43 protein-coding genes and 3 pseudogenes are annotated in these 57,671 nt (G+C 68.4%); 13 read left to right on the top strand and 33 right to left on the bottom strand.

Annotation, left to right across the window (positions count from 1 at the left end; translation table 11 throughout):
- Nucleotides 1-510: 510 nt before the first annotated feature.
- The 5 genes from ACLJN9_RS29280 to fxlM form a co-directional block, all read right to left on the bottom strand.
- Entirely contained in the window at nucleotides 511-1,293 is a 783-nt protein-coding gene (locus ACLJN9_RS29280; protein WP_410814897.1) for a thiopeptide-type bacteriocin biosynthesis protein, read from the bottom strand.
- Between the two features lie 13 nt (nucleotides 1,294-1,306).
- Nucleotides 1,307-2,377, bottom strand: coding sequence for a lanthionine synthetase C family protein (locus tag ACLJN9_RS29275; protein ID WP_410814895.1), 1,071 nt, complete (start codon nucleotides 2,375-2,377; stop codon nucleotides 1,307-1,309).
- On the bottom strand, nucleotides 2,374-5,121 hold the full coding sequence (locus tag ACLJN9_RS29270) for a lantibiotic dehydratase (protein ID WP_410814894.1): 2,748 nt from the start codon (nucleotides 5,119-5,121) through the stop codon (nucleotides 2,374-2,376). Before ACLJN9_RS29270 ends, ACLJN9_RS29275 begins: the two co-directional genes overlap by 4 nt.
- A gap of 67 nt (nucleotides 5,122-5,188) precedes the next feature.
- Nucleotides 5,189-5,344 carry an FxLD family lanthipeptide gene (gene fxlA / locus ACLJN9_RS29265; protein ID WP_410814892.1) on the bottom strand — a complete coding sequence of 52 codons (156 nt, stop codon included), beginning with the start codon at nucleotides 5,342-5,344 and terminating at the stop codon, nucleotides 5,189-5,191.
- Nucleotides 5,345-5,357: 13 nt separating this feature from the next.
- A complete protein-coding gene (gene fxlM, locus ACLJN9_RS29260) occupies nucleotides 5,358-6,599 on the bottom strand; it encodes a methyltransferase, FxLD system (protein ID WP_410814891.1) in 1,242 nt (413 codons plus the stop codon).
- Nucleotides 6,600-7,131: 532 nt separating this feature from the next.
- Here fxlM and ACLJN9_RS29255 point away from each other — a divergent pair.
- Nucleotides 7,132-8,526 (top strand): helix-turn-helix domain-containing protein, encoded by a 1,395-nt coding sequence (locus tag ACLJN9_RS29255; protein WP_410814889.1) that lies wholly within the window; start codon nucleotides 7,132-7,134, stop codon nucleotides 8,524-8,526.
- Here ACLJN9_RS29255 and ACLJN9_RS29250 read toward each other — a convergent pair.
- The 5 genes and pseudogenes from ACLJN9_RS29250 to ACLJN9_RS29230 all read right to left on the bottom strand — a co-directional run bounded on the left by ACLJN9_RS29250 (nucleotide 8,490) and on the right by ACLJN9_RS29230 (nucleotide 14,496).
- Complete coding sequence (locus ACLJN9_RS29250) at nucleotides 8,490-9,677, bottom strand: prolyl oligopeptidase family serine peptidase (RefSeq protein ID WP_410814991.1); 1,188 nt, start codon at nucleotides 9,675-9,677, stop codon at nucleotides 8,490-8,492. The genes ACLJN9_RS29255 and ACLJN9_RS29250 overlap by 37 nt on opposite strands.
- 892 nt (nucleotides 9,678-10,569) lie before the next feature.
- Nucleotides 10,570-10,935: pseudogene (locus tag ACLJN9_RS29245) on the bottom strand (creatininase family protein); the annotation flags it as partial.
- A gap of 151 nt (nucleotides 10,936-11,086) precedes the next feature.
- Complete coding sequence (locus ACLJN9_RS29240; protein ID WP_410814888.1) at nucleotides 11,087-13,363, bottom strand: FtsX-like permease family protein; 2,277 nt, start codon at nucleotides 13,361-13,363, stop codon at nucleotides 11,087-11,089.
- The gene (locus ACLJN9_RS29235) at nucleotides 13,360-14,025 is read right to left on the bottom strand and encodes an ABC transporter ATP-binding protein (protein ID WP_410814886.1); all 666 of its coding nucleotides are present in this window, start codon (nucleotides 14,023-14,025) and stop codon (nucleotides 13,360-13,362) included. Before ACLJN9_RS29235 ends, ACLJN9_RS29240 begins: the two co-directional genes overlap by 4 nt.
- Nucleotides 14,026-14,130: 105 nt before the next feature.
- Nucleotides 14,131-14,496 carry a peptidase inhibitor family I36 protein gene (locus tag ACLJN9_RS29230; RefSeq protein WP_410814885.1) on the bottom strand — a complete coding sequence of 122 codons (366 nt, stop codon included), beginning with the start codon at nucleotides 14,494-14,496 and terminating at the stop codon, nucleotides 14,131-14,133.
- Between the two features lie 388 nt (nucleotides 14,497-14,884).
- Between ACLJN9_RS29230 and ACLJN9_RS29225 the strand changes: the two genes are divergently transcribed.
- Entirely contained in the window at nucleotides 14,885-15,586 is a 702-nt protein-coding gene (locus ACLJN9_RS29225) for a creatininase family protein (RefSeq protein WP_410814989.1), read from the top strand.
- On the opposite strand, the gene ACLJN9_RS29220 is transcribed toward ACLJN9_RS29225, so the two are convergent.
- The 5 genes and pseudogenes from ACLJN9_RS29220 to ACLJN9_RS29200 form a co-directional block, all read right to left on the bottom strand.
- Complete coding sequence (locus ACLJN9_RS29220; protein WP_410814884.1) at nucleotides 15,469-16,200, bottom strand: DUF6262 family protein; 732 nt, start codon at nucleotides 16,198-16,200, stop codon at nucleotides 15,469-15,471. The genes ACLJN9_RS29225 and ACLJN9_RS29220 overlap by 118 nt on opposite strands.
- Nucleotides 16,197-18,785 carry a tyrosine-type recombinase/integrase gene (locus tag ACLJN9_RS29215; protein WP_410814883.1) on the bottom strand — a complete coding sequence of 863 codons (2,589 nt, stop codon included), beginning with the start codon at nucleotides 18,783-18,785 and terminating at the stop codon, nucleotides 16,197-16,199. Before ACLJN9_RS29215 ends, ACLJN9_RS29220 begins: the two co-directional genes overlap by 4 nt.
- Entirely contained in the window at nucleotides 18,785-19,717 is a 933-nt protein-coding gene (locus ACLJN9_RS29210) for a tyrosine-type recombinase/integrase (protein WP_410814882.1), read from the bottom strand. The genes ACLJN9_RS29215 and ACLJN9_RS29210 overlap by 1 nt, the downstream gene beginning before the upstream one ends.
- Before the next feature lie 368 nt (nucleotides 19,718-20,085).
- Nucleotides 20,086-20,436: pseudogene (locus tag ACLJN9_RS29205) on the bottom strand (creatininase family protein); the annotation flags it as partial.
- Between the two features lie 3 nt (nucleotides 20,437-20,439).
- Nucleotides 20,440-21,672, bottom strand: coding sequence for a helix-turn-helix domain-containing protein (locus tag ACLJN9_RS29200; RefSeq protein ID WP_410814881.1), 1,233 nt, complete (start codon nucleotides 21,670-21,672; stop codon nucleotides 20,440-20,442).
- 282 nt (nucleotides 21,673-21,954) lie between these two features.
- Here ACLJN9_RS29200 and ACLJN9_RS29195 point away from each other — a divergent pair, with 282 nt between their 5' ends.
- From ACLJN9_RS29195 to ACLJN9_RS29175, 5 genes are all read left to right on the top strand, one after another.
- Nucleotides 21,955-23,361, top strand: a complete 1,407-nt coding sequence (locus ACLJN9_RS29195) for an APC family permease (RefSeq protein WP_410814880.1) — start codon at nucleotides 21,955-21,957, stop codon at nucleotides 23,359-23,361.
- The gene (locus ACLJN9_RS29190; RefSeq protein WP_410814879.1) at nucleotides 23,358-24,371 is read left to right on the top strand and encodes an acetamidase/formamidase family protein; all 1,014 of its coding nucleotides are present in this window, start codon (nucleotides 23,358-23,360) and stop codon (nucleotides 24,369-24,371) included. Before ACLJN9_RS29195 ends, ACLJN9_RS29190 begins: the two co-directional genes overlap by 4 nt.
- Before the next feature lie 15 nt (nucleotides 24,372-24,386).
- Nucleotides 24,387-25,070, top strand: coding sequence for a GOLPH3/VPS74 family protein (locus ACLJN9_RS29185; RefSeq protein ID WP_410814878.1), 684 nt, complete (start codon nucleotides 24,387-24,389; stop codon nucleotides 25,068-25,070).
- 44 nt (nucleotides 25,071-25,114) lie between these two features.
- Nucleotides 25,115-25,783: a GNAT family N-acetyltransferase gene (locus tag ACLJN9_RS29180; protein WP_410814876.1), complete on the top strand. Its 669-nt coding sequence runs from the start codon at nucleotides 25,115-25,117 to the stop codon at nucleotides 25,781-25,783.
- A gap of 524 nt (nucleotides 25,784-26,307) precedes the next feature.
- A complete protein-coding gene (locus tag ACLJN9_RS29175) occupies nucleotides 26,308-27,189 on the top strand; it encodes a tetratricopeptide repeat protein (protein WP_410814875.1) in 882 nt (293 codons plus the stop codon).
- Nucleotides 27,190-30,237: 3,048 nt separating this feature from the next.
- Here the strand turns inward: ACLJN9_RS29175 and ACLJN9_RS29170 are convergent.
- Nucleotides 30,238-33,060, bottom strand: coding sequence for a hypothetical protein (locus ACLJN9_RS29170; protein ID WP_410814874.1), 2,823 nt, complete (start codon nucleotides 33,058-33,060; stop codon nucleotides 30,238-30,240).
- 603 nt (nucleotides 33,061-33,663) lie between these two features.
- On the opposite strand from ACLJN9_RS29170, the gene ACLJN9_RS29165 reads away from it, so the two are divergent.
- A protein-coding gene (locus ACLJN9_RS29165; RefSeq protein WP_410814873.1) for an IS5 family transposase occupies nucleotides 33,664-34,556 on the top strand; the annotation gives its coding sequence in 2 pieces (ribosomal slippage) (nucleotides 33,664-33,826 and nucleotides 33,826-34,556; 894 coding nt in all).
- A gap of 865 nt (nucleotides 34,557-35,421) precedes the next feature.
- On the opposite strand, the gene ACLJN9_RS29160 is transcribed toward ACLJN9_RS29165, so the two are convergent.
- Nucleotides 35,422-35,739 carry a hypothetical protein gene (locus tag ACLJN9_RS29160; protein ID WP_410814872.1) on the bottom strand — a complete coding sequence of 106 codons (318 nt, stop codon included), beginning with the start codon at nucleotides 35,737-35,739 and terminating at the stop codon, nucleotides 35,422-35,424.
- Between the two features lie 1,408 nt (nucleotides 35,740-37,147).
- Entirely contained in the window at nucleotides 37,148-38,254 is a 1,107-nt protein-coding gene (locus ACLJN9_RS29155; protein ID WP_410814871.1) for a hypothetical protein, read from the bottom strand.
- A gap of 402 nt (nucleotides 38,255-38,656) precedes the next feature.
- Between ACLJN9_RS29155 and ACLJN9_RS29150 the strand changes: the two genes are divergently transcribed.
- A complete protein-coding gene (locus tag ACLJN9_RS29150) occupies nucleotides 38,657-38,827 on the top strand; it encodes a hypothetical protein (protein WP_410814869.1) in 171 nt (56 codons plus the stop codon).
- Nucleotides 38,828-38,897: 70 nt separating this feature from the next.
- Here the strand turns inward: ACLJN9_RS29150 and ACLJN9_RS29145 are convergent.
- A pseudogene (locus ACLJN9_RS29145) lies at nucleotides 38,898-39,533 on the bottom strand (hypothetical protein).
- 275 nt (nucleotides 39,534-39,808) lie between these two features.
- Between ACLJN9_RS29145 and ACLJN9_RS29140 the strand changes: the two are divergent.
- The 4 genes from ACLJN9_RS29140 (at nucleotide 39,809) to ACLJN9_RS29125 (ending at nucleotide 45,446) form a co-directional block, all read left to right on the top strand.
- Nucleotides 39,809-40,615: a hypothetical protein gene (locus ACLJN9_RS29140; RefSeq protein ID WP_410814868.1), complete on the top strand. Its 807-nt coding sequence runs from the start codon at nucleotides 39,809-39,811 to the stop codon at nucleotides 40,613-40,615.
- A gap of 411 nt (nucleotides 40,616-41,026) precedes the next feature.
- On the top strand, nucleotides 41,027-41,293 hold the full coding sequence (locus tag ACLJN9_RS29135) for a hypothetical protein (protein ID WP_410814866.1): 267 nt from the start codon (nucleotides 41,027-41,029) through the stop codon (nucleotides 41,291-41,293).
- A 162-nt stretch (nucleotides 41,294-41,455) separates the two neighbouring features.
- Nucleotides 41,456-41,779 carry a hypothetical protein gene (locus tag ACLJN9_RS29130; protein ID WP_410814865.1) on the top strand — a complete coding sequence of 108 codons (324 nt, stop codon included), beginning with the start codon at nucleotides 41,456-41,458 and terminating at the stop codon, nucleotides 41,777-41,779.
- An 841-nt stretch (nucleotides 41,780-42,620) separates the two neighbouring features.
- A complete protein-coding gene (locus ACLJN9_RS29125) occupies nucleotides 42,621-45,446 on the top strand; it encodes a LysM peptidoglycan-binding domain-containing protein (RefSeq protein WP_410814864.1) in 2,826 nt (941 codons plus the stop codon).
- A gap of 808 nt (nucleotides 45,447-46,254) precedes the next feature.
- On the opposite strand, the gene ACLJN9_RS29120 is transcribed toward ACLJN9_RS29125, so the two are convergent.
- From ACLJN9_RS29120 to ACLJN9_RS29055, 14 genes are all read right to left on the bottom strand, one after another.
- Nucleotides 46,255-47,292 carry a M23 family metallopeptidase gene (locus ACLJN9_RS29120; RefSeq protein ID WP_410814988.1) on the bottom strand — a complete coding sequence of 346 codons (1,038 nt, stop codon included), beginning with the start codon at nucleotides 47,290-47,292 and terminating at the stop codon, nucleotides 46,255-46,257.
- 152 nt (nucleotides 47,293-47,444) lie between these two features.
- Nucleotides 47,445-48,533, bottom strand: coding sequence for a hypothetical protein (locus ACLJN9_RS29115; RefSeq protein ID WP_410814863.1), 1,089 nt, complete (start codon nucleotides 48,531-48,533; stop codon nucleotides 47,445-47,447).
- A 155-nt stretch (nucleotides 48,534-48,688) separates the two neighbouring features.
- Complete coding sequence (locus ACLJN9_RS29110) at nucleotides 48,689-48,880, bottom strand: hypothetical protein (protein WP_410814862.1); 192 nt, start codon at nucleotides 48,878-48,880, stop codon at nucleotides 48,689-48,691.
- 291 nt (nucleotides 48,881-49,171) lie between these two features.
- Entirely contained in the window at nucleotides 49,172-49,441 is a 270-nt protein-coding gene (locus ACLJN9_RS29105) for a hypothetical protein (RefSeq protein ID WP_410814860.1), read from the bottom strand.
- Nucleotides 49,441-49,935 (bottom strand): hypothetical protein, encoded by a 495-nt coding sequence (locus ACLJN9_RS29100; protein WP_410814859.1) that lies wholly within the window; start codon nucleotides 49,933-49,935, stop codon nucleotides 49,441-49,443. The genes ACLJN9_RS29105 and ACLJN9_RS29100 overlap by 1 nt, the downstream gene beginning before the upstream one ends.
- Before the next feature lie 62 nt (nucleotides 49,936-49,997).
- Nucleotides 49,998-50,141 (bottom strand): hypothetical protein, encoded by a 144-nt coding sequence (locus ACLJN9_RS29095; RefSeq protein WP_410814858.1) that lies wholly within the window; start codon nucleotides 50,139-50,141, stop codon nucleotides 49,998-50,000.
- A gap of 339 nt (nucleotides 50,142-50,480) precedes the next feature.
- Nucleotides 50,481-51,830, bottom strand: coding sequence for a hypothetical protein (locus ACLJN9_RS29090; protein WP_410814857.1), 1,350 nt, complete (start codon nucleotides 51,828-51,830; stop codon nucleotides 50,481-50,483).
- A gap of 354 nt (nucleotides 51,831-52,184) precedes the next feature.
- Nucleotides 52,185-52,700, bottom strand: a complete 516-nt coding sequence (locus ACLJN9_RS29085; RefSeq protein ID WP_410814856.1) for a hypothetical protein — start codon at nucleotides 52,698-52,700, stop codon at nucleotides 52,185-52,187.
- Nucleotides 52,684-53,616: a DNA-processing protein DprA gene (locus ACLJN9_RS29080; RefSeq protein ID WP_410814855.1), complete on the bottom strand. Its 933-nt coding sequence runs from the start codon at nucleotides 53,614-53,616 to the stop codon at nucleotides 52,684-52,686. Before ACLJN9_RS29080 ends, ACLJN9_RS29085 begins: the two co-directional genes overlap by 17 nt.
- Nucleotides 53,616-54,779, bottom strand: coding sequence for a hypothetical protein (locus tag ACLJN9_RS29075; protein WP_410814854.1), 1,164 nt, complete (start codon nucleotides 54,777-54,779; stop codon nucleotides 53,616-53,618). Before ACLJN9_RS29075 ends, ACLJN9_RS29080 begins: the two co-directional genes overlap by 1 nt.
- 376 nt (nucleotides 54,780-55,155) lie before the next feature.
- Nucleotides 55,156-55,455 (bottom strand): hypothetical protein, encoded by a 300-nt coding sequence (locus ACLJN9_RS29070; protein WP_410814853.1) that lies wholly within the window; start codon nucleotides 55,453-55,455, stop codon nucleotides 55,156-55,158.
- Nucleotides 55,452-55,796 (bottom strand): hypothetical protein, encoded by a 345-nt coding sequence (locus ACLJN9_RS29065; RefSeq protein ID WP_410814852.1) that lies wholly within the window; start codon nucleotides 55,794-55,796, stop codon nucleotides 55,452-55,454. The genes ACLJN9_RS29070 and ACLJN9_RS29065 overlap by 4 nt, the downstream gene beginning before the upstream one ends.
- Nucleotides 55,793-56,431, bottom strand: coding sequence for a diguanylate cyclase domain-containing protein (locus tag ACLJN9_RS29060; protein ID WP_410814851.1), 639 nt, complete (start codon nucleotides 56,429-56,431; stop codon nucleotides 55,793-55,795). The genes ACLJN9_RS29065 and ACLJN9_RS29060 overlap by 4 nt, the downstream gene beginning before the upstream one ends.
- A 189-nt stretch (nucleotides 56,432-56,620) precedes the next feature.
- On the bottom strand, nucleotides 56,621-57,637 hold the full coding sequence (locus tag ACLJN9_RS29055) for a DUF4192 domain-containing protein (RefSeq protein WP_410814850.1): 1,017 nt from the start codon (nucleotides 57,635-57,637) through the stop codon (nucleotides 56,621-56,623).
- Nucleotides 57,638-57,671: the final 34 nt, after the last annotated feature.

Raw genomic sequence — 57,671 nt, 5'->3', positions numbered from 1 at the left:
TCCCCCTGGAGAAGCAGACCTTGCCTCCTGGGAAGTCCAGCTCTACTGACCGCCGGGCTCCGAACCGGTAGCCCGTGCCCGTGGTCGCCCGGGGACTGATCCACTGTACGTGATGTGCGCGGCTCAGCGGTCATCCGGATCTGCCGCCGAGTGTGCGCCGATCCCATCGGAGCGGCGACGCGGAGTGACACCGGGATCGTCCCGATGCCGGCACATTCCTGCCGAGAAGCGGAGGTGCATGCTAGCGACGGTCTATCCTCGGGCCCGCACCGCTGGCGGGATCAGCAAGTAGCCGCTGATCGGGCGAGCGCCTGATGGAACGGCGTTAGTACCAGGCGGGTTCAATCCTGTAGGGGCGGTAGGTCAGAATCAGGGCCGTTGGCGCTTCTGACGTTGTAGCCGTCGATCTCACCGCGGACGAGCGGTTCCTGTTGAGCCGTGGGCTGGGTGAGTGGGGCGGACCCGGGGGGCCAACGGATGACTTGGCTCGGGCCATGGGGTTCGAGACATCTACCCGGGGTCTGGCAGGTGCGGGTCGGGCAGGCCGAAGATGGCTTCCTGGGCCGCCCGGGCGAGGGTGGCCTGAGTGGTGGCGGGTAGGCCGAGCCTGTTCCAGTGAAAGATCACGTGCAAGGCGATTACCGCCCGAAGGCCGCGGGTGAGAGCACCCCTTTCCCGATGGCGATGTAGGGCTGCGCCGGCGTTCGCGAATGCGGTGTGCCAGTCGCCGGTGGTGCGAGGTGCACCGAGCAGCAGGCGCCGAACGTCTCCCGTGAACCTCTCCCACCTGCCGGCATCGGTTGGGGATGCCCGGTTGAGGTGTCCTGCGCGGAGCTGAACGACTTGTGCCCATACGTCGCCTTGCTCGTTGAGGTCCATTCCTGCTGCGCGCATCAGGGCGGTGCACAAGATCAGGGAGTGTTCGCGCCGGGTGGTGGGGTGCTGGTGGAGGTAAACGAGGAGATGGCGGCTGTCGTGGTGGAACAGCGCGTGGGCAGCGGTCATGGCGTCGTGCCCGCCGAACGCGTGTGTTTCGGCTTCGTAGATGTCGCTGGTCCAAGTGGTCCGTTCGGTAAGTAGCAGGCGGCCCTGGTCTCCGCTGCCTGGGCTGTTCGTCGGGAGGTAGCGGATGCGCCAGGCACCTTTGCGGATGAACCACCAGCAGGTGATCAGGCCGGCGGTCTCGGCGGCGGGAAGCACTTGGCTGAGGTGGGCGACGGCCTGTTGCTCGCGCTCCCGGGCGGTCGGGCCGGGGAAGGTGATGTTGACCTGGTGCCAGGGGGTGTGGTCCACAGTGGCTCCTTCGTCAGGTGAGGAGGAGACAGGCGTCCCAGCCGGCAGTGGCGGCGGTGACGAGGTCCGCCCCTGTTCTCCCGTCGAGAAGCCCGTCGGGCTCGTTGGTGGTGGGGGTGGCCTGCTGGTGGAGATCGTTGACGAGATCGAGGGGTATGGGGGTGAGGGCGTCGGAAGCGATGCGGCGGGCGGTGGCCAGCAGTCCGGCGGTGCCGTGGCACAGGCCTCGGTCGGTGAGCCGCCGGAGTTGTTCGGGGTCGGTGACGCAGGTGGTGAATGCGGTCTCGGCGAGGCGCTGGCGGGTGGTGTCGTGCAGCGCTTGTGCGGTGAGTTGCTGGGCGCGGGCGATGCCGGGGGTGCCGTAGCACCAGGACGGCCGCTGTGGGTTTCGCTGGGCCGGTGTTGCGCGGCGTAGGTCGGTGAGGGTGATGGTTTGCGGCCACCAAGTCGTGCCGTGGGTGTGCTGCTGCCAGGTGTCCAGCCATTGCCTGATGCGGTTGATCGCTGTGGTGTGTCCGGCGACGGTGATGCCGTCGCAGAGGGTGAGGGCGAGCAGTGTCAGTGGGCCGGTAATGCCGTGGGCCATGCCGAAGTTCGCGTGACCGCCGGGGGGCGGCGGCTGGCGGCGTTCGGGCCCGTTGCAGCACCACCAGCCGGGCAGTTCGCCTCGCGGTTCGGTGAGGCGGACGAGGTAATCCAAGACCTGGCGGAGCAGGTCACGGTCGCCGAGCCGCCGCAGGACGACGCCGAGCCCGGTCAGCCCGCGGATGAGGTCGTACTCGGCGTAGTGCGGCTGTTCGTGTCGGTCGATACGGCGGTGAGCGGCTTCGAGCCGTCGGCGGGTCACCGCGGCGGTGCCGTCGGCGGTGGCCGCTCGTGCCTGGGCGAGCCCCGGGTGGTCGGTGGTGGCGAGGACGAACGCGAGCGCGGGAGCGCCGTAGAAGAGGCTGGCCCCCTCGGCGATGCTCACACCACCGGCGGTGGCGTCACGCAGCGCCTCGTATGCCGCCGGCCAGTTGCCGGTTTCCAGGTGCAGCAAGGCGAGGCCCGCCGCACCGTCGGCGAGTGACTGTCCCGCGGTCACGACTTACGCCCGGCGAGGACGGTGCGGGCGACGGTTCGGGCCAGCCGCAGGCAGTGCCGTTCGGAGGCGAGGTCGACGCCGATCATGCGGGCGTGATGCAGGTGCAGCAGATCGCCCAGCACCTCGTCAGGGTCGAGCCCGTCACCGACGACCAACGGCCGGTAGGCGGCCAGCGCTGCCGCGAGTCGCTCGTCATGCACTGGGCGTCGGGCATGTTCGAGCTGGGCGGGGTCGAGGCGCAGACCGGTCCGGTGGGCGACGTGGGTGGCGAGCCAGCGCGGCCCGTCGCCGGTGAAGCCGTCGGCGATGGCGATCATCCCGGCGGCGGTGGTGGCTTGTCGGTCGCCGATGAGCCTGTGCAGGGCGGCGCGGGAGTCGGCGGCGAACACCTGCTCGGCGGCGGCGAGGGTCGCTGCGGCGCCGTGGCGGGTTTCTGGGCGGTACGGGTGCAGGCTGTAGTCGTGTATGACGGCGTCATCGTGCAGGTGCTGCACCCAGCCGGCGAGGTGACGGGCGATGTCGGCGAACTCGTCGCTGTCCGGTAGTGGGATGCGTAGCCGCAGGTGCGGCTCGGGATCGGGATAGCGCAGGAACCACCAGCCGGCTGGAAGGTGGTCGGCGGGGCGCCGGGCGAGGTCGGTGAGGATGTCGTCTGGGCGGCCGTGCAGGTGTGCCTCCAGCCACCGTGACAGCGCGGGCCAGTGCTGCATAGTGGTGGCGATTCGGGCTGGTCGGGCAGGTCTGGCGGCCGGCGCGGGGTGGGTAAGGGTGAGCAGGAGTTCGGCGGGGCGCTCGTTGATCCAGCCCGCTGACCCGGGAGCCTCCGTGATCACCGTGCGGGGGTACCGGTCGAGGTGGTCGCGAAGAACCGCCAGGTGGGCGGGGTTGTCCAGGTCAAGGCGTAGGCGTATGTCGTCGTCGCCGAACAAGACCTGTTGCGGGACGTGCCGCCGCTGGCGGTGTCGCTGCCAGGCGGCTAGCCACTGCGGCCAAGAGGTGCCCGGGGCGGGAAGCGCGGTGGCGTCGATGATCCAACAGGCCGAGTGCACGATCGTGCGTCCCCGGCGTAGACGGGGTAGGAACGGCAGACCGCTGGCATGTCCCCAGTCGAACCGGCTGCACGGTGCCGTCCACGCGGCCCAGATCTCGGTCAGGAACCGCATCAGCGGCTGCTGCAGCGTGGGCAGCAGCACGCTGTTGAGCAGCAGCGGTTCGACGGGCTGACCGGTGGCCAGCGATACCAGCCACAACCGGCGTCCGTCGCCGGTCACCGCCAGATCCTCGAGCGTGTACGGCGGTACCGGGTGGAAGTCACCGAGAGGAAGGACGGGCAGCAGCTCGGGCGTCCGGGCTACTGCGGTGAGGCGGGCGTCGAGGGGTGGTCCAGACAGCTGCAGCGGGGCCGCGCTGGGCAGGGCGGTCGGCATTTGCCGGTAGACCTGTTGGAATCCGACGAGTTCAGCGGGGGTGAGTAGATGCAGGAACCGGGCCGCCGCGACCCCGGCGTGGCGGGACCCGCTGAGCACCGTCAGGGTGAACGCGCCGCGGTCCAGATCGTGCTGAGTGTCGGCGGTGAGGGCAAACCTCAGTTCGGTGTGCGGAATCGGCGGCCGGTCGTCACTCCCGCGCAGCCGGTCGATCAGCGCGTCGTCGAGCACCACCTCGGTGCAGCCGTCGAGTGCGGCCTGCTGCGAGAGCTGTCCGAGCAGCCGGTCACGGGCGGTGAAGAGCGCTGGGGCGCGACGAGCCGATCCCCGATAGCCAGCCGGGAAACCCAGCACGTTCAGCACATCACGGACAGAAACAGCCGCTCCGGGACCCCATCGCTCGATGAACGCGTTGTGGTACTCGGCCCATCCGGCGGCGTGAGGCGGCGCTACCGCCACGAGCGTCGACGCGGCCCGCTCCGCCTCGCGCAGTACCGGCGGGGGCAGGGTCACCGCGATGTCGGCGCGTAGATCGACGGCGACTCGATTGCCCGGTTTTGGGATGGCGTAGTGGCGGGCGACGTGCGCGGCCGGGTCGGTGGCGGTCATGGGTGGGCGCAGGGCCGACAGCAGCACCCCGCTGTGGACCAGTTCGGCCAGCAGCCGCTCGGCGTCGGCGATGCTGAAGGGTCCGGCGACCGTCGCGGCGAGGTCAGCGAACATGACCGGGGACCGAGCACCTTGGATCGCCATCCGGATCGGGCCGGTCAGGCGGACCTCGACGTCCCACCGCCGATCGTCGCTGGCATGGGCACAGGGCAGCACCCACCTGTCGCCGCGCCGGTATCCCAACGAGTTCGTTACGACGGGGACGGTGCGCAGGGTGGCCAGGTCTTGTTCGGCCCGCGCGGTGTGCTCGGCGATGAACTGGCCGTCGGGGCGGCAGACCGCGCGATGGGCGTCGCCCAAGACGACCGTCGCCCGAGTGCCGAACTGGACCGGGGCGACGCCGGCGAACGTGCCGAACGGGGTCGCACGGGTGGTCCAGCGCAGCAGGTATCGGACCGCCGACTGCACCAGGCGCCGCAGTCGCTGCTGAGACAGCGGCTCCCCGCTCAGAGCGCGTTGGATCTGGTCGGCCAGCTGCGGCGCCGCGCCGGAGACGGCAGCCGCGAAGCCGGGCAGCATCCACGTCTTGTCCAGCCACTCGCGCCACTGATCCGGATGACCGTGGACCGTGTCGGGCCAGGCAGGCAGAACGAGGCCCTTGGGGTAGGCGGCGATTCTGATCAGCGCCGCACCAGCTGCGGGAACCATGAGCACCGCCGAATCGACGGGCCCGGCGCGCTCGACGCCGGGCCCGATCGTGAGAGGAACGGATGGGTTAGTTGCCGCCGTCGCACTTCGTGGTGCAGGCGTTGGAGCCGGTGTTACCCGAGCCGCACCCGTCGTTGGTGGAGGTGGCGTAGCCGGTCGCGGTAGGACCCGCGTCGACCAGGCTGACGTCCAGGGCGAACTCCGGGTCGTCGGTGTCGTTCATGTGCGTGCCCTTTCTAGGGGGTGGTGAAGGTGAGGACGAGGCGACTGTGCCGCTTGTCCAGCACCGTCCCGGCCGGCAGGTCGCCGTCGGGAGTACCAGCGGGCAGGACGTGCAGCACCGGCGAGGGGCTGCCCGCATACAGCCACGCGCGCATCTGTCCGACCATCCGACCGGCCGCCACCGCGGCGCCGGCCCCATGCGCGCAGGCGCCGAGGTCGAACATGTCGTTGTCGTTCCAGCGCAGCGCCGAGCGGTAGCAGAACGCGCCGTCGTCAATAGCGGCCGGCGTGCCGAAACGCCACGCCGGGGCGACGACACCCGCGTCGACGGCCTCCTGCTGGGCCGTGAGCACAACGAACTGCTGTCCCGCATCGGTGATGCGGGTCGCCAGCCACAGGTCGAGGTCAGCCAGAACGGTGCGAGGGGGCAGGCTCACCCCGGCCCACGCCTGCGTCTGCGGCTGCGCCAACAGCACACCGACGGCGTGGCGATTGACCTGCTGGTCCTCGTCCAGCCGCAGGTGAACCCCGTCAGCGATGTCGGCGTACCGCACCTGATGTGCCCCGGCACCCTGCATCGAGACGAACCCGCACAACCGCTGGCTGCGGCTGGCCAGCTGATTGCCCGTTCGACGCAGCGCCCACGAGCGGGTCATCCCGAACGTCCGCAGCGGTACGACCAACGTTCCGTTTTCGGCGAGCTGAGCGGTCCAGGCCGGTGAGATGTCCCAGGCGCCGACAGTGACGATGATCAAGTCATATCTGCGGCCCGGGTTGACCGGTTGCTCGGCGTCAGCGCACACCACGACCACATCGTCGTAGCCCGCCGCGGTGAGGCAGGCTGTGGCACGGTCGGTCACCTCGCGATCGATGTCAACGGTTGTGACCAAGCCCGACGGGCCGACCAGCTCGCGCAGCAGTGCGGCGTTGTACCCACCGGACCCGATCTCCAGGACGTGCCGGCCGGCCAACCCGCCGTCGATGGCGTCTGCGGCCTGACCGAGCATCTCCGCGATGAGCCACGGCGCCGACACCGAACTGACCGCCTCGTCGCCGATCCGCTTGGTCACGACGGCCTGGTCGGCCCGGTACGCCTCCGTCAACACGGCATCTGGTGTGAAGAGATGGCGCGGCACGGAACGTAGTGCCGCCTCCACCTCAGGCCGCATGACCAGCCCTTTCTCCGCGTGATCAGCTACGAGCTGATCGACCATCGCGGCATGGAGGTCCTCGCCGCTCGCCGTGTCGACACTCATTCGGGTGTTCTCCCTTTCCGTCACGGCCTCCCGATCGGATGGCCCGTCGTTCCGCTCTTCTCGGCTCAACAGAGCGTCAAGCCGCTGGACTCGCCAAGTCACATAGAAGTCTGAAGTCGATGTGGCGCCGGTCGAAGGTTGCGTCCTGCCGGCGCACGTGAAGGTTCAGCCGCATGCGTCGATGCCTATACGCTCGCTCGGTGGTAGGCCGAGGACGCAGCCGATGTGTACCAAGATCATGGTGGCGGAACGATTTCCTCCTCCATTGCAACCTCCCGCGCTCGTTCGAAGTCAGGAGCGGATCTGACGAGCAGCCCGGCCCATCTCCACCCTCGCCCGTCGAGCCGGTGCAGTGAATGCCAACCATGCGGACGAAGCGGTTGTCCGCATCTGCGCCACCGATGAGCTTCTCCCGCATCTACGCATCTCGGTGTTCTTGCTTGCGCCGCGCTGAACACTGAGTGACCCTAAGTGCGCGACATTCATGCTGCTCACCGCCTCAGTGGTGTGAACAGCCAGAGGAGGCGGTGCTATGGGCCAGACTCCGCGGATGCTCCAGCCGTCCCTGTCTGAGCGCCACTTCTTCGGTGCCGAGCTGCGCCGGCTGCGGGAGCGGGCCAACCTCTCGCAAGCGCGACTCGGCGCGATGATCCGGTTCAGCCCTGACCTGGTGCGCCGGGTCGAGACAGCGGACCGTTTCCCGTCCCCGGAATTCGTTGAAGCATGCGACAGGGCGTTGGCGGCCGGAGGGGCCTTGATCCGCCTGCTACCGCTTCTTGAGGGAGGCCGCGCCCAGGAGCGTATGCGGACAACACTCCCGAGCGGTCCTAGCAACGCCAGCACCCTGCTGGCCGCTCAAGCGGAGGAGACGCCCGGGGTGGCGGACATGGTCGTCCGTGTTCCCTTCCAGCCTGGCGTTCTTGACCGCGCCGCGCTGGACTGGCTGAACGCCTCAGCGGGACCTCGTTTGTCCGTGGCCGGCCGAACCGGTTCGCCTGATCAGGTATGCGAAGAGGATCTCGACTCCGCAGAGACCGTCCTGGCGATGTTCCGCCAGTTGGATCACACCCACGGGGCCGGACGAGTCCACGCTCAGGTGCAGCGGTACGTCGAACGCGAACTGAACCGGCTACTGGCCAGCCCGCCCGCCTCGGAGGCGGTCGGTCGGCACCTCTACACCTTGGCGGCGGGATTTTTTGAGCTCTGCGGGTATCAGGCGGTCGACACGGGTGCCCATGGCCTCGCCCAGCGCCGGTACCTTCGCGCTCTACGTCTGACGGAAGCTGCCGACGACCGCCTGTACGGCAGCTACCTGCTCGCCGTGAACATCGGTCATCTCGCGCTGCACTGCGGACACCCCGAGCCGGCACGCAGAATGGCGCTCACGGCGGTGAGAGGGAGCGAGACCCGGGCGACGCCCGCTGTGGCAGCCGCACTGAACGCGGTGGTGGCGCGCACGCACGCCCGCCTCGGACGCGAAGGCGACTGCCTGACGCACCTTGACATCGTGGAGACGCAACTAGCCCGCAGCAAGCCCGAGGACGAGCCGGCGTGGATCCGGTACTTCGACGCTGCGTACCTCGCCGACGAGATCGCCCACTGCTTCCACGATCTGGGTCAACCGCAGCACACTCAACGGCACGTGGGCGACGCCCTCGCCGCCCTGAGTCCCACGCATGTCCGGCGACTCGCCATCGACACCGCGCTCCTGGCCTCGTCGCTGGTCGCCGGCGGCCGTATCGACGAAGCCTGCGCCACCGCACGCGAGGCAGTCGACTTCGCGGCACGAACTACTTCACACCGCTGCCTGCAGCGCATCGTCGAGGTACAGGCTGACCTCGAGTCCTATCGGGGTGAGCCCGAGGTCCGCGAGTTCGGCGAGTACGTGCGTCACCGACTACCGCTGGCGGCTGTGCAACCCGGTTGATCGTTGGCCGCACCCGCCATCACCGAGCGATAGTGAGCCAGCTCCGCCTCCAGCACCGCGCCTGCTCGACGGGACAACGCCACATAGTGGCCGACGTCAGGAAGAAGCAACACCTCGGGCGCCATGCCGAGAGACGTCAACTCGTCGGCGAGGTCGCGGACATCCTCGACCACGGCCACCTCGTCGCCGGTGCCGTGAATGAGCAGCACCGGCCATTGAACCGTGGCGGCACGGACTGGGCCGGCGCCCCCGCGCAGCCGCATCGCGTGCGCCCGCTGGAACCGGGGCACCGTCAGCGCCCACCGCTCAGGATCGACGATCGCCGACACCGCGGTGGCGGCGGTGAACGGGCCTTCCTGTGACACCGCGTGCAACGCGCTGTAGCCGCCGGCGCTGGCACCGCGGATGAATACCTGCCCCGGCACCGCCCGCCCGGTGGACAGTAGGTGCACCGCCACCGCCGCGCAGTCATCGACGTCGTCCAGGCCCCACCGGCCGTACAGCGATTCCCGGAACACGCGGCCGTACCCGGTGCTACCCAGATAGTCGACATCAACGACGGCGAACCCGCGACTGGTGAAGAACTGCGCCTGCCAATCCAGGCGAAGCAGGCAGGAGGCGGTAGGCCCGGGATGCGCCCGAACGATCACCGGCGCCCGCCAGTCCGCCGCCGAGCCCGTCGGCGGGTACACCAGGGCAAGCACCTCCCGACCGGTGGCCACTCGGACGCGCAGCTCCGTCGGCGTCGAAACGCACGCCCCGTCGAGCGCGGCGTGCTCCGACCTGGCAAGCACCTCCACCTGGGGGGCAGCGTCAGCCAGGTTTACGAGCGAGACCTGCGGGGCTGCGGTCGGTGACGATCCGATCAACGCCACGGTCGTCCCTTGCACGGCGAGGTACGGCTTGATCGACGTGTACGGGAGGTCGACCGGGCGGACAGTACCGTCAGGCTCGACGACGACGAGGCGGTGCCGCGGCCCCTCCTGCACCGCCACGACCATCCGACCGTCGTCGAGGAAGCCATACGACGTGTAACCCAATTCCCACGGCTCCGCGGCGCACTCACCCGCGATCGGCGCCACCTCCTCCGCCTGGAGGCCGTTCCACCGGTAGAGGTTCCACCAGCCATTGCGGTCCGAAACGAAGTACAACGCCCCGCCGGGTCCCCACTGCGGCTCCAGCGCAGACTCCTCCGGACCGCCGGCGAGCCTTACTGGGTCCTCGACCCCACCGTTCGGTGAGTAGGAGGCGGCCCACACCTCACACGCGTCCCAGGGCATGTCGTGCTTGCTCCAGGCGGTCCAGGCCAACGAGCCCGGACCCGGCCGAGGCGCGCCGAGGAACGCCCGGGACGAGACGAGAGTTCGCATCTGCGGAGCACCGGTGAACGACACCGCGACGAGTTGGTCACCCTGCTCCGACTCCCGCACAGCCAGCAACTCGCCGTCGCTGATCGTCAGGTCACCGAAGCATCCATGGCTGACCAATTCGAGTTCATCGCCGTGACGACGGCTCCGATAGAGGCCATCTCCGCCGACGCACCACAACGTCCCCTCGACGACAGCGAACGATCCGCCGCCATACGCGTGCGCACCGCTGGCGACATCGAAGCCCTTCGGACTCACATCATGCTTGCCCTCGCCGGACCGCCACCGTGTCACCGTCGTACCCCCGCCGGCGTCGGGGCGAGTCTCCAGCCAGTACAGGCCGTCATCACCGGTACGCAGCTGGTCATAACTCACGGAGGCGCGGACGGCGTCGTCCACCGACACTTCAGCGATCCTGTCGCCCAGCCTCACAGGTCCTCCTCGAACAACTTCCACGCGGGCCGGACGACGGCGGGCTCGTCAACCGGTCGCCGGGACACCGGCAGGGCTCGGATTTCCGGGCCAGTGTGTGTGCCCAGACGTCGCCGACTCTACGTCCGAGCTTCTTGTCCCTGCTCCCGGCTCACCCTGCAAACTGCGTCCGCTCGATCGCTCTCCCGGGGGGGCAACGTCGATGCGAACAGAAGCTTTCGTCCAGCATCATTCCTGATCATGCCTAGGGTCTCGGCAGGAGGCCGTAGTGGTCGGCGAAGGAGCGAACAAGGTCTTCGAGTACGGCTTTGCCCTTGGCCGCGGTGCCGTTTGACGGCAGACCAATGACGCCGCTGGTGGTGTAACCACTCATGCCCCTCGTGAGGAGGTGACGTCGATCGTCCGCTAGGTGGTCTGCATGCTGGAAGCCATCACGCACCACTTCCGGCGCAACGTGCAGAAGCAGCGAAACCTCGAGCTCGCCAGCGTGCATGTCCTGGTGGGCTGTGCTGTGCAGGCCGGCGGCAACTCGCGCGTCGTCCCAGTCGGCCCGAGCGGGGAACAGGGTCATCCTCGGTCCGGCGACGTTGGCTTCCTGAACGATGTTGCTTTTACCGACCCTCGGCGAACAAAGACGACCATGGCCTGTGCCTCTGCGTAGGCTACATGTCCGCGATGAGTTGGCTGGGCTGGCTTGCCGTCTGGACCTGAGGTGACCCGATTCTGTTGGCTGAGGTGTGTGTCACTCGCGCCGTAGGTCTTCACTGCTGGTCCTTAGCAGGGTGCCGACGTAGACGACTGCGGTGAGCAGGACCACGGCGGTCATGGTGAGGCCGACCTGTGTGAGCAGGATCTGACCGAATCGGCGGATGGTGATGCCGGTGATCTCGGTGGCGGCGTAGACGGCAACCGCGGTCGTTGCCATCGCCAGTGCCGCGGAGGTCACCAGCGGGAGGGCCACTTCTGCCATGTCGGCTGTGGCTTCTGTCCGTCGGGGTACCCCGACGATTCGTAGAGCTGCGGTGAGTCTGCGGCGTTCGATGAGTCGGTCGACGGCGACGACGACGAGTGCGGCGAGACATAGGAGCAGGGTGATGGCCATCAGCGCGCCGATGATCACCGTGACTGTGGCTCCTCCCACTCCTTCGTTGGGCCGAGGAAGCCTTGGACGTTGGATGCGGGAGCCTGTGCGGCGAGGATCTGGCGGGCCCGGTCCAGGACCGGGCGTTCGTTGGGTAGCAGAACGATGGCGGTCTGGGCGGCTGGGCAGGTCGCAGCGGTAGTGATGAGCAGCTGGTACGGGCGGTCGGCGTACAGCTTCGGGTCAGCTCAAGCTTGTCGGTGGGTGCGACGACGTTCCGCGCCGCGGGACAGGTCGCTCCTGGGGCGGGCTTGATGTGCAGGGTCGCCCCGGCCGGAAGCGGCGGCTCGCCGGCGAAGTCGGGCGAGTCGATGATCAGCCGGTAGACGTGATCGGGGCTGCATGTTTCTGCGCCGTCGAACAGTCCGCGTACGTCGGCGCAGGTGGCGATCAGGATGTCGGTCCGCTGTTCGGCGTCGCCCAGCTCGGCCGAGGCGTATTCGTATTGAGAGGCGCCGCGTATGCCCGGGGTGGCGCGCAGGGTGTCGAGCGCGGTGGGATTCACGGCGCCATCGAGGGTGAGTTTGAGTTGAGTCGGCGCGGAGGGTGTGGCCAGGGATTCGGCGAGGCGGACATGCTCCGCGGCTCCGAGGCCGATGCCCGCGGCGAAGAGGGTGACGCCGACGGTGGCGACGAGGCGCGCCGCCGCGCCGTCTGCGGCGAGGGCCCGCCGTCCGGCGATGCGCAGGGCGGGTGGGAGACCGGGTCGATGGTTGAGGCGCTGCCACATGTTCTGCACGAGCAGTGGCGTGAGCAGCGGCAGTCCCGCAGCGCTCAGGACGATGCCCGCGGTGAACGCCAGCAGCGCCCAGAAGGTTCTCGTTGCAGGCAGCGCTGCCGCGCCTGTAAGTAGAGCGACTCCGCAGGTGATGGGTGCGATGCGGAGCAGCGCTGGTCGGCGGCTGGCGGCGTTGCGGAAGGCGTACAGGGGGTTGGCGGGCAGGCGGGCGAACGCGCCGGTGGCCACGGCGACGGCGTACAGCGGCAGCCCCACGGCGGTCATCGCGATGGTAAACGGCGACAGCGCGAGGTCACCGGCGAACCAGTGCAGGTGGCCGAGGTTGAGTTGTTCGGACCCGCCACGCGCGGACAGCCAGCCGCCGATTCCGATCGCGGCGCCGACGGCCGCTACCGCCCCGGTCTCGACGGCGTTGACGACCTGGGTCTGGCGGGCGTCGGCGCCGAGCAGGCGAAGAGCGGCCAGTCGTCGTTCGCGGGTGGCCGCCGACAACCTCGCCGATGCGGCCAGGAAGATGCCGAGAGGAATGAGGACGAACACGGCCATGCCGACCGGCACAAGCACGGCCGGCCGTAGCACCTGCTCGGCGGAACCGGTCCAGGAAACACCGCGATGCAGGATCTGCGTACCGAATCGTGCGACGCACTGCGCGCTTCCCGCCCGGTCCGCGTCGCCTGCCGGCACGCCGATGTAGGCCAGGAGTTCGTCCGGGGCCACCAGACCCGCGGCGGCGACGACGCCGACGACACGCTGCGGGAACCTCGCGGAAGCGGCCGGGTCATTGCCGATGAGATCCGACAGGGCGGGCGACAACACGATCTCGCCAGCTGCGGGCCACGCCGGCACGCCGGGCGGCCGAGGTGACTGCGCGGTGGCGTTCCACACGGCGATGCGCCGAAGCGGGCGGGAGCCGATGTTGTCCTCGACGGTGCGCAGCTTCAGGCACGCGGCCGAGTCGGCTGACGACGTCAGCACTGGCTCTCGATTACCGAGGCGACCGTCCTGTCGATCGGCGACGCCGGGAGCGGCGAGCGTGGCCAGGAGCACGAAGGCGCCGAAGGCGACCGCGGCTGCCTGCAGCACCAGGCGGACCAGTCCAGCGGTGCCGCCGCCGCGGCACAGCCGCAACCCCAGTCGCACGAACGGGAGGTAGCTCATGCTTGCAGCGCGCCGTCTCGCATCGTCAGAACCCGGTCGGCTGTGGCGGCGACGTCGGCGGCGTGGGTGACCAGGATCAGCGCGCTGCCACCGGCGCGAGCCAGGTCGAGCAGCGCTGACAGCGACTGTGCCGCCGAGCGGGAGTCCAGCGCGCCGGTCGGCTCGTCGGCGAACACCACACTCGGCTCGTGCACGAGCGCCCGCGCGATGGCGGCCCGTTGGGCCTGCCCACCGGACACCCGAGAGGGCGTGCGATTCCGCTCGCCGTCGAGGCCCAGGCGAGCCAGAAGACCGTCCGCGGTCGCGCGCGCCTTGCGAGCGGAGACACCGGTCAGGCGCAACGGCAGCTCCACATTCTCGGCTAGCGTCAGCTCCGGTATCAGGTCGCCGAACTGCATCACGAAGCCGCACTGACGCAGCCGCAGACCCGCTCGGGCGCGGTCGCTGACCGCACCGAGGTCGACGCCGTTGAGATGCACCGATCCCCTGTCCGGGCTCAACACTCCAGCGAGCAGGAACAGCAGAGTGGATTTGCCCGAGCCGGACGGACCCGTGATCGCGACGACCTCGCCCCTGGCCACACGCACGCTGGCCTCGCGCACGGCAACCGTCTGGCCGACCGTGTAGGTCAGGCCGTCGCTCGAGACGACGTCAGCGCCCACACCGATACCCATCCTGAAGACCACCCCCGAAGTTGCTCACGACGCTGAGGATGCCAGCCATATGAATCTATGGCCAGCACCCTCGCCGTACGCCGTTGTGATCGATCAGAGACAGTTGTTGGCGAGCTTGTAGCTCTCCGCCTCATTGTCGAAGCTGCGCTCCGGCCCCAACTCGGCGACGTACTCGCCGGCGGCCAGGCAGACCCGCGAGCCCGTGTAGTTGTCGTTGTCGAAAATCGTCAGCTTCTTGCTGGTGCGGTTGTAGGCGGAACTGATCTCGTTGTCTCCGTCCCACCAGGGGATGTCGAAGGTCTCCTGCGTCGAGTGCACGTACCGGTTACCAGCCTTGAACGGGTCCTCCCACATGCACACACGACCATTGTCGCAGGCAGTGGTCTCGGTGAACGGCTTCACCGGAGCCGCCGCCGCAGCCGGAGCCGCCGCGGCCGGAGCGGCCAGCGTCAGTGACATCAGGACGCCAGCACCAACAGATTAGAGTGATCGTCTCACTCGACTCTCCCTCGTTTTGGTTATTCACATCGATGATTGTCAGCCGACTTCGACGACGCTACTCAAGCGGCAACGCAGCGTCAATGACTATTCACGTCACGTGAAGGCGCGGCTAATGGCGAGACAAAGTGATCAATTATCTGTCAGGAAATTTATGCACGTATTGGTGGACACTCCAGCAGGTTTCAGGCGGGCGAAGCTATAGACAAGCTCAGATGCTGCAACTTTCACCAGCGTCGCGGGTCGACGTCTGGGCTGCCCGGGCCGGTCGGCCGTGTCATTCGTGCAGCCGTCGGCGGCCGGCTCTGCCCAGGGAACGCGCCCGTGGCACGCTGTTCGGGTGGCATCTCTGCTTCCGGGGGCAACCTCTGCGGATGAACGTGTCCGCGCTGCACGCACCGCTGTCTTGCCCGTGGGCAGCTTCGAGCAGCACGGCGAGTATCTTCCGCTGATCACTGACACGGTGGTGGCCTGTCTGGTGGCGGGACGCATCGCGGCCGACTACCGCGCGCTGCTGTTGCCGCCGATCACCATCTCTTGCTCGCACGAGCATGCCGGGTTCGCCGGGACGGTGAGCATCAGCGCTCGGACGCTGATGTCGGTGATCGAGGACATCGACGCCTCGCTACGGGCGTCGGGGGTCGAGAATCTGGTGATCGTCAACGGGCATGGTGGCAACTACTCGTTGCGGAACGTGGTACAGCAGGCGACGACGGTCCGGCCGCGCATGGCCCTGTTTCCCGCCAGTGAGGATTGGGTGGCGGCGCGCACCGACGCGCGCTGCGAGACCGGGCCTCACGAGGACATGCACGGCGGTGAGCTTGAGGTTTCCCTGTTGCTGCACGGGGCGCCGGAGTTGCTGCGCGACGGTTATCAGAACGCCGACCACGAAGTCGACGAGCGTCGGGACCTGCTGACGCTGGGGATGAGCGCCTACACGTCCTCGGGGATTATCGGTCGGCCGTCGTTGGGCAGCGCGGACAAGGGCGCGGCGGTGTTGGACAGCTTGTCCCGGTCGTTCGCCCGGGTGCACAAGCTGCTCGAGCCCTGATCGGCGAGCTCGCCGGGCTGTACGGCGGCAGGCAGGCTGGTGGGCTCGGCGATGCGGGTTTCCAGGTCAGCGATGCGCCTGTCCTGGAAGCGCAGGGTGGACCGGGCTGCGGCGAGTCGCTCCTGCAGCATGCGGTTCTCGGCGGTCAGGAGCTGGACCCGCTGCTTGAGTGTGGTGTTCTCGGTGGTGATCCGGGCGATGGTCTCGTCGTCCCATTCGGCTTGCAGGCCCCGGATTTGCCCGAGGAGTTCACCGATACTGCCGCGCTGGCGGGCGATCTCCGCGTGAGCGTTCTTGAGCGCGTCTTCGGCGTTGAGCGCCCGTTCGCGCCACACCGCCTGCTGCGCGTCGTCCTGCGCGAGACCCAGCTGAGTGTGCCGCTGACCGGCGTCGGCCAGCGCGGCGGCCACCGCTACGCGAGCCTTTGGGTTGTCGTAGACGAAGGTGCGGGAGACGTTGGCGCGTCGAGCGACCGCGGCGACACTGACTCGGACCTTCTGCCGCCGTAATGCGGCGAGCGCGTCATGGACACGTTGCACCGCCGCCTGACTGCGTTGTCTCCTGGCCGCGACGGCGGCGGCCGTGCGGGCACTGGGTGAGGTTGAGGCGGTCACCGGCCCTCCTGCAGCGAGTCGTCGGGGTAGTCGCCTCCCGCGCCGGCCTCCGTCAGGTCCCTCGCGCGGAACGCCGTTGACCAGATGCGGTGGAAGTAGTCCTGCGGTTTGCGCAAGTCGAGCGCGAGGGCGTCGTCGAGCAGTCCAAGCCCGGCCAGGGCCTTCTCCAGCCCGTCGATGGCGCGGGCGGTCGGCTCGAAGTGGCGGTGCAGGTAGTCGGCGGTCGCGTCGTCGGGAGCGCCTTCGGCCAGCGTCCGCCACTGCTCGCGTTTGCGGCGCCAGTAGAGCAGGTCGGCGCCGGACAGCACGAACTTGTCGCAGTTGTGGCAGTCCAGTTTCCAGGGACAGGTGCCGCCGTTGACGACGGGTTGGAAGGTGCAGAATCCGCCCTCGGCGGGTGTGCTGCGTCGTGACAGGTCGATCGCCAGCGCTTGTGCCTGCTCTCGGGTCAGCGCGACTGTGCCGGCGGCGAGTGGTTCTCCTGGATTGGCGGTGCCTGGTCCGGCGACCCAGACGTGCTGCAGGACCTGTTCGAGGTCGCTGTGGGCCAGGTGGACGTAGTGCTCGGCCATCCGGTCGGAGACGTGGCCGAGGTAGCGGCGGATGTGGGTCAGGGTGGCGCCGTGGCGCAGCACGCTCGTTGCGAGGGTGTGCCGGGCCTGATGCGGCACGCAGTGACCGAGGTCGAGTTCGCTGATCCAGGCCCGGAACGGGCCGTAGAACCACTCCTTGGACAGCGACACGGTCCCGGCGGGGTTGCGGTGGGTGCTGGGGAACAGGGCCAATCGGGCGCGCTGGTCTCCGGTCGGTCGATAGCCGTGGCGGGCGGTGAACCGCTCCACGGTCTTGGCCTGCCGCGCCTGGAGCTGGCTATGGACGCGTTCAGGAATGCGGATCGCGGCGTCGACGGTGCCGACCTTGGTCTGGTCGTGCCAGAACATCGCCAGGCCGCCGTAGCGGCCGAGGCAGTCCCAGCGCACGTTCAGTACCTCACCGATGCGCCGTCCGGTGGCGATCAAAGTTTCCCAGATGTCGCGCAGGCCGTGGTCGAACGGGTCGTGGTGCTCGGCGAGGCGGCGCAGGTTCGCCTCGTCGGCGAGGGCGCGGGCGACTTCGTCCGGGAACGGCCGGCGGGCTCGCAGCGGTAGCCCTTCGCCGGCGGGCAGGGCGGTGACGAACCGCCGGTCGAGGCCGAGCCGGTCGACGGCGCCGCTGGCCAGGGCATCGCGCATGATTGCGCGGACGCCGTTGAAGACGATGCCTGGGGTGGTGGCGGTGACCGTGGACGGCGTACCGCCCGCCTTGGTGATTCCCAGCGACGGTAGCGCGTCGCGGTCGCGGCGGCGTTGGTCGGCGGCGAAGTGCTGCATGTGCGCAGGGCGCAGCATGGTGGGGTCGTGGCCACCGCCGGGGGCGTCCACTGCGAGGAAGGCGCCCAACTCGACGCAGGCGCGCCGCAGGTTGTCGAAGCTGCCGGCGGTACGTGGACAGCGCGGTGACTGCAGCAGCCCGGCGAGGTAGTCCCACGCCAGATCCCGGAGCCACCGCTGCGGGATGGTGGTGAGATCGAAGCGGCTGGTGCGGCGCGCAAACCGCACCCCGAAGTGCTCGGTATCCAGCATCCCGGCCTCCCGCGCGTCGGCCGGGGTGCGGTAAATCCGCCACAACTCCCGGGCGATCTCCCCGCCGATACGGCGCACGCACCGGTCGGCGCCGTTGGGCTCAAGATCAGCCAATGAGGTCATGCCGGCTGCACGGCAGGTGTTGACCACCTTCTGGATCGAGCCGAGGTCCCAGCGGGTCGGCCGTGGCTGCTGGGTAGGCGCGAACAGGCCCCACTGGACCTCAGCCAGCAGCAACGGGCGCAGCCCGCGCAAGTTGAGCTGCGCCGGCCAGGGCATCGGCTCAGTGCTGGCGCACCAGCGCTGAAACGCGTGTCTGTCTCGATACGACACGGGCACGGGCCGGCCGTGCTGCTCGTAGCGCTGCGACCAGGCCGACGGCAACTCGGCCGTCCCGGGACAGCCGGACTTGCGGTAGCGCGTCTCGTGACCGGAGCACAACCCCAGCGGCGAGTCGGCCAGGCTCGGACACACCGTGACCAGGCAGCCACCGAAGCCGGGGTAGGGCTGCTGTGCCGCGAGCCACCTGCTGAAGTCCGCCGTATCGCCCTCGCCTCGGTGTTTCCACTGGCTCAGGTGGCGGTGGCACAGCCGCCATCGGGTGTGCGCGGCCGGCCGGTCCGGGCAGATTCGGCACGCCGCCTGCTCCAGCCACTCAGACGCCGCCATCGGCGGCGCCGAGGTCAAGAACGCGGCCTTGCCGATGCCCCGCCGGCTGGCCTCGCCCCAAGCCCGCATATGCACCGAGCACAGGTCGGTGCCACTGGAGCGGACCCGCTCGCATGCATCGACCACACACCAACACTGATAGACGGGATGACCGCGGGGGATCTGTACCAGGTCGGTGCGGAACAGCGGGTCGAAGGACGGAGCACCGATCAGTGCGGTGAGGATCTCCAGTCGGTCCCTGCCCACCCGGTCGGGCCGGCGAGGTTGCGGCAGCAGCACGAGGCCCGTGGTCACTACTGCACACCCCAGACCGCTCGCAGCGCAGCATCGAACGCCGGGTCGTGCGCATCGACGTGCGCGTAGATCTCGTCCACCACCGAGGTCGAGGCCCATCCTCCGGCGTCGCGGGCAATGACGAGATTGCCGTTTGCGGCGTCGAGCACGGCGCTGGCGAAGCTGTGCCGAAACGCGTGCGGCTTCACCGGTCCCAGACCGGCCCGGCGGCCGGCCCGCGCCAGCATCCGCCGTGCCGCCACCGGCGCCCACGGCTGCCCGCGGCCGCGCCCATGATGCTGAATTAGCAGCATGCCGTGGCCGGACGCGCCGCGGGGGTATTCGCAGGTGACGTAGTCGAAGTAGGTGTGCACCATCGCCGGGCTGACCCGCTTGATCAGCCCACCTGTCATCGTCCCGTCCTCCTCGCGCCACGGGTGCTTGGTCTTCGCCTGCGCTCGGTTCGGGTTGCCCGGCCGATGGCACACATGGACGTGCGGTGACAGGCACTGCCCGCACCCAGCGTCTTCGCGAAGGTGCAGATCCACCAGGTGCAGGCCGCACAGCTCGCCGATACGCAGGCCACCGTCGGCCAGCCACGTCACGACCAACCTGTCCCGAGCCGTCCTTACCTCGCCCAGCAGCCGATCACGCGCCCCCTCCGGCAGCATCTTCGGATGCCGGCGGTGCGGCCCACGCGGTGCCAGCGGGTTCACCGGCACGACCGTCTTCGCATGGCCGCGAAACGAGCGGCGCCGGTCGGCTCGCGTCGGCAGTCGGGTCCGGCCCAGCTGCCCGCCGAACTCGCCGTTGACGCCCAGCGACGCCTGACGCAGGTAGAACCCCTTCAGACACGCCGCAGTCGTCGATAACGCTGATCGCCCGTACGGCCGCTTGCCCTCCCGCCACGGCTGCCCCAGCGGAATGCGCACCTCGGCCCCGACCAGGCCCATGTACCGCTCAAGATCCCGCAGGCTCACGGCGGCCAGCGTCAGGCACTCCCGCTCCAGCCACCGCAGATGATCCACCAGCAGGTAGGCGTACGTCCGCTGCGTTCCGGAACCGTCATACTGCCGAAGGAACCGGTCCGCCTCCCCATGAACAGCACCCTCCGGGCAGAAGATCGTCCAAGCCCGGCTGCCGTCGCCCAGCCTGACCTCCTGAACCCGGAAGTCTCCAACCACCAAATTGCGAGCCACGTGCCCTTCACCCCGACGCCGACAGATCGGACGTGCCGGACCCGGTCGGTAAACGAGCACGGGACGTCCCGAGTCACACGCCAGGGTGAACGTCGCGGACAGTCCTACCCGCGGTCGGTAAAGTTGGCAAGCGCGTAGTTCCCGCCGTGTCCGTTGATCACAGCGAGCCGGTCGACGCCCGATTCACGCAGGGAGTCAGCGATGTCAACGACCACGGCGGCGAGGGTGCTGGCGCTGATACTGACCGTTCCACGCCACGCGGCGTGCTCGTGGGAGCAGGAGATCGTCACGGGCGGCAGCAGAAAGAGGCCGTAGCGCTCGGCGACTGCCTTCGCAATCGCGCATGCCACGATGGTGTCCGTCAGCAGCGGGAGGTGGGCGCCGTGCTGTTCGAAACTCCCGACGGGGAGGACCGCGACGGACGCTGCTCGTTCGGACTCGTCGGTGCTCGTCGCCGTGGTGATGAGATCCACGGGCTAATGGTTGCACGCTTCGAGGGTTGCCCGCCGATAGGCGAGCACGAAGGCCGCCGCCTCGGGAATGGCTGTCTGCTGGCGCAGGGCCACCGCCGTCGGGTTCAACCAGCGCAGAGCCCGCGCGGAGGAGGTGCCAGTGGCCAAGGCCAGGGCGTTGGCGGCCTCGGTCGCCGCGCGCTCGACGTCGCCACTGTTGAGATAGGCGGTGGACAGGGCCGATCGCCAAAGAGCCTCGTCGACGCGCCACTGAGCTGGCCAATGGCGCAGGAGTTGCTCGTAGAGATCGGCAGCAGCCGCCGGTTGGCCGAGGAGCAGACGGCATTGCGCTTCGTGGGCAGCCACGTACACCGCGTCGCAGTGGACGCCGACATCGATCGGCAGTTCCGAGCCCCAGTCGGCGCTGCCGGCGACCCTGTGCGCCTTGTCGATGCTGGCTGCACAGGCATTCTGGTCACCTCCCATCGCGTAGGCCTGGGCCTGGCGGATCAGCAGTAGAGCGCGGATACGGCCTGGCAGCCGGACCTCCTCCAGCGCCCGCTGCGCCAAGGCGATGGCATTACGCGGATCGAAGCGTTCGAGGGCGCGTTGGCTCTGCCTCATCAGGACGTAGCTGGCGAGCGCCGGCGCGTTGGCTTCGACGGCCTGCTGCTGGGCGCGTCGCAGCCAGGCGTCAGCCTCGGCGGCGTCGCCCTGCTCGTCGATCCAGCTGAGAAACTCCGCCCACAGTGCCTGCGCGATGAGTACGTCTCGGCGATCGCCTGAACGGCTCCGCCGCCCGACCGCGGCCGCGATGCTGATCTGTGCATGGGCGGTGGACGCCATCCCGGCGTATCCGGTGCGGTTTCCGGCAATGGCCAGACCGGCGAGCTGCTCGTGCCACGAGCGGAGCAGGTAGGGCCTGTCGGGATGATCGATGGAGGCCCGGAGTTGGCCCTCCGCACCGTCGACCAAGCGGTAGCCGACGCTGGTGAGGCGACGCCCACTCTCGAGGTCTGACAGAAAGCGGACCAGCTCACCACCCGTCTGCAGTGCTCCCTCACACGACTCGACGAAGCGGGCGGACGGCCAACGTTCGGCCTTCTCCACCTTGCCGACGAGGTCCCCACTGACGTGCACCAGCCTACCTAGAGCGCGCTGGGACAGACCGCGGCACTCGCGCCACTGCCGAAGCGCGGCCCCGAATCCATGCAGCGCCGATCGGTGCGGGGTCAGCCGTCGTGGAGTTTGCGCCACCGGTACTCCTGAGTGCTGTCTGTCCGTCACTGCCGCATCCGGAAGGTCTGACCGTACGTGGTCGAACGCTACGCGGACAGTTGCATGCGGACAACACCGTGTGTCCGCATCAAGGCTATCGACTCATCTGCCTCGGTGAGCAAATCTCGTTGCTGAGATACCCGTCGGCTTGCTGGTCGAAATCATTAGCGGCGGTTCAGGTTCGACGAAGCAGCTGCCTTCGCTGACGAGTCAGCTGCGAGTTGCGCGATTGGCCAGAACGCAAACATTTTGAGGAGTGTGATGAGTTTTCAGAATGACCTCTCCCGATATGGATATCGACAGGAACTGAGCCGCCAACTCCGGTTTCGGGACTTGGTTGCGTATGGATTGGTGTACATGGTGCCGATCGCGCCGATGGCGATCTTCGGCAGCGTGTACGCCGGCTCCGGCGGGATGGTGGCCCTGGCGTACGCGGTCGGTGTGGTGGCGTTAGTGTTCACCGCGTTCTCCTACGCGCAGATGGTCAGGGCGTTCCCGATGTCGGGAAGCGTCTACAACTACGCCGGCCGGGGCATCAGCGCGCCGGTCGGGTTCCTGGCCGGCTGGGTGATCCTGCTCGACTACGTCCTCGTGCCGGGTCTGCTGTACCTGGTGGCGTCGGTAGCGATGCACGCAACCGTCCCGGCGGTGCCGGTCTGGTTGTGGCTGCTCGGGTTCGTCGCGGTCAACACGGTCGTCAACTCTGTCGGGATGCGGATGACCGCGATGGTGACCCGGGCGATGCTGGTCGGTGAGTTGGTCGTCCTGGCGGTCTTCCTCGCTGTCGCCGGTTGGGCTCTTGCCTCGGGTAAGGGCAGGTTCAGTTGGGACGCGTTCTACAACTCCGACACGTTCACCTGGTCGCTTGTCGCCGGTGCGGTGTCGATCGCGGTGCTGTCCTTCCTCGGCTTCGACGGCATCTCCATGCTGGCCGAGGAGACAAAGGGCGGTTCCCGGCAGATCGGCCGGGCCATGGCCGCCGTTCTCATCCTGGCCGGGGTGCTGTTCATCGCCCAGACCTGGCTGGCCGCGATGCTCGTCCCCGAGCCGGCCTCGCTGCTCAGCGACGGGGATCCGAACGGCACCGCCTTCTACGACGCCGCGCAGGTGGCTGGCGGAGGGTGGCTGGCGACCCTGTGCGCGGTAGCAACCGCGATCGCGTGGGGCCTGCCGAACTCGATGGTCGCCCAGGTCGCCACGTCCCGGCTGTTGTACGCGATGGCCCGTGACCGGCAACTGCCCGCGTTCCTGGCGAAGGTGTCGATCCGCCGCAACGTGCCGATCAACGCCACTCTGCTCACCGGTGCTGTGTCTCTCGCCCTCGGCCTGTACATGGCGACCCGCGCCGACGGGATCACCCTTCTGTCCTCGCTGATCAACTTCGGAGCGATGGTCGCCTTCCTCGTGCTGCACGTCTCCGTGGTCGTGCACCATCTCATCCGCCAGCGCAGCGGCAACTGGTGGGCGCACCTGGTCATGCCCGGGATCGGGTTCGCGATCCTCGCCTACGTGGTGGTCAACGCCAATATCGCCGCGCAGCGCCTCGGCCTGGCCTGGCTCGCCCTGGGCATGGTCGTTCTCGCCGGCCTGTACCTGGTCGGCCGCCGGCCCGCGCTGTCGGGTTTGGCGCCCGCGCAGCCGCAGGCCCGTCACGTGGAACGGGTGTGACCGGCATGGACACGATCACTTACCGTCCGGCTCGCGATGAGTTGGCCTACACCTTTGGTGGCCGGATGCCGGTGGCCCACGTCCGCTCCGGCGACGTGCTGCGGGTGTTCACGGAGGACTGCTTCGGCGGTCTCGTGCGCGGGCCGGCGGATTTGCCGTCGCGGGTGTGCCGGATGCCGTACCTGAACCCGGTGTCGGGGCCGTTCTTCGTCGAGGACGCTGAGCCCGGCGACACCCTCGCGATCCATCTTGCTGCCATCGAGCCCGCCCGGGATTGGGGAGTCTCGTCGACGTTCCCGCACTTTGGAGCACTCACTTCGACCTCGCACACGGCTACGCTGCAGCCGCCGCTGGAGGAGCGGGTGTGGGTGTACGACATCGACCGGCAGGCCGAGACGATCCGCTTCCACGCCACGGGCAGCGACCACAGCGTCGACCTGCCGCTGGATCCGATGATCGGCACGATCGGGGTCGCGCCCGGCGGGTTCGAGGCCCGCTCCACGATCGTCCCCGACTCCCACGGCGGGAACCTGGACAGCCCGGAGCTGCGCGCCGGGGCCACCCTGTACCTGGGGGTGAACGTGCACGGGGCGATGCTCGCCCTCGGCGACGGCCACGCCCGCCAGGGCGAGGGTGAGGCCTGCGGGGTCGGAGTGGAGATCGCCACGACCACCACCCTGATCATCGAGGTCATCAAGGGCGTCCCGACGGTGTGGCCCCGCCTGGAGACAGACACGTCGATCATGTCCGTTGGCTGCGCCCGTCCCCTGGAAGACGCGTACCGGGTCGCGCACCGCGACCTGGTCGGCTGGGTGGGTGACCTCACCGGCCTGGAGCAGCTCGACGCCTACCAGCTGGTGTCGCAGGCGGGGCGGGCGCCGATCGGCAACGTCTGCGACCCGAACTACACGGTCCTCGCCGCCGTCGACAAGTTGCTGCTTCCGCAGCCGCAGGCCGCCTACGGCGGGATGCACGCCCGCCTCCGACAGCACGCCGGCGGGCCGCGGTAGAGGGGACTAGACCAAATGACCTCCTCGATCCCCCAGTTGCCGTTGCGCGACGAGTTGTTCCTGCTCGGTCACGACGACGACACCGGTCAGCCGCACATTCACCGCCGGGCCCTCGCCCTTGGCCTGGCTGGTGCGGTTCTCATCGACCTGTTCCTCGCCGGGCGGATCGCTCTCGACACCACGGACGACACCCCATCGGGCGAGGAGCAGCGTCTCTGGCTGCACCTGGACCGCCCGGTCGGGGACCTGATCGCCGACACCGCCCTGGCCACCATCCGCTACGCCCACCCGACCCCGCCCCTGCGGGGGTGGCTGCGCGGGTTCGCCGACGATCTGTACGACCGCACCCGCGCCGGCCTGCACGCCGGCGGGATCCTGCGCCACGACGTGCGCCGCCGCCTCGGCGGGCTCGCCCGCACCGACCGCTACCTGCCCGCCGACCTGAAGTGGCCGGTCGTCGCCCGCGCCCGGCTGCACTACATCGCCGCCGGCCGTGACCAGCCCGACAACCACACCGCCGCCCTCGGCGGCCTCGTCGCGACCCTCGGACTGACCAACCACCTGTACCTCGCCGACGACATCGCCGCCCTCACCGTGCAGCTACGCACCATCGCCGCGCAGCACCACCGGCAGGTACGCGACATCACCGCCGCGGTGGACGCCGCCGTCGGTGACCTCGCCACCGCCGCCTACCGGTGAGCCCCGCGCCATCCCACCCGATCGGCTGCCCTTGGAGGCATCTCATGGACGTCATTCCGCGTATCCGTGCCGCCCGGTGGGCGGACAAGGAACCCGTCGCCGCGATCGTCGCCGACGCCCTACATCCCGGCCCGCTCGCCCAGTGGCTAGTGCCCGACCCGACCTGCCGGCGGCGGATCCTGGCCGATGTGGCGGTCATCTGGGTGGAACATGCCATGTTCTTCGGCGACATTCAGATCACCGACGACCTGAGCGCCGCCGCGATGGGGTTTCACCGCTACCGCAGCATCCCGCCACCGTCGAACTACCGCAGCCGACTGGCCGACGCCGCCGGCCCGCACGCGCGGCAGTTCGAACTCCTCGACCAGCTACTCACTCAGGTCCGACCCACCGAACCTCACTACCACCTGGCAGTGCTCGCCGTCCCTCCCGCCGCCCAGCGGCGCGGCATCGGCGCGGCGATGCTCACCCACCACGAGAGCCGCCTCGACCGCATCGACATGCCCTCCTGGACCGAAACCATCCACGGCAGCCAGGACGTGTACCGCCGGCACGGCTACCTCCCGAGACCCACGCTCACCCTGCCCGACGGGCCGGTCATCGCCCCGCTGCGCCGCAACCCTCACCCAGCTCGCGGAGCCTGGCCCGACAACACCGCCAAGCCGGCGACCGTCACCGCGCCGACGCTCGCCCAGCCCGACGCGCGGCGCTAGGCCGGGTGCAGACGCCCGGGTCACAGCCCTGACTGAGTTTCTCTATCATCGTCCCCGCGTCACCGCCCGCCAGCTGCGCTGGGCCCACGCCGGGACGTACAAGCCGGTCGCCCGCCCGGAGAGGGACGGCAGCGGCGACCGACGTGGCCGGCGACGACAGTCCCCTCTGTCGCCGCCGGCCACACCCTCCGCCCAGATAAGCAGCAGCCCTCGGCCGCGACCGCCTGCGCCACTCCAGCGGCGCTACCCGCACCCGCCACCCGAACACGAACAACAGGAAGGACCGCCGATGCCGACGCGGACGCCAGTCCTCGCCGCGTGGACACCCGCCTTCGTCGCCAATGTCGTCGCCGCGAGCATCGAGCACGCCGCCGTCCACGGCCCACACCAAGCGTTCCCGGGACGTGGCCCGCCGTCGCGGCCTGTCACCGGCGACGGTCGAGGAATGAGTCTCGCGGGCCCGCGCCGTGCAGGCCGCGCCCGTGCCACCCGACCTCCTGGCCTGCCATACCTGCGTACGATCCATGATCCTCATCCAGCTGCCCGGCTGCGGCAGGGTCTACCTGTGCGCGCCGTCCTGCGGGCGCACACCGGTTCCGGCCGACGAGATCCGCAGCGCCGTCGCCGCCGTGGTCCTGCACCGCACCCCACACCTCGTTCCACCCGGCAAGACGACCCAGGCCGCCTCCTACGCGCTCGGCCCGATCCGACGCGTCGCCGTCGGCGCGACCGGCACAGACCTGCACATCACCTGGAGGGCCGTCTCCCGGCAGATCACCGGCCCGATGATGGGTATGGCTCAGCGTCTGCAAGTGGCGCAGCGCCACGCCGCCGACAACACGCTCGAGCGTGCCATCGACGTCCTGAACAGCGGGCTCCTGCCCATCGACCCCACCAGCGGCAGGATCGCCCTGGACACCGCGACCGCCCGTGCCGCCGTGCTCTGGCCAGCCTCACCCTCACCAGCGGCGAGCCAGCCGCCGCGCTGCCCTGGGCCCGGTGGGGACACCGCAGCCTGCGCCACCTCCTCCGAGACCCCACCAACCCGCAGGTCCGCGCCGCCCTGCGTCCTGGCCGCCACCCATCGCGCTGCCGGGAACCTCACCGCCGCCGCCGACTGCTACAGCGACCTCATCCGCCACCACACCCAAGCTGACGGGCCCTACGCACTAGCGACCCTCGCCGCCCAAGCCACCCTCGCCGTCGTCCTGTACGAACACGGCCGCCAGGATCCGGCGCGGCAGCTCCTCGCCCGGACCATCGCCGATCACCGCAGTGGCCATCCCCACCAAAACGCCGTCGCGCGGATGGCAGCCGCCCTGTATCGCATGCACACCCAACCACCGGCCCGCCGGGTCATCCCACGCGCATCGCAACGTCCGCCACGCCCGGCGCCGGGACTGTAAGCCGAACGGTGTAACTCCTGATCGAGGAGCAGCTATTAGGGTTGTCCTGCGTCCAGAACGACAATTATGTCTACAGCAAGGTGCACCGATGCGGGTCCACTATGGTGTCTTCTAAGGACTCAGCGATGCGTGGTTCCGAGAACTCTAGGGGCGAGCAGCGTGCACCAGGTGGATCCCGGACCGCGCCCCGGTTGATCGAGTTGGCATCCGCTGGAGAGAACACACGGCGCATATCCTAGAGGTCATGGTGCGGGAGGCGCTCGAGGCGCGGGCCGGCAGGAGCGCACATCGACGCGGTCACCCGGGCTTCGGAAGCTGACTCAGGTCACGACGCGCAGGCAGTTCAGTGATCGGCATGAGTTCCGCACTACGTCCAGCGCACGAATCAGCCACGGGCCAGGCTGGGCCCACTCCCGCAGATCCACCCTGGAAAGCCCCAAATAGGAGGCCGAGACCAGGTCAAAGCCCCGCTCGCGTTGCTGGTCCCATGGGTGATTGGCGGCGGGCACAGCGCCGAACAGGAAGGACGGTGGCTTACCCAGCTCCCGCAGGGACCGCGACCGACCGTCAGGTCCTAGACAACTTCGCGCCAAGCAATGCAACGAAGTGGGCCGCCAAGTCCCGGCGAGTACCGGGACCTGGGCACACGACCTCGCAATTGGACCAGCGAGTGGGCGGACCACCGATACCACAGCCATTAACCACGGTCCGGGAGCACCCTCTCGTCACGCTGGCACCGGTAGCGGTAGGTCCAGCTCCTCAACTAGCCAGCAGGCCCCGGCCGGGGCGGCAATCAGGTCACTCAGCCTGGAGGGCCATGGCGGTCCGAATCCACAGCTAACCGCGCTGCTCCCAATCTGCTCCCAATGTAAGCCGCGAATACGGCGAAGCCCGTTACCGGTTGATCCGGTAACGGGCTTCTAACCTGCACAAACTGAGAGTGGGCGATGCTGGTATCTAACCAGCGACCTCTTCGGTGTGAATCAGGACGCCGCACCGACTCTGACCTGAGGCAACGTGGAGCCGCAGCCAGGGGTGGGTGCAGTTGAGGGACGTTCGATGCCGTTGGGCGCAGTTCAAGGCTGTTCAGGGCACCCCGTTGCTCCCAACCTGCTCCCCAAACCGGGCTCGCGGTAGCCGGCGTACCCGGATCCGGTGGCCGACGCCCGACGTCTTGAGCACCGTCAGCGCCGGCATCGGCGGTCGGACTGGTATCGCGCTGGATCGAGGACGGATCTACGCCGGCTCGCGCACGTCGCCGGCGTTGCCACCGTCGTCTGGCATCGGTTCGGCCGGGGCTTCGGGCAATTCGTCCGGCGCGCCAGGCAGAACCTCTGCTGGTGCTGAGTACTGGGGAACGCTTGGTCAGACGACGCGCAGCTAGCGCTAGCAGGACTAGACGTTGACTTGTTGATCGACTGCAGGCACCGGCAGCTAGCAGCTACCTCCCTGACTGACGATGACAGCACCTCGGCGAGAGTGACCAAGTTGAGGCCTGCGGATACGCGATGAAGAAGTAGGCCGGCACACGGCGTTGCGTACTTTATAGCCGTACCGGCCTGTCGTACCGTCGTGCTCGTGTCAACTCTAGTTGGGCGTTCACCCAACTAGAGTTGACGAAGAAGAGGGGCGGGAAGCAAGCTTCCCACCCCTCGACGGACATCAGCGACGTCTACGGCCTTCAAACCAGATCATCGCGGACTGTCCTAGCACTGCGAGGGCCTTTGCCGTCACGGCGAGGTCCTCGCGCTGTTGTTGGGCTGCCACCAGGGCGACCAACTCCAGCGCGAGGCTCACGTACCGCCAACTCCGCATGGATTGCGGGGCTGGCCGTGTCGGCTCGAGCTCCTGCTCCTTGACCACCGTTCCTCCACATCCGTGCTCGCGTCCGGAGCACCTGGGTGGCGCCGGCTATGGAGCGAGCCAGCACAGTGGAGGTTGTGTAGTTGCAGCAGCACCGGGCAACGACGGTACGGATCAGCTACGCCACATCCGAACGACACACCGAGAGGGCGCAGTAGCTTCTGCGAGTCCGTTACCGAAAACTCGCCGAGTGTGCCGCTGCCTCCGTCCCGGGGGCCGCGAGGGCCAGTCGACGATGCGCTAGACAACGGTGGCCTGGACGGCGTTGCGGCGTCGACGTAGCGGCTGTTTCGAGAGGTGCCCAGGCTGAGAAGTCGGACCCTGCCGGTGCGAGCGAACTCGTAGGGGCACTTCCGGCCGCGCACAAGCCGCTGGGTGCGGACGCCGCCCTACCACCTTCGCGGGGGCGCCAACACCCACGCCTTCGGGCTCGCCGAAGGGGTCACCACAGAGAACGCGCTGTTCACGGCGTCGCGAGTGGGATCGGTGTCTCAGATGATGGAACTACGGCGGACTCCAGCAAGCTCACCCGCAATGCTCCACATCGATCTGCAACGCGCCTGCAGACGTGGCCTTAGGCGAACCGAGACGCCGGCCGGTACCAGCCATCCCGGGAGTAGCAACGCCTGACCACTTCGGCCTCTGTTGGGAGGTCACGCGGCACCGCTCGATCGCATCGCCCTAGGTCAAAGCCCTCGTCTCTGTTCGGCGTCGGTGAGCACCTTGGGCGCGGAGACCATTTCGCCAACCTGCACCAATCTGCTCCCAGTTGCTATCCAGGCCGACCAACGACTCCTTACCGCCTTGACCTGCGCACATTGCCCTGCCAGGCGACATGAAAGCTTGTCGACCGCTGTGCAGAACCGCGGAGTACTCCGCGGGGACCAGGACGCCGCACCGACTCTGACCTGCGGCAACGCGGGCCGCAGGTGGGAACAGGTGCAGTTGAGCGCCGTTGTACGCCAGTGGATGCAGTTCAACGCCGTTCAGGACACCCGGCTGCTCCCACCCTGCTCCCCCACTCCCGGCCCGTGGCCCCGGCGTCGCCTAGACGCGCGGCCGCAGCCGCAAGCTCACCCTAGCCGGTTATGAGGTATACCGGTTCGGAGCCCATGAGTCGCGAACGAACGACGGGCGCGCACCATGCTCGCCGCGTTCTTCTCAGAACTCCTCTCCGCCACCGCGTCACGGGCGGACAGAAGTAGCAGGGGCGCCAATGCGCTGACCGGGGCTGGTCACCCGTTCATCTTGGCGTTGGGCGGAAGCGGGACGGGTCTGCGGCGTTCGGCGAGGCCCACGGCTGATCGTTGCCTGGATGAGTTCGGCTCGGGTGAAGGTCCACATGACGATTGGTAGCGCTGGAGGAGTATCGGGGTCCTTCGGCAAGGATCTGATTATGCGGCTGACCAACAGCCGTGCGAAGTCGGCGAGACCTCGCCGGTCACCGCTGCTCGCGCAGGCCTCGCAGTCGATCAAGCCCCGGGTGATGGGGCTGGCCCCGAAGCAGTCGGTGCAACGCTGCAGCGTGCCGGCCGCGTGTGAGGCGAGCGCGTCGGCCAGCGTGTGGGGGCCGGTACCGGAATAACCCCAGGTGAACAGGCCTCGGGCACCTGCTTCCTGGTCCCGTAGCAAGATCCTCTCCTCGTCGGGGTACTGGATGACGATTAAGCTGCTGCCTTCGGTGTCGGCTACGCCGTGGTAAGTCCAGTTCCGAAAATGGGGAGTTCGAGCAGACTCGGCGAGCACGCTGAGCAGGTGGCGGCCGCCCTCGTTGGCGGGCGGTATAACCGGCGCCGGGATGGTTTCGGTCTGCGCCCAGACGGTGATCGTGTCGACGATGCGCCGTAGATGGGCGCTGATGGACCTTGGCCGTGGGACGTCGTCAAGGCGGTCCCACTCGGCGTCGGACGAGAGGTCGTCAAACTCGGGCAATTCGCCTTCATCGTGGTCATCGAGTTCCGCCAGTTGGTCAGTCAGGTAAGCAGCGAGCTTGCTGGCTGGTGTGTTGTCCCCGTCCGATCGTGCTACTACCGCGTCGGCCCAGAGCGTCAGCAGGAGCGCGGTTGGATAGGTCGGATCGGACACTGCGAGATGGGAGCCGAGTTCCTCGATGGCCTTTTCGTGGAGGGAAGGAAGGAGGCGACCGGGCTTGATTCGGGCCGGTTGACGTGTGCGCGCGTCGGGGAGCCAGTCCGCAGCGCGCAGCTCGGATTGCCATTCTGCGGTGGCCAAGACGAACTCGAACCCGAACGCCTGCCACGGAAGCATGCGCAGCAGGCTTGCGGCGCCGTCCGTGTCCGCTTCCTGTGCCGGTAGCGCACGGCGCAGGTCATCCGACTCGCGGATGAGTCCCGAGATGATGAGCGCACCTCGTTCCACGACGGCCGCCGAGCTGCTGTGGCGGGTTGTTCGGTTGGCGAACGTGTAGATCGCTTCGGTGTATGAGCGGGTTGCTACGTCATCGCCAGCGATTGCCGCGGCTGCGGCAAGACCGAGTAGGCGGCGACCGGTCAGCAGCGCCCGCCGGTCATAGCCGGCCTCGAACGCCTCGGTCGCCAGGTCGCACAAGGTGGCGGCGGTCATCGATGCCGGATTGGGGCGGCGCGCCAGGTGGGCGATACGCCAGCCGGTACGGTCCGTCGGTACCTGGAGGGTGGTTTCAGCGCGGACGAGTTTCCCAGCGACAGTCTCCAGGTGGGTTTCGATGGCGTCGCATCGTGAGTACCGGTGGCCGGTGAAGAGGCGGCGACCTAGCCGGCCGAGACGCTCGATGTCTGCGGTGAAGCCGCTCGCCTCATGATGTCCGCCGGACCAGCCGGTTGACGACGGCGTGGGTGAGGTGAGTACGGCGATCAGTCGGTCGACGGTGGCTTCCAGCAGCTCGTATCCCTGGTTGCCATGAGACGGAGCCTCTCGGCTGAGGGGTTGCTCGCGGGCCCAGTCGGGGCTGAGGTCATTGAGCAGTTCGTTGAGGTCCGCGACGTTCACTGGCTGACGCGCGAGCTCTCTGACGCGCTCGAACGCGGGCCGGTCAAGGTCTGGCTGCGCGGGTGGGATGACCGTTGGCCGAGGAATGGCAAACCGGGAGCGCGAGGTCGGTGCCGTGGTGTGCGTGGGCTGCGGGTCGACGGATGAGGGTGGTAGGTCCACCACCGTGAGCACCCGCTGTAACGGAGTCACCTCGGCGAGGCGGGCGCTGACGGCGTCCACGACGGCATCGAGGGCTTCTGCGGCTATTTGGTGCCGGCCTGAAGCGCGGTTTTGCACCGCGAGGTCGAACAAAACATCGACGACCGCGTCGTTGATTGAGCGAGACCTGCTCATATGCACACCGAAGGCGGCGATGGCCGCGATTGCTGCCCGATGGTCCGGTGTTACTTCGCGGCTGAGGTCTGCGCCGACCTCGCGTAACGCCTGTGCGACGTCGTCGACGTCCGCGCCAGTCTGAGCCTGTGCGGTCAGGGCGACGATCCAGGTCACGGCGGCAAGCCGGTGCTCGCGAACCGGCAGGCGAGGGCTTCCGACCAGGTCGCCGAGTACGGCGACGCGCCGCACGATTCTCTGATGTCCTCCCGTCCAGCGACCGCGCGGCCGTAGAACACTCGTGGACACGTGGTGGACGAGCCATTCCGGTGTGGCGTGACGAGCGCCGTTCCAGGTCACCCAGGCGACGATGACGATCGACGCGATGAAGCAGGTAAAGGCAATCCGTGTCGTGAGAGGGCTCGGGTTGACGGCCAAGCCCAGCGGCACGCAGACCCCGACTATTGCTGCGATGACGACCCATACCGCCATCTGCCGGTTCGCGAGGACTCGGACGGTGCGCCACGAGAACTGGGACAGGGCCTGAATCGCGACCACGAGCACGGCGGGTACTACGACCAGCAGCGCCGCCGTGATCGCCGCGACCGCAGCGATCGCGGTCGCCTCATAGGAGCCCGCGTCGGTTCCAGCAAACACCGGCATGAACCACACGACGACCAGCACTGCGCACAGTGCTGCTGTCACAGCAGCTGCGAACCGTGCTCGCCTCCACCGCCGGCGACGATCCTGAGGTGATGACGTCACGCCATGATTATCGACTGCCGCTGCCCTGTCCGCTCATCGCAAGGAAGCCCACCGTGACCAACCAATCCCCCTGCGACCGCCGACCGGCAAGCCCCACCCGGTGGGCCGGGGACCCATGAAGGTTATGGCCGCCGTCTGTGTGCTCGGTTTACTCGCTGCCGCCACCGCTATCCCGACCTGGACGGGCACCGCCGGGCCGGCGCAATCCCCACCCACGCTGCCAAGCAGCGTCATGTCGCGGCCGACCGTGGCACCGTGTCCGTCGCCCGCCACCCTTACTGCGGCACAGCTCAAGACTCGTGCCCAACAGAAACTCGACCAGGTGCCGACGCGTCTGTCGGCGTCGTCTCCGACTCGGCAGGGCCTCAAGACGGTAGAGGCGGGGCCGTCCGGCTGTGATGCCATCCCGGGCGGGTTCGCCTAAGGCGTGTTTCATAAGTCAGGTAGGCGGCGTCGAGGTCACGGCGTGTCGGTGATCGACAACTGAAGAGGTCTCCGGTATCTGGTTCTGCGACCAAGCAAGAACTTCATACCGGAGACCTCGTGGCCACCTTAGCGGTGACGAGGCGGCACGACCTCACCGACGCTCAGTGGCAGCGGCTCGCCGCACTGTTGCCTGCCGCGTCGGCCAAGGGGCGTCCGCCGAAGTGGGGGAAACGGCAGCTTATCGACGGGATCAGGTGGCGGATCCGGATTGGGTCGCCCTGCGTGACGTCCCGGCCGAGTGCGGACCATGGCAGACGCTCTACGGCCTGTTCCGTCGCTGGCAGCGCGACGGCACCTGGGACAAGATCCTGGCCGTGTCACAGGCCGTCGGCGACGCGGAAGGTCGGATCGGCTGGACGATCAGCGTGGACTCGATGACCAGCCGCGCCCACCAACACGCCGCTGGCGCCCGTAGAGACGGCCATCTACAGAAAGAGCCACCCGGCGGCGTGCATGACGAACCCGCCGATCACGCCCTCGGACGATCTCGCGGTGATCTGACCACTAAGACGCATCTGGCCTGTGAGCAGGGGCAGAAGGTCCTGTCGATGGTGGTGACCGCCGGGCATCGTGGTGACAGTCCGCAGTTCATCCCGGTCCTGCGCCGTATCAGGGTGACCCGTCTCGGAGTAGGCCGGCCCCGCACCTGCCCCGACCTGGTCCTGGCCGACAAGGCCTACACCAGCCGCGGTAACCTCGCCGATCTGCGCAAGCGTGGAATCAAGACCTGCATTCCGAGCAAGACCGACCAGGACGCCCACCGCAAAGCCAAGGGCAGCCGCGGCGGACGCCCGCCGAAGTTCGACCGAGACCTCTACCGGATGCGACATGCCGTCGAAAACGGCATCAACAGGCTCAAGCGCCACCGCGGCGTGGCCACCCGCTACGACAAGTTAGCCGTCCGGTTCCGAGCCGTCCTGACCATCACCATCATCTGCGAATGGCTCTGACCGGGCTTATGAAACACCCCTTAGTAGAGCAGACTGAGAGAGGGCAATAAATCAGCGGCTACGTGGGCGGACCGTCGGGTGGTGCCGAGCGGGCCGGACAGGATGGATCACACGTATTCATCACCCCACTGTCCGGAGGTGACCGAGGATGCATTGCGCCCCGCGCTGACCACCGTCCGGCAGCAAATCGATAACCTGCGTTTCGCAGGGTCCATACTGGCTGTCGAGCATGCGCTTGCCTACCTCGAGAAATGCCCGAGGCGCGGCGGATGCTCCGCTACCAGGTTCACCCCGACGCGCTCGACTAACTGGTTCCCAACTGAGAGCTACTAGCTATTTCTCTCCGCCGTGGCGGGCTTCGCGGACCGATCCGACGGTGACCCGTCATTCACGGCCTGGTCTCCCCTGAACTCGATGAGCAGGGTGACGTGTCCGACATGTTTGATGCGTCAGACCGATGTGGTCGACGAGGACTGATCAGGCCACAGCGGACAGCGTGCCGCCGAACTCCGTCAACCCAGAGCCGGCGGATCTTGCGGCCCTTCAAGCCCCGAAACCGTTTCGCTGGCGTCGAATGCGACAGCAGGATGCGGCGCGAACCGGTTACGAGGAATCTCGAGCTCCCAACCCGACCTTGTAGCTGATCTTGTGGCTTACCGACCGCGCAATGATCATCCTAGTGGGTACAATGTCTGCCTGGTGAACCAGCTCGCCCATCGGGGCAGCAGGCGAACACGGCACCGAATCCGGATTAGCCAAACAGCCCCGCGATCCACCAAAACCGTGCTCGCCCCCTGCAACGTTTTTATTCCATAAAGCGTCGCTTCGAAGCCGCGCCCGAGGGTTTACCTTGAGCCGGACGCAATTAGGAAACTCTCAACAAAATGATTCGGCGCTTATTGCCGTCAACCTTCAGATCGCCGATTTCAACCTCCACTTTGGCGCCGAGGACGAAGCGATCATTGCTCCCGCCGCCTTCGCTGACGAAGGCGCCGCACTCTTCTTTCCCATCGCTCAACTTCACGCACCCCTGCGACTTGTCCCAGTTCGACAAGGTAATAGTGCCTGCGAAGGATGAAGTCCCATTTCCAGTGACGCGCCCGACTGCGAAGCCGGTAATTGCTGCCGTCGCTAGAAGCGCAAGGCAGGCAGCCACAATCAACAGAAGGCGGTTCCTAGCCATTACTATCCTTTCCGTCACGGAGGAAACTGCATTTGCCGGAGGGTAGAGCCGCGAGACCCGCGTGCGTTTCCACCGAATAGCGTAAAGGCTTGACACCTAACCGCTCTGCCCATTGTAGTCCCCACAACGTGGAAGATACCGGGTCCAAATCATTGACATAGACACACGCCTCGAGCCTTGTACGCTTCACGGGGGCCGTAAACCCGGCGACCCCGGAGATTGCAGCCTTGGTGCAAACCTGGCCAACCTGCCACAAGAGCCACCCCGGGTCGCTTGGCGAAACCGCAGCCGGCTCCGACCATCCCGAATATCCGAGGCACATCCCGGCGAAGTAGGACCCGAGACTATTCGATACTTCTCCGGCACCGAATCGCCTGATTACCTGATCAGCGAAACGGCCAATATTGAGCAAGTCTTGAGTTGAGGCGGCACGGATGTTCAGCAAGTTTCTCCAGAGCCAAGGACCATTCTGCTCCAGGTTGTAAGAGGCGGACAAAACTGCCAGGCCCATATCATGGGAGGAGATAGTCTGGGATCGACCCGGCACAGTAACCGGATTCGTTAGGCTAGCCGCCGACTCGCGAGCTAATGCGCTTCCACGGCGGCCACAATCCGCCTTGAGGTTCTTGCACTCGCGCTGGTAGCTCCTGTCAAGAGCGCCGTCCATGGCATCAATTCGCTGCTGTGTGAGCCGCTGGCCACTAGTGATATGTCCGGGGGCCGCTGGGGCGTTAATGACCAGCCAGGATCCAGGTGTAGACGACGATGCGGCGTGCGCCAGCAATGCACCGTAGGATTCGCCAATGGCGCCGGCTAGGTGGCGATTTTCGGCTGCCAAGACTTGTTTCACCGCTTCGGCATACCGTTTGCCGGTCCAGCCGACGCGGGGGCATTCGCCATGGTCGCCGAATAGCGCTGCGGCATCTCGGTCGGAATTGGTTGGGTTAAGTAGTTCACCGATCACCTGAGTGCATTTCTGGCTGATAGCCCGACCCCCCCACGGGTCCCTAATCAACAGCACATCGTGCGAACGCATCTCGGCGGGCAGCGATAAGAAGTCTGGACTTGCACGCCCGAAAACGTCAGAGCCAGGCCCTCCGGGCTCATATAGCACTAGGTCACTCGGCTGATTGCTCGGGCTTACGATCGCGTAGGTTACGGACCCGAGGGTGTCAACATTCACCGCTCCGCACTTCACTCGGTCGGCTTCGCATAAGGTCGCTGAAGACTTCGAGTGCTTGGGGGTGTTCAAAGATGGCAGGGGGCGTTGAGTCGGCTGCTCTACCGGTCGGCAGGAAGGCAGGCTGAGAACGAGAACTGCGAGTATTATCGACAGGAGGGCGGTACCCCCGGAACGCATGCTCCGAGGATACCGCCAGATCGCCTTATTAGTCATTTCTTCCGATGCTCAATAGCGGCAGGTGGCGCCGGCAGCCGTGGCGTCGCAGAAGTCGGTGAAGAGCGGTCCAGCCGCGTCAATCCAGCTCGTGCCGATCTTTTGGTAATCGTTCCACACAGGCGTCGCACTGCCTTGGGTGGCACCGACAAAGAAGTCAAATCCGAGTTCGGTCTTCTTAGTGGTGCTACTGATGTTGGCACTCATATCGCCGGGAGTACCCGTGGCGATAGAAATTGAGTACTTGCTGCACACCGTGAAGGGCACCTCGATACCCACTCCGGCATAGGAAGCTCCCGCCGTGATCGGCGTGTTGCAGTTATAGTTGTAAGACCCCGTGTTCGGCGCCCAATCCACCCAGTTCGTCAGTGAGCCCGACTTTTTGTAAGAGCGGATACCGCCAGACCAGACGTTGTAACCCTTACCATCAAGGATCGCCTTACGCTTGTAGCCGTAGTAGTCCTTTTTGGAGTCCGAGTCGCCCGTCACCTTCAACTTCTGCCACGTCGAAAAGTTCTCGCCGACCAGAGCCGGATACGGGTAGGCTTTGTTGTCGTAAATCTTGACGCTGTAACTGCCGCTTCCAAGGATTGACAGGCCCTCGAAACCAGGTCCGTCCGGGAACGCGAGAGCCTCGGTGCTGGCGTGGCTTCCGCCCACGATTGCGACCATGCCACCGTCGTTTGCGCGGGTGTCGACAGATTCGATGGCAAAGTCACGAGGCGCCACGATGTCGACACTCTTAAGGTCATCGGCGCGCACGAGCTGAAGGAAGTCCAGCGCGGCTGAGTCGTAGTAGGCGCCGACCTCCTTGCCGGACCGCTCGGAGAAGGCACGCTTCTCGTCCTTTCCGCGCTCCGCGTCCGCTCGAGACTTCTGATACTCAGTGCCGATTGTGGTCAACGCGCCAGCGGTGGCGGTCCGCTTGAACTGAACAGACGCGACTTCGCCCGACGGTGCGCTCGCTGCTTGGGCGGGCGCGGCCATGAGACCAACAGCCGCAGAGCCAACCAGAGCTGCGGCCAAAACGCCGCGCCAGGTTGCACCTCGCCTGTTACCAACTGTAGACCTGCCGAGACCATCGGTCATATGGGCAAAATTCGCCCCGAGCTGCTGCAACAGACCCTCCGAAGGGTGATGTGATCGACTGCGGACTTGTGACACATTCCCCCGCTCCGCAGGATCGGGTGCAACAGTATGAGTTCGTTGATCATGCAAAGTCAATGATCTTCTTCATGCCTCATTGGCAGGCGGCGGATCCCTAAGGACAGCTTCGCGCCGGTGCGGCGGTCGCCGGTTAGCGCTGCTGAAGTTGCTGGTCACGCCGCTGAGACCGCATCCGGGACGGCACCCCCGCGATCCTGCACACCCCTTCCAGCACTGCCGCTGCGGTTTTGCAAAGCCGTCGGTCCTGGCCGAAGGGGCAGCCACCGGCAGGCTTGATCCCTCGACCGAAGTCAGCGTGGATGTCCGGGTGCCCGACGGGGCACCCTGCCCGCGTACCGTCAGGGGGAACCAACCATGAACGACCAGCCACCCGCGCCCCGCACCGTTGAGGTCGAGGCCGACGTGTACGACGTGTACGACGTGCTGGAGCGCACCGCCGCCAGCCAAGACACCGACATCAACGGCGCGCTGCGCTACCTGATCGAGGTCCCGGCGCCCTGCCCCGGCTCGGACGACGAAGACTGATCGAGCCCGAACAGGCGGGTGTCGCCGGGGTTCCGCCATCGCGGACGGCGGCACCTGTCGTTTCAGACGTCTATCTAGGAGGGATGCCGCTCAGGTCGGAGGCAGCGGCGAGGAGCCTTTGCGCGGTACGCGACGTGATGCCGAGCTGCCGCGCGAGGGTCGGGCCGAGTCCGCGCCGGTCCCGCCCGGCGGCGTCGGCCTTAGTCAGTAGCTCGATCGCGGCGTGCAGGCGCGCATCGTCGGCGTACGGGTGGGGTTTGCGGGCACCAGTCGTGCCAAGGGTGCGGCCGCTGGAGTGCCGACCCGTGCGGGCGTCAGCCACAACCCACACGGTGCGCCGGTGCCACAGGCGGCGGACCCGCCCGTTCGACAGTTCCTTGACGCGGTCAGGATGGTCGAGCAGGGTGTCGGGCAGGTTGCGGTACGAGCCGTAACCGAGGACTTTCGCCGCCGCGCCCGAGCCGATGAGGTCCTCCGGGTTGCCGCGGCGATCGACCTTCGTTAGCTCGGCGCGTTTAGCGGCCTGGTGCGCGGCGTGGAACGCCTCGATGTCGTCGAGCCAGAATTAGTCGCGGCCGTCATGGCGGAAGCCTTCGGGGAAGCCGGCGCGGGCGCGGTGGCGGTGCCAGTGGTTGACCGTCGAGTACGCCCCGCCGACGTGCGCGGCGACGCCAGCCCGGTCGAGGGCAATTCGTCCGCCGATCAATTGTTGCGCCACGTGTCCATCCTCCCCCGGGTATCTCGCTGCCGCGCCGCCGGTCGCGGCGGGTGTGATCCCTCCACCGTTAGGATCGGCGGCACGCTCGGCCCGGGTGGAGGCGGTCGTTGGTCCGCAGGCGCCCGGGTAGGGCGAGGTGGCCGGCGGGGTTGCGCACACCCTCGGGTGTGCCCGCCGGCCACCGTCCCGCCCCGGTCGAGGTCCATCTACTCCAGTGGGTCACGGACACCACGATCGCAGGCAACAGCACGACCATGCGGATCGTGCTGTTCGAAGAGCAATGCTGGCAGGCCGACGACGCCTCCGGACGCGTCATCCGCAGCCGCTACCCCGGCGGCAACCAGCCCACTGACGACAGCACCTACTACCCCGGCCAGCTGGACGGACCCATCGGACCGATCGCCGCCGACCCGACGGCACTCACCGCGCACATCGACACCACGCAACCTCGATTCCTCGAACCCACCGCCGTCATCCGCGGCCTCGCGAGCCTGCTCGGCTGGCGCACCCCCAACCAAGCCGCCCGCACCGCAATCCTCACCGTCCTGCGCGACGCCCCCGGAATCACCTACCACCCATCGGTGACCGATCGGGCAGGCCGAACCGGCATCGGCGTCAGCGCCACCGCGGACGACATCCGCTTCCTGCTGATCCTCAACCCCAGCACTGGCGAACTACTCGCCTACGAAAGGGCCGCACTCACACCGCCAGCCGACAGCGACCGAAACGGCGCCTCCGTCGACGACTACCACCTGTTCCTCGTCCACACCCACACCCGAGCAGCGACAACTCCTGACCCCGCCCACAACTTCAAGGGAAATGCCACGGACACTGTCCCGCGCATCCGCGCCGCCCGCTGGGCAGACAAAGAGCACATCGCCGCACTCATCGCCGACGCCCTCCGTATCAGCCCTCTCGCCACATGGCTAATCGCCGACCCAAGCCCGCCCACGGCGCCGGATCCTCACCGACGTCCTCGCCATCTGGATCAAACACGCCATGTTCTACGGCGACATCTACCTCACCGACGACGCCAGAAAGGACGACGACTCCCCCACCTCCCATCGTGAGCTGCCAGCCCAGTGCTTTGGCGGGGGCCAGCACTGGCTCCCGCAGCCGCATCGGCCGATCGGAGAGAACGTTCACGATCGCCGCGCCTTATCAGCGGCAGCCCGCCTGGTGGAGACAGTCGGCGGCGTGGTCACCATCGCTGCTGTGTGCGGCTGTCTGGCATCCCGCCCTGCAGATCAGCGAGCCCTACACCGTCGCCTGCAAACAGGTCACGGGCCACTACGTGCACCACCGGCCGATCCCAACCGGTGCTATGCAGGACGGCACCGCCATCACCTACATACTCGCGCACACTCGCGGCGCTGCACGAGACCGGCTACCGGGTCGACATGGAATTCTGGGGTGGCGAGGCCGAGTTCTGCTGTCCGCCGAATCCGCCTCAGCCGAGCAGGTAGCAGAGGCGAGATCCGATGCGTAGCGACTGGACCGCTCTGCCGGAGAGTGTCACGGCAGGGATCGCCGAACGGGTCGGCGGAACCTTTGACGTCACCTCGGCTTCCAGTGGCAACCACGCCGAGATCGTCTCGGCGGTGACCGGACCCGCCGGGCGGATCTTCGTCAAGGCTGCCTCCGGCGAGCTGAGCGTTCGGTCGCTGCGCTACGAACTCGCGGCAACCCGGCCATCGACCGGCACCCACCCGCAGTCCTGTGGCAGTTCGAATCCGATGGCAGGCTAGTGGTGGGGACCGAACATCTTGCCGGGCCTCACCCCGACCTGTCACCCGGCAGTAGGGACCTCGATCTGCTCCTCGCCGCGCTGAAAGCCCTTCAAGAGACGCCGGCGCCTGGCGAGATGTGGTTCACCCCAGCAGCCCGACTTCGGGTTCGCGCACCCGGCGATGGATGGCGAGACACGTATCCACTCCGAACTTAACCCGGCCAACTTGATCGTGACGCCACTCGGCCTACGGATCGTCGATTGGGCGTGGGCAACCAAGGCCGCCGCATGGGTCGAACTCGCGCTGCTCGTCCAGTGGCTGATCGGCAGCGGCCACAGCGCGGAACAGGCAGAAGAGTCAATAACCCAGCTTCCCGCATGGACGGCGACTGACCGTCAAGTCCTGGACCACTTCGCGTCGAAGAACGCAACAAAGTGGGCCGTCAAGTCCCGGCAGAGCGCCGAGCTCTGGGTACACGACCTCGCCTTGCGGACCGGCGAATAGGCCAACCATCGGACCTACGGCCGCCAGTCAACCCATGAGCCATAACCGGGCCACCCGCTCGCCACACGGCACCGGCAGCGGTCGGCCCAACTCGTCAACTAGCCAGCGGGCCCGCTCGGGACCGCACATCAGGTCACTCAACCGGACAGGTCCACGGCGGCCCAAACAGAGAACCAGCCGCGCTGCTCCCAATCTGCTCCCAATGTAAGCAGCACATACGGCGAAGCCCGTTACCGACTGATCTGGCAACGGGCTTTTGACCTGCACAAACTGAGAGTGGGCGATGCTGGTATCTAACCAGCGACCTCTTCGGTGTGAAAGAAGCGCTCGGGGCATGCGGAAGGGTCAGCAACTTGCCTCCCACCGGTACTTCCAGCAGAAGTTTGTGGATGCGGTCGAGCACGCGCATGATCGGCTGTAGCTGCTACAGGACGCGACCCAGGTTGGTCCTGACAATCCCTGTGCCAGCGCGCCGCGAGTACCTCGCCGCACTCGGCTATCCCACGGTCGCCGGTCAGTGCCTGTGAACTCATCGGCAGCTTCTGGGTCGCGACGGTCTCCTGGCTGACGGAACCGATCGGCGTAAGCGCCTCTGGGCCTCAAGGGCCGCAGTTCCTCATTCCATGGCATTACCGGTCGCGCGTGACGCTTTCCGCCGAGGACGAGTCGCTACCAGGCTGACCTGCAAGTGTGAGGTCGTGTAAGGCCGTGTGAGGTTCTGTCAGGCAGCTCGCCACTCCATCGCCGGCACACCGGTCGTAGCGTCGCAACACCGGCTAACGCCACGCGTCGGCGCCATTCTCATCGCCGGGTTGGACCACCGAACGGAGGCCAGGTACCCATGCGAATTGCCCGCATCCTCGCGATCGTCACGAGTGTCCTCTGTGCTGCCACCGTTGCGGTCATCCTCGACGCGACCGGCTCCTGGGAGCCGGCGCCACCCACATCGGATGATATCCGGCAGTGGATCGCCCAGCCTATGAGCACCCGCTTCGTCATTGTCCTCATCTGCGGCACCGGGGCGGCGCTGTGGCTGCTGCTGGCCACCACCGTACTCACCCACGCCTACGCCACACTGGCACGCCAGGCGCGATTGAGGGCCACGATTCGCCTTCCCGGCCCGATCGGCAGCCTCACGGCGGCGCTGCTGGGCGCGAGCGCCGTCACCACCGCCGCTGGCGCCACGGCCCACGCCACACCCGTCACCAGCAGCAGCGATCTGTCCGCCGCCGAACCGGTCACCGCCACGACCACGCCGCTGAACATCCACCACGCCCCCACGAGCCGGCAACCCGCTCACCGAACGTCATCCAGCCACACTGTTCAGCGCGGTGACACCTTATCCGGGATCGCTGAACAGCGGCTCGGCGACGACGATCGCTGGCCAGAAATCTTCGCCCTCAACCGCGGCACCCACTACGCCGGCGTCGGCGGCACTCTGCGCAACCCGAACCTGATCCGTCCTGGCTGGGTGTTGACCATGCCGGCCACCGTTGCACCACCCGAGAACACAGCGCCTAGCAACCCCACCACCCAGGTACCGCCAGAACGGCCGACCACGCCGCCGCCGACAAGCCCGGCGACAGCCGCGCCTACCGCCCCCGCGTCGTCGCCTTCCGCGTCGGCCATCGCCGGCGCCTCGACGAGCTCGCCGGCTCGCGGCGACGACGGGGTGTTCGTGCCGCCCTCCGCATCGGTCACAGCGTCGCCGACGCCGGCAGTCGACCCGGCAACGCCGACGACCGTACCGAGCCTCTCCGGCGGTCCGGCCAGCGCGACCACATCACCGTCCGGTATCGGCGACTGCACCGCTATGACCTCCCCACGGGGATGGGTGGCGATCGTCGGTGGCGCCATGGGCACCGGCCTGGCCGCCGCGCTGGTCTTCGCCGTGACGATGGTGTGGAGGCGCCGCCGTCACCGCTATCGACCCGCGCCCATCACGAGCCCGGTCGTGCGCGATCAGGACCTGGTGCCGCCCCTGGCTGCGCTGACCCGGCTACGCCAAGCCGTGCGCCGCGCCGCGCCGCACCTGCTCGCCCGCAACCCGGACCGTGGCCCGACCGTCCGCGAGCACGGCGCCGCAGAGGTGACGGCGTCGCCCCCGCCCCGCAACCCCCGTGGCGCCGACTTGGCCGGCGTCGGCGCACTGCCAGTCACCGCCGGGCTCGGCCTGCACGGACCCGCCGCCCTACACGCCGCCCGCGCCCTGCTCGTGGCCACCCTCACCTCCGGCGACGCCGACGACTCGGACGCGCAAGGCCGCGTCATCATCCCGGCTCCGACCCTGGCCACACTCCTCGGCGTGTCCGCGGTGGACCTCGCACCGATGCACCGTCTCACCATCGCCCCGACCTTCGCAGCGTCGCTCGCCCTGCTGGAGGAGGAGATCATCCGCCGCAGCCGGATCGTCGCTGACCAGGAAGCCACCACCGTTTATTCCTTGCGCGAGCAGCGCACCGCCGGTGACCCACTGCCGCACCTGCTGCTCATCGCTGATGTCCCCGACCAGACGTGGCACCCACGCCTGGACACCACCATCCGCCTCGGCAAGAACGTCGACATCGGCGCCGCCCTGATCGGTGCCTGGCCCGAAGGCACCACCCTGACCGTCGCCCCAGACGGCACCACCGGCGGCGACGGCGAGCGGGTCGCCGTGCTCGACATCGCCGCGACCACCGCCATCCTGACCATGCTCGCCGAAGCGCACGGTGACACCGAGCCCTCCGCCTCCCGGCCCGTGCCGGCCCAGACCCACCCGACGATCGCCCCACCAGTCTCGAGCGACCTGTCAGACAAGAGCGCGAGCACCGACCCCGCCGCACGTGGAGCCGACCCGCGATCCGCGTCCAGTACCCCGTCCGGCACTGCAGAGCCGACCCAGGGCACTGCCAGCCGACTGGTCCTCGGGCGGGTCCTCGGTGAGCCGGCGATCCTGGGCACTGACGGCAAGCCGGTACGCGGCCTGCGCGCCAAGAGCCCGGAGCTATTCGTCTACCTGGCCGTGCACCGCAGCGGCGCCGCCCTGGACGACATCATGGAAGCCATCTGGCCCGACGTGACCGTGTCCCGCGCAGCCGACCGCCTCTCCACCTGTGTGGCCAACCTCCGTACCGTCATCCGCTCCGTCGCCCAGACCACCACCGAGCCCACCACCACCGCACCAAGAATCGAACCGGTGATCAACACCGGCGGCCACTACCACCTCGACCCGATTTTGCTGCAGATCGACTGGTGGACCGTGCAGGACGCTTACGCCCGGGTCGCCGTCGCAGCCGACGACCCCGCTCGCCTCGCCCACCTGCGCACCGCGATCGCCGCCGCCAGCGGCGGTCTGGCCGACGGCAGCGATTACGAGTGGATCGATGCCGACCGCGAGCACGCCCGGCGCTGCCTCGTCAAGGTGTACGCCCAGGCCGCAGGCCTGCAGGCCGACGACGATCCCGCCGCCGCACTCACCCTCTACGACACCGCTCGCGCCCTCGACCCGCTCTCCGACGAGCTTATTCGCCGGGCGATGCGCACCGCGGCGCGGCTGCGCGACGCCGACGGTGTACGGCAACGGCTCACCGCCCTACGCCGCGAACTCGACGACGCCGGCATCGACGTCGACCCAGACACCGAGGAACTCGCCACCAGCCTGCTCCGCGACCTGGCGAACCCATGAGGATCCACCCCGACGGGACAGCCGCTTGGCCCGCACGCTCGCCATCGTCCACAAGGGCCAGCATGACTCTCAGATAGGTCGTCGCCGCCGCAAAGCCGCACCCATCACGCCCGACCGGCCCAGGCGTCAATGCTGGCCTTCAGCGTTCCCTACGCCGCGCACCGGCGACAGGCATCGCGCACGGACCCGCCATGATGGCCGGCGCGATAATCGCTCTCACCGGCGACGGCTCCCAACTGTCCCTCGCGCGCAGCGCCAGGCATCGCGACCCGTATTCGTTGTGTAGCTCAGGGTAATCGGCCTAAGTACAAAGAAGGTCCTGTCGCGCCTCGCAGGCGCGTCGCCAAACGAATGGCGGAGTTGTCCTCGACCAGTTCACCAACTGCGTCAGCGGGCAATGCGCCCGTCACCATGCCGCACAGGCGAGTTCAAGGTCAACGCACCTCGAACCATGCGAATCGAAGCGCGCTCCGGGCCGCCGGTCCGTGCCGTTTGAGATACTCGCCTATGCGCATTCTCAACCCTGTCCAGCAGGGCGCCCATCGCTGCCTTTGGGCATGCGGCGGCAAACCCCGTCGCCAGTGGACCGCCGGTGGCCGGCTTGTCAACAAGATCGCCGTTGACGAACTGAGCTGACACCTCCGACAGCAACCGATCCTCGGCTTCGGCGTCGATGCTTGTGGGCAGACCTTCACCGGTAATGATCTTGCGGTCGGCAGCACCATCGGCTCGCAGATGGAGAGCGGCAAGTCGGAGGTTCGGCGGCCGCGGCGTGGCGCCGATGCCCCGATTGACACGACCAATCCTTTTACGGGGCAGTCAGATCGATGCTGCGCACGGCGAAGAAGCCCACGGGATCCACCGCATTGGATTCGCTCGCGGGCTGACCGGAATGGGTTTCCAGATGTAGATGGGCCCCGGACGAGTGACCGCTGCTGCCGACCTGGCCGATAACCTGACCGACGGCGACCTGCTGGCCCACGTGGACTGACGGACGGCGGACCATATGGCAGTAGCGGGTGACGGTCGAGTCGGGATGCCGCAGTTCCACGTACCACCCGCAGCCCAGGACGTTGACCGGATGCCCGTCCACGTCGCAGGGGTAGGGACCGCCGTCACGCAGGTGGGCGTTGCAGAGAACCCGTATGACCAGACCGGAGGCGGCAGCGTGGATGGGGGTGCCCTTGGTCGCGGCGATGTCGACTCCGTCGTGGCCGGGCCGGCTGTCGGTTCGGAACCCGGACACGACCGTACCGTGCACCGGTTTCATCCAGCCGCCGACGCTGAGGCACTGCTCGCCGGGACCGCCCGAGGCGGCCGGTTGGCCGGAGACGAGGCCGACGAGGGTGATCGCATCGTCCTCCCACTGGGCGTAGGCGTCGGGGTAGGCCGAGCGTTGCACGGCCTGCGCGGCGACGGTCAGCGGCATCGACTGCCAGCCGGCGACGGTGACCAGGGTGCGGTAGAACGCCCCTGCGGCGTATTCGGCATCCACAATCTGCGCGGGTGTGCCCCAGCCGTGGCTCGGCCTCTGCTGGAACAGTCCGAGGGAGTCGTGGTCATTGTCCTCACCGAGGTGTCCAAGGTTGCGCAGACCGGATTCCTGCAGTGCGGTGGCCACGGCGATGACCTGACCGCGGACAGGAATGCCGTGCTGCACGCCGACGGTCACGGTGACCCGGGCGTAGTGCAGTTGTTCGGTGTCGTAGCGACCGGTGGTGCCGGTCGGAGTTGTCACGACCGAGCAGGCCGACGCTGCCCCGGTGAGGGCGAACAGTCCGGCAACGCACACAAACGCGACGGCGACGACGACGCCGACGATCAGGGCGAGGACGCGGCTGGTCACGGCAGCCACCGCAGGGTGTATGTGGCCATGGCAGTTTCCCTTCGGAGGTGTTTGCGGCGGCGTGCCGCGCCGGCGCCGGACGGTCCCGCATCGGCCTCGGGGGGGCGGGCCGGTGGCGGGCACGGGTGTGTCCGCCACCGGCGGCAACGGGCTTACGAGGCGGATGACGGTTGATGCGGGCCGTGGCCGTTACTGCCGGCCAGTTCGGCGACCCGGTCGATCAAGGTGAGCGGTGAGTCGAGCAGCCCGCTGGCTCCGGTACGGCGGATCCATTGGACCTGCCGCAGGGATATGCCGTGTCGCTGCGCGAATGCGGCGAGTGCGATGTCCGGGTCGGCTTTGAGTTCGGCCCAGAGCAGTCGCCACCGGTCGTAGGACGCCTGGTCTTGTGGCACTCGGCGCAGCACGTCGGCCGGCGGCATCGGTCCGGCAACCGCCGCGGTTTCTCGCTTGACGTCTGGGTGGGCCTCGCGGTCCGGCGGGGTCGGGGGCAGCAGGTCGGCCCCGATGACGTGGGCCCAGCCGGGTACGTCAGCCTGGGCGGTGAGTGCGGCGGCGACCGCGTCGAGGTCGAGGGTGGTCGCGGCGATGTCGGCCCGGACGGGGTCGTCGTGCCGGGACCGGATCAGCGTCTCCACGTGGGTGGCGAGCGCGGAGCGGCGCTTGTCGTCGCGCAGTTGCTGCCGGGCGGTGTCGAGGGATTGATGCAGTGGCAGCTGCTGGGCGAGGGCGAGCGAGCGGGCGCGGCGGGTCACTGCCGGCTCACGCCACCACTGGGCGAGGCCGTAGACCGGTGCGGTGTCGGCGATTTTCCCGCTGGCGCGCAGCGCGTCACGGCGTCGAGCCGCGCTGTGCATCAGCCAGATCGCGTAGGCGAAGACGCCGAGGCCGCCGAAGACGACAGCCAGGTAGGCCACGTCGGCGTGGCCGACGATGTTGGTGGTGACGCCGACGGTGACCGTCGCGGCGGACAGGATCCGCCATCCGTAGGCGGCCTCGCCGAGACGCTGCCGCCAGTCGGCGAAGGCAGCCGTGACAGCGCCGCCCAGGTCGATGACGATCGCGAACGGCGCGACGAACGCGGCGCGCCACCACCAGGGCAGGGTGTCGGGCCAGGGCGGGTTCTGCACGCCAACCCAGATCTGGCCGATGGTGGAGCCCAGTGCGGCGATGGCGTAGAAGATCCAGGCCGCGTGTTCGACCGCAGGGCGGCGTGAAGGCCGTGCCGGGTTGCCGTTCATCGGTGGCCCACCCGCCGGTGCCGGTGCAGGGTCATGGGTTTCTCCTTCTGCGCGCGAAGGGGCCCAGCGCCCCGGGGGGCGCTGGGCCACGTGGACGTCGGCTTTCCGCAGCGACGCGCACCACACGCGGTGTCGTCGTCGAGCGGGGTCGTGGGTCAAGCGGTGATGCGGAACCGGGCGGGTCGCTGCCGGGTGCGGGTCACCGTGCCGGCCGCAGTGAGAGCGATCAGGCTCCGGCGGATGGCGCCCTGGGAACGGTTGACCATCGTCGCCAGCTGAAATGGGCTGACGTCGACGTGCGACCAGGTGCACACGTGCACCCGCACCTGGGGCGGTACGGTGCCCATTGGTCAACGGTGACCTGTCGGTGCGTCTGCGGGCGCGGCGCTCAATCGGCCTGCCGCGGGTTGTTCACCATGTCCTTCCTCAATTCGTGGGGCGCGGTTACGGCGTGACGGCCGCACCGGCGAATGGCGATGTGCGGCCGTGAGTGCCTGCGCGAACAACGCGGGCCGGCGGATCACGGCGGCGACGGCCGAGGCGCTGTGACGTCGGGTCGAGCCGCAAGCCGCGGTGGCGCCGCACCGTCCAGGCGGTGGTCGCGAGCGGTCTCATCGCTGAGGTGTTGATGCTGGCGGTCAGTGCTCGGTGCGCCAGATCCAGTGCTCGCCGGTGCCGTTGTAGCCGCGGCGGAACCCTCGGCGAACCACTGCACCGGCCTCGTCGACGATTTGGACCTGCCAGTACACGCCGATTCCGCGCAGTTCTCGCGGGACGAACCGCTCGATCTCCGCGATGGTGCCGAAGCGGGTTCCCACGCCGGTCGGGACGGCAGCGTCGGTGTCGAGCGTCGGCCCGCCCAGCAGACACGTGTTGCCTCGGGTCGAGACGCACAGCAGACGCAGCATCACGCCTCCCCCCGTGTCGAGCCCGCTCGGTACCACTGGCGCGGTCGTGACCCGCAGTCGTCTTTGCCGGCGTGGATGGTGTGCACGTCGCCGGGGTCGACGGCGTCCCACCTCCAGCCGAAGCTGACCCGGTACTGGCCTTCGGAATCGGGAGCGATGACCTCGACGTGGGTGGGGTCGCTCTGCAGGACGCGGGTGTCGACGACGACCAGGTCACCCAGCCACGAGATCGAGGCGAGGTGCTGAAGGGCGTCGAGCCACGCGGCGTGGAGGTGGGCGCCACCGGTCACCGAGGCGGTGACCATCTGGAGCGTTGCGGTGTGCTGGCTGTCGATGATCGCGCCCATCACCTTCGGTGACACGGTGAACACCTGCCAGCCGTTCCACCGTGCGGCGGGGATACCGGCAAACCCTTCGCGGTAGCGGTGCTGGCATGACGGGTCCGGGTTGTCCAACCATTCGCCGCTGAACACGTGGGGCTGGCTCGTGCTCATCGGACCGCTGCCTCCGCCGACATCGGAAGCCGTGTCGCGGTCATCACCGCGCGGCCGGACCGTCACCTGCCGGTGCTGAGGTCGACGTGTTCGCCGTAGAGGCGGCCGCACGCGGTCCGGTCGCCGTCTGGGGCGCAGCGCAGCAGATCGAGGGTGGCGCAGCGGCTCTGATGGTGCTGCCGCATCGGGCGGCGTAAGTCGGTCATGACGAAATTCCATTTCTCGCGATCGATAATGGGTCCGGGCACGGCCTGCTGGCCGTGCCCGGACGGTGGTGCCGGTGGCCGGGCGACGGCCATGTGACAACAGGGTTGAGACGGCTGAGGCGAGCCCATCCGCCGTGGTGCCAGGCGCGGCGCTGACCGGCCATGCCGGTCAGGCGCGGGCCAGATTCACTGGTCGCGGTGGCCAACCTTCATTCGCCGCCGGCCCCAATCGGGGCGTCGGACGGGTGCGTCGAGGCCGGTCGGCGACCGGCCCTGCGACGCGGCGGCTCGGTCACCCTCGTGCTGGCGTCGTGCCGGGCAGTCAGCGATGCCACCGACTTAGTCCCGCGTTACCGAGGGGAGCGTTGCCGCCAACGCGGCGGTCTGGGATGCGGTTCGGAACATCGAGACGGCGTTCGCGGCGATGTCCGCTATACCGTCTGTGCGTTCCTGGGCCGTGAAGGGCAGCCGCGCGTGCGGGCCGACACGGAGTGCGGGCAGCTCGTAGTGTTTGCGGGCGACCACGGTCCCGTCAGCGGTCGTGTAGTCGTCGAAATCTCCCGGGCCGAGCCGGTCGATGGCGGTCTCCCGGTTGCCGGTGCAGACGACGACGAGGTCGTACGTGCGGCCGTTGATCAGTCCGGCGCCGGGCAGCGCGACGGGTTGTGCCCGGCGGGGCAGCACGGTGAGTCGTCGCAGCCCGAACCGGTCCTGCCGCAGGTAGCGGCCGATGGCCTGGTACCTGCCCCGAATGTCGGCTTGCCACTGGTCGCACGTCGTCGGTAGGTCCTCGGCGTACCAGTCGATGCGGTCCACCTGGTCCAGTGCGACCGCGGCCATGAATGGTTGCGGCGAGATGCCCAGGCACGATTCGACGGCGCACTTGGCGGAGTCGCCGCCGCCGATCACCGCGACACGTCGCGCACCGCGCAGCGGCCACATCCCGGCCATGCGCTGCATGAACTGCGCGAAGGTGAGAATCGTGGTGCCGTTGGCAATGTCCTGGTCGTTCGGGTCGCCCAGACCCCGGGCGTCGATGATCCGCCCGGCGAGCAGTGCCGCGTTGCCCTCGATCTGCATTTCGACCCCGGGGTAGCCCTGGCTGACGGACAGGACGGTGGCGTTGGGCACCACGTCGGCGAACTGCGCCAACGCGAGGCGGATCACGAATGCCATATCGATGTTCGTCTGGTACTCGGCCATGGACACGTTCGCTGCCTGGATCGGTGCGCCCGGCAGGTAATTCGGACTTGTTCCCTGATCCCCGGCCAGTCCGGCGCTGCCGGCACGGTTGCGGGAGTTGAGGTAGAACACGGGCCGCGTGGTCATCGCGAAGGTGCCGCCGACGCGGTCGGTCCGCTCCAGCACCAGCGGCTTCGGGTAGCCGCTGAGGACGCGGACCGCCGCGTAGGTCGCAGCGTGGAAGCCGCTGCCGATGATGACCTCACGATCGGTGCTGCCGGAGTTCAGCAGGTCTTGCTGGCGCTGCTCGTCCGACCAGTAGGCGTCCAGGACCTCATCGGCGTACGCGCGGCCGTCCGGGTCCAGGGCGACACCGGTGAGGCTCGCCTGCGTCGGGCTGCCGAACTCCTGCTCGCGTTGCATCATCGCCCGCATTCCCGCGGCGGTCGACTCCTTGAGGGCGACGGCGGTGAGCAGGGACGTGAGCTGCGTGGATGGCTCGAACATGGACATCCTTCCTCGGTCACCCGGGCAGCGCACCGGGCCGCGTACCCAGCCCGGCGACCCCGGGGTTACGGCACGCGACAGGCACGATCCCCGGAAGGGTTCACTGGGTGGACTGCTGGGATGGCGGTCGCCAGTCCAGATGGGGCAGATCGCCGACACGATCGGCGTGGCACTTCCGCACGCCGCCGCCCGGCCTGCGCGCGGCACCGGGAGGTGGCGCCCGTGGCGGGTCGACGCCCTGGTGCGGCGGCGTGGCGATCGGCGACGTGGCGGGCGCCGGCAGGTTCGGTCAGGCAGCCGGGTACCGACCCAACGCCCGTACTGCCGGTAGGCGCCGCCGGGAGGTGATGGCTGTCAGGCGGTGGCGAGGGCCCGGATGCGCAGCGGCGGAATCCGCTGCCACGACGCGGCGAGCGTGCCCGGCTGTGACGGATGATCGATGACGTCGTAGTCGCCGATCCAGACCACGTACCAGGGCTCCGCGGGCGCGGCCTGGCGGAGCAGCTGATCGGCGGCGAGTGGGATGCCCGCCAGGGCCGGGCGCTCGCCGGCCCGGTAGTGCTGGCGCCGGCCCACGAGCATCGGGCAGGCCCGGCATCTGTACGCCGCGCACGGCGGGCAGAGCGCCGGCTCCGCCGTGCACCCGTGGACGAGATCCGATTCCCGGGCGAACAGCACGGCCCGCTCGCCGAGGCGTCGACCGCAGACCTGGCATAGGCTGCGGGTCAGGCACCGGTACTGGGACAGGTCGCCGATCTTGCCGAACAGGTACGCCCCACTTGCCGTGGCTGGGGTGAACCACGGGACGACGAGACCGCCGGCGCGGGGCCGGTCGAGCAGCTGCGCCGGTATGTCAGGTGTCGCCGTCACCGGCGTCACCTCCTCGCGGCGCGGCCCCGGTTGGCCGGGCGAGGTCGGCCTCGATGTGGCCGGCACCGGCGACCGGTCGGACCCGGGCGTCGGTGCGGAGCAGGTGGTGGCAGCCGACCGAGAGCGCGGACGTGACCGGACCGGGCACGACCATGCCGACGCGGCCCAGGTCCAGGGCCTGCCGGACAACCTGCAGCGCCCGGCTGCGCCGCGACGCCTCCACCACGACCGTGCCCGCGCTCAGCGCCGCCAACAGCCTCTGCTGGGCCGCCGTCCGGTGCAGGTTCGGGTAGGCCCCCGGCGGTTGGACGCTCAGGAGCAGGCCGTCGCCGGCGAGGCGGTCGAACAGCGCTCCCTGCTGGTGAGGGTGAAGTTGGTCGAGGCCGCCGGGCAGGACCGCGACCGCGTTGCCGTCGAAAGCCACCGCGGCCCGAAGCACGGCGCCGTCGATGCCGAACCCGCCGGAGGACACCACCGTCCAGCCGTTGCCGGCGAGCCCGACGGCAATGTCGGCGGCCACGTGGTTGCCGTAGCTGCTGCTGGCCCGCGACCCGACGATGGTGACCGAGGCCGCCCGCTGGGGGATCGTTGCCGGCCCGCGCGCCCACAGGCACACTGGCTGTCCGCCGCCCGGGCCCCCTAGCCCTGTGGGCCAGTCGGGATCGGCGGGGATCACCACTCGACTGCCGCCTCGCTGGGCTTCCTCCACGGCGGTGGCCGCCTCGCCCCACAACCGGGACGCCGGCAGGTGCCGGATCTCCGACCGGCGAACGAGCGGCACGCCTCGTCGGGACAGCATGTCGACCGCGTCGATCGGGGTGTGCTGCGCCAGCAGCTGCCGCAGCTGGGCATCACCGGGCTCACACAGCCAGCCGAGCGTGGCCCGCGCGAACCGTTCATCGGCGTAGGTGTCCATCACGCGGCCTCCCGCCCGACCGGCGAGGAGCCAGCCCGCTCGACCGCGCCCGGATGCGGTTCGTCGGGTCTGGCCTGTGTCGGGTCGGTCCCGTCGATGCGGTCGGCTGGAGTGAGGTCGGCCAGGATCTGCTTGGCCACCCGCAGCACCGCTTCGGCGCACTCCTTGACCAGGTCCATGTCACCGCCCGCCCAGCCGAACACGTAGGCGTCGGAGTAGGGCGCGGTGTCCATGCCCAGCGCCCGCAACACGATGTGCGCGACGCTCTCGGCCTCGGTCTCGTTCCGGCCCTGGTGTGCGGTGGCGCCACCAGCGGCGGTGTCGAGGTGCCCGCAGCGGATGTGCGCGAACTCGTGCAGGATGGTTTTGGTCCGCTGCGCCGGGTCGACGTCGTCGCGGACCTGCACGATCTGGACTCCTGGGCCGCGGACCGTGACACCGTTCGCGCCGCCCAGGTATCCGGTGTGCGGTGCGACAAGCTCATAGCCGTAGCCCTCGTCGGTCACGAGCGTGACCAGGTCGTCGAAGACACCGGTCGGGTCGTCGCCGACGAGCAGCCGCGGGTGGTGCTCGCGGTGGTGGATTCGTCTGCGGACCAGCACGGTCGGCGGATCGAACGGCTTACCCTCGGTCTGCGACATCTCGAAGGTGTTGGCTAGGCCGAAGCCGACCACCTGGACAGCCGGGCGCCCGGACGGTTCCCGCTTGACCGTGTGTCCGGCGGCCTCGGACTCGGCGGCCTGTTTCTCGGTCGGCCGTCGCTTGATCGGTGCCCAGATCTTGAACGCGGTCTCGTCGACGCGCACGTACCGCTGGTGTGCCTTCCAGCCGGTCGAACCGTCCTTTTTTCCGTATGGCAGGAAGTAGCGTGGCGTGATGCCGCGCTCTTCTGCCTGGACCAGAAGCAGGATCTGGTTGCCGAGGCTGTAGCGGGCGCCGAACGTAGCGACGTGGTCGATGAACTCGATCCACTGCGCCGGATCGGCCGCCATCCGGGCCAGCCGGGCGTCGAAGTCGGCTTTGATCTTCGCCAGCAACTCCGCCCGGTCGCCGTCACCGCGGCCGGACTGCTCAGCCTTCCTACTGTTGGTGGCCCGGCGCTTGCTGGCGCCGGAGGTGTTCATGGCCCTGGCCTTCGTGGCCATGGGATTGTGCGTGGCCATCAGTGTGGCCCTCCTGTCCCCGCCTCGTGGCGGCGGGCAGGTTGGGACCCACCTGCGGCCCCAACCTGCCCGTAGGCATGAGGTGAGGCCGCCGCCCCATCGCTAGGGCGAGCGAACCGATGCAACGAGGTATCGAGATCAGTGGGTAATTTCGGTGTGGCGGTCCGAGCCCACCTGGACGATGTCCGGACCCTGCGGCGCTTTGTGCCGCCGTGAGTCGCTCGGCGTGCCGCCGGTAGTACGCCTCACGGCGGTCGCGTCGTAGACGTCGCCGACCTGCCGTGTCCGTAGAAGACGAGGGCGGCGACCGCCGGCACCTGCTCGTGGCCGTCGGTGACGCCGCCGGAGGGTGGCGCGCGGGCGGGTGGCTGGTGTTTCACGAGCCTGCCGTGTCCTGATAGACCAGGTGAGCGATCACGCCCGTGGCGGCGACCCGGTCGGCGGCGCTCCACTCGGCGGGCAGGGTGACCGTGAGGGTGTCGCCCCGCAGGATGGCGTCGCCGCAGCCGCGGCCGGCCGCGTCGACCAGCATGATCCTGGTCAGCCCGCGCGCCGGCCGGTCCGCCCACACCCTGACCCGCTGCGCACCGACGGGCAGGTCGGCCAGCGGGACAGGCTGATCGGTAAAAGGCGGTAGCGTCGGCCCGGTAAGAGCGGCGAGGTGAGGTTCGGTCATCGGGCGATCACCACCTCGTCGTCGAGGATGGCGAACCACGGGATGGCCGTCGCCCGGCGCAGCAGGGTAAGCCAGCCGTCGATGACAGCGATCGGGCCGTCGGGGTCCGGCAGCGGATGCCTTCGGACGAAGTCCGTGTCGTCCTCGGCCAGGCCACCTGCCTCGGCGAGGGTGGTCGCGAAGATCCGGATGGCTTCGCGTGTGACCGCGTCGGCACTGCGGCCGACGATGAGGATCGGCGCGTCGTCCCAGTCGATCAGCCCGTACACATCCCCACCGGACGGCCCGGTCGTGGGCCGCTTCCCCACCCGGCAGATGATCAACCTGCGGGTCTTCATCACGCCTCCAGGCTGTCGGCGCGTGAGGCAGGTGGGCCGTCGTGGGCCCGCATCGTGACCGGGTCGAATACGGCGGTGTGTCCGCGGCCAGTCCTCTTCGCCGCGCGCATCGCGCGGTCGGCGCGAATGAGTGCCAGCCGCTGGTCGGCGTCCGCGTGGGTTGCGAAAGAGGCGACCCCGGCGCAGGCGGTGACCGTGACGGTGATCGGGTGCCGGGTGATATGAATGTCGGTCGGCTCGGCGATCGCAGCGACCAGACGTGTGGCGTGGCCGGCGGCGTCGGCGGGGTTGTCGAGGACGACGGCGAACTCGTCGCGGCGCATCCGGAATACCGATCCGCCGGCGGCGGACGCGACGTGCTGCAGGCGACCGGCGGCGAGGGCGAGCAGTTGGTCGAGCGCGCGGTTGCCGAGGCGCCCGACGAACGTCAGCGTACCGTCGAAGTTGATCAGGATCACGGCGACGGGGCGGCTCCGCGCGACGGCGGCGGCCAGCGCCGCATGGAAGCCGGTGCGGTTGCCCAGGCCGGTCAGGTCGTCGCGGAGGGCGGCGTGCGCGGCGGCGGTTGCCGCCGCGCGGTAGCGGCCGGCGGTGCGGCGCCGCGCCAGGTAGTAGGTGATGGCGGCGGTGATCGCCATCGCCGCGAGGACTGCGGTGATCTGCGTGGGGGTGGACACTGGTGCCCACACCTCCAATCCCAGGGGTTGGGGAGGTGTGGAGGGCAGCCGGGTGCCACCGGCTGCCCTCACCTCAAGCGGTGCGCGAACCCCGTGCGCGGGGTCGCTGGGGATGCCGGCGGCGCCCTGCGCAGGCACCGGACGGGGGTGCTAGTCGGTGGTGGTGCCGGTGGCGGCGGCCCGCCAGACGTGCGGCGGCACGCCGGCCTGCAGGGCGTGGCCGAGCAGGTGCGCCAGCCGGTAGTCCGGGTCGGCGTTCAGGGCCCTCTCGACGGCGATGTTGGCCAGCGCGCCGTCGCCGCCGAGGTAGGCGGTGACGGCGAGCAGGCAGGCCGGGGCGGCGCTCAGTTCCGGGACCGCGCGCCGGGTCACGTCAATCCACAGCCGTCGCTGCTCGTCGCTGCCATCGCCAGTCGTCCAGGCGTGGTCGCGGACCTCGGGGACCATCAGCACGGCAGTCAGCCACGCCACGTCGTCGTCGGACAGGACGTCGCCGCGGACGGCGCACGCGTAGGCCCGCCGCACCGCCGTGACACCGTGGTGCACGACCTTCTCGGGTGGGGACGACTGCTGATGCCCGCCAGAGGCGGTGCCGGCTCGCCCATCGGCCAGCATGCCGACGAGCCGGCGCAGCGCAGTCTCGGTCACGGCGCGCATTCGCACGCGATCAGGCCCGGTCACCGGGGTGATCAGCTGCCGCAGCGCGGGCCGATCCGGCAGCGGTGCGATACCGAGGTAGACCGCCTCCGCCGGGACGATGCTGGCGGACGGGTGGTACGCCACGGCGTCGGCGCAGTCCGGGGCACCGCACAGGCACCAGTAGCGGTCGCCGTCAACGCGCAGCACCTCGCGCACGTCGATGTCGATGGCGTGCAGCGCGGTGGTGAGCACGGCAGTGGCTTGTGAGACGTGATCGGCCGGGCCGTAGCCGACGAGGATCACCGCCGATGCGTACCGCGACATCAGGACGGCGGTCTGCGCAGCCGGTTCGGCGAAGTCGTCGAGCGCGGACGACTGCGGCAGCTCAAGGCGGGCAACGAACCGGATCAGCTTGTCGTCCAGAGCGATGCAGACCAGGCTGTTGGCCGGGTGGAAGCCGAGGAGGTAGGGCACCGCGACGACGATGTCGTGGCGGCTGGTGAGCCGAAGCGTGCGGGGTGCGACCACGGGTGGGTCCTCCTTCAGAGGCAATGGGAATGGG

Origin of the sequence: Micromonospora sp. 067-2 (genome assembly GCF_046549295.1) — a bacterium.
Classification (GTDB): Bacteria; Actinomycetota; Actinomycetes; order Mycobacteriales; family Micromonosporaceae; genus Micromonospora.
This window is presented reverse-complemented; position numbering and strand designations above follow the sequence as displayed.

Bases quoted from the DNA above. Each gene is read 5' to 3' on its own strand.
- fxlM (WP_410814891.1), bottom strand. From the start codon at position 6,599: ATGAGTGTCGACACGGCGAGCGGCGAGGACCTCCATGCCGCGATGGTC.
- ACLJN9_RS29240 (WP_410814888.1), bottom strand. From the start codon at position 13,363: ATGAGCTACCTCCCGTTCGTGCGACTGGGGTTGCGGCTGTGCCGCGGC.
- ACLJN9_RS29090 (WP_410814857.1), bottom strand. From the start codon at position 51,830: ATGTTCGAGCCATCCACGCAGCTCACGTCCCTGCTCACCGCCGTCGCC.
- ACLJN9_RS29105 (WP_410814860.1), bottom strand. From the start codon at position 49,441: ATGCTGCGTCTGCTGTGCGTCTCGACCCGAGGCAACACGTGTCTGCTG.
- ACLJN9_RS29255 (WP_410814889.1), top strand. From the start codon at position 7,132: ATGGGCCAGACTCCGCGGATGCTCCAGCCGTCCCTGTCTGAGCGCCAC.
- ACLJN9_RS29070 (WP_410814853.1), bottom strand. From the start codon at position 55,455: ATGACCGAACCTCACCTCGCCGCTCTTACCGGGCCGACGCTACCGCCT.
- ACLJN9_RS29270 (WP_410814894.1), bottom strand. From the start codon at position 5,121: ATGGTTCCCGCAGCTGGTGCGGCGCTGATCAGAATCGCCGCCTACCCC.
- ACLJN9_RS29115 (WP_410814863.1), bottom strand. From the start codon at position 48,533: ATGAACGGCAACCCGGCACGGCCTTCACGCCGCCCTGCGGTCGAACAC.
- ACLJN9_RS29100 (WP_410814859.1), bottom strand. From the start codon at position 49,935: ATGAGCACGAGCCAGCCCCACGTGTTCAGCGGCGAATGGTTGGACAAC.
- ACLJN9_RS29230 (WP_410814885.1), bottom strand. From the start codon at position 14,496: ATGTCACTGACGCTGGCCGCTCCGGCCGCGGCGGCTCCGGCTGCGGCG.
- ACLJN9_RS29125 (WP_410814864.1), top strand. From the start codon at position 42,621: ATGCGAATTGCCCGCATCCTCGCGATCGTCACGAGTGTCCTCTGTGCT.
- ACLJN9_RS29150 (WP_410814869.1), top strand. From the start codon at position 38,657: ATGAACGACCAGCCACCCGCGCCCCGCACCGTTGAGGTCGAGGCCGAC.
- ACLJN9_RS29180 (WP_410814876.1), top strand. From the start codon at position 25,115: ATGGACGTCATTCCGCGTATCCGTGCCGCCCGGTGGGCGGACAAGGAA.
- ACLJN9_RS29110 (WP_410814862.1), bottom strand. From the start codon at position 48,880: ATGGGCACCGTACCGCCCCAGGTGCGGGTGCACGTGTGCACCTGGTCG.
- ACLJN9_RS29080 (WP_410814855.1), bottom strand. From the start codon at position 53,616: ATGGACACCTACGCCGATGAACGGTTCGCGCGGGCCACGCTCGGCTGG.
- ACLJN9_RS29095 (WP_410814858.1), bottom strand. From the start codon at position 50,141: ATGACCGACTTACGCCGCCCGATGCGGCAGCACCATCAGAGCCGCTGC.
- ACLJN9_RS29160 (WP_410814872.1), bottom strand. From the start codon at position 35,739: ATGGCTAGGAACCGCCTTCTGTTGATTGTGGCTGCCTGCCTTGCGCTT.
- ACLJN9_RS29135 (WP_410814866.1), top strand. From the start codon at position 41,027: ATGCGTAGCGACTGGACCGCTCTGCCGGAGAGTGTCACGGCAGGGATC.
- ACLJN9_RS29075 (WP_410814854.1), bottom strand. From the start codon at position 54,779: ATGGCCACGCACAATCCCATGGCCACGAAGGCCAGGGCCATGAACACC.
- fxlA (WP_410814892.1), bottom strand. From the start codon at position 5,344: ATGAACGACACCGACGACCCGGAGTTCGCCCTGGACGTCAGCCTGGTC.
- ACLJN9_RS29175 (WP_410814875.1), top strand. From the start codon at position 26,308: ATGATCCTCATCCAGCTGCCCGGCTGCGGCAGGGTCTACCTGTGCGCG.
- ACLJN9_RS29210 (WP_410814882.1), bottom strand. From the start codon at position 19,717: ATGGGCCTGGTCGGGGCCGAGGTGCGCATTCCGCTGGGGCAGCCGTGG.
- ACLJN9_RS29185 (WP_410814878.1), top strand. From the start codon at position 24,387: ATGACCTCCTCGATCCCCCAGTTGCCGTTGCGCGACGAGTTGTTCCTG.
- ACLJN9_RS29130 (WP_410814865.1), top strand. From the start codon at position 41,456: ATGGATGGCGAGACACGTATCCACTCCGAACTTAACCCGGCCAACTTG.
- ACLJN9_RS29195 (WP_410814880.1), top strand. From the start codon at position 21,955: ATGAGTTTTCAGAATGACCTCTCCCGATATGGATATCGACAGGAACTG.
- ACLJN9_RS29060 (WP_410814851.1), bottom strand. From the start codon at position 56,431: ATGGCGATCACCGCCGCCATCACCTACTACCTGGCGCGGCGCCGCACC.